This window comes from Candidatus Magnetominusculus dajiuhuensis (assembly GCF_046044395.1).
Taxonomy (GTDB): domain Bacteria; phylum Nitrospirota; class Thermodesulfovibrionia; order Thermodesulfovibrionales; family Magnetobacteriaceae; genus Magnetominusculus; species Magnetominusculus dajiuhuensis.
Genome location: NZ_JBJUSG010000012.1, coordinates 1 through 46,034 on the forward strand (window position 1 = coordinate 1; position 46,034 = coordinate 46,034).

The 46,034-nt window shown below is 47.7% G+C and carries 40 protein-coding genes; 12 read left to right on the forward strand and 28 right to left on the reverse strand.

The features are described from left to right. Window positions 1-80: 80 nt before the first annotated feature. From AB7D94_RS03110 to AB7D94_RS03135, 6 genes are all read right to left on the reverse strand, one after another. Window positions 81-1,586 (reverse strand): cobyric acid synthase, encoded by a 1,506-nt coding sequence (locus AB7D94_RS03110; RefSeq protein ID WP_420264264.1) that lies wholly within the window; start codon window positions 1,584-1,586, stop codon window positions 81-83. After that, the gene (locus AB7D94_RS03115) at window positions 1,579-2,205 is read right to left on the reverse strand and encodes a histidine phosphatase family protein (protein ID WP_420264265.1); all 627 of its coding nucleotides are present in this window, start codon (window positions 2,203-2,205) and stop codon (window positions 1,579-1,581) included. Before AB7D94_RS03115 ends, AB7D94_RS03110 begins: the two co-directional genes overlap by 8 nt. Then, window positions 2,184-3,008, reverse strand: a complete 825-nt coding sequence (gene cobS, locus AB7D94_RS03120; protein ID WP_420264266.1) for an adenosylcobinamide-GDP ribazoletransferase — start codon at window positions 3,006-3,008, stop codon at window positions 2,184-2,186. The genes AB7D94_RS03115 and cobS overlap by 22 nt, the downstream gene beginning before the upstream one ends. Window positions 3,009-3,029: 21 nt before the next feature. Continuing rightward, entirely contained in the window at window positions 3,030-4,433 is a 1,404-nt protein-coding gene (gene purF / locus AB7D94_RS03125; RefSeq protein ID WP_420264267.1) for an amidophosphoribosyltransferase, read from the reverse strand. Beyond that, on the reverse strand, window positions 4,420-6,651 hold the full coding sequence (gene purL, locus AB7D94_RS03130; protein ID WP_420264268.1) for a phosphoribosylformylglycinamidine synthase subunit PurL: 2,232 nt from the start codon (window positions 6,649-6,651) through the stop codon (window positions 4,420-4,422). The genes purF and purL overlap by 14 nt, the downstream gene beginning before the upstream one ends. Window positions 6,652-6,763: 112 nt before the next feature. Continuing rightward, on the reverse strand, window positions 6,764-7,396 hold the full coding sequence (locus AB7D94_RS03135; protein WP_420264269.1) for a hypothetical protein: 633 nt from the start codon (window positions 7,394-7,396) through the stop codon (window positions 6,764-6,766). Window positions 7,397-7,439: 43 nt separating this feature from the next. On the opposite strand from AB7D94_RS03135, the gene AB7D94_RS03140 reads away from it, so the two are divergent. Next, the gene (locus AB7D94_RS03140; protein ID WP_420264270.1) at window positions 7,440-7,565 is read left to right on the forward strand and encodes a hypothetical protein; all 126 of its coding nucleotides are present in this window, start codon (window positions 7,440-7,442) and stop codon (window positions 7,563-7,565) included. 60 nt (window positions 7,566-7,625) lie between these two features. Here the strand turns inward: AB7D94_RS03140 and AB7D94_RS03145 are convergent, their stop codons facing one another. Next, the gene (locus AB7D94_RS03145) at window positions 7,626-8,276 is read right to left on the reverse strand and encodes a DUF4276 family protein (protein WP_420264271.1); all 651 of its coding nucleotides are present in this window, start codon (window positions 8,274-8,276) and stop codon (window positions 7,626-7,628) included. 4 nt (window positions 8,277-8,280) lie between these two features. Then, a complete protein-coding gene (locus AB7D94_RS03150) occupies window positions 8,281-9,522 on the reverse strand; it encodes an AAA family ATPase (protein WP_420264272.1) in 1,242 nt (413 codons plus the stop codon). Window positions 9,523-9,660: 138 nt separating this feature from the next. On the opposite strand from AB7D94_RS03150, the gene AB7D94_RS03155 reads away from it, so the two are divergent. From AB7D94_RS03155 to AB7D94_RS03170, 4 genes are read left to right on the forward strand one after another with little or no spacing between them, the layout of a single operon-like run. Further along, window positions 9,661-10,158: a YajQ family cyclic di-GMP-binding protein gene (locus AB7D94_RS03155; RefSeq protein WP_420264273.1), complete on the forward strand. Its 498-nt coding sequence runs from the start codon at window positions 9,661-9,663 to the stop codon at window positions 10,156-10,158. A gap of 32 nt (window positions 10,159-10,190) precedes the next feature. Next, window positions 10,191-10,598, forward strand: a complete 408-nt coding sequence (locus AB7D94_RS03160; protein ID WP_420264274.1) for a hypothetical protein — start codon at window positions 10,191-10,193, stop codon at window positions 10,596-10,598. 39 nt (window positions 10,599-10,637) lie between these two features. Next, window positions 10,638-11,450 carry an inositol monophosphatase family protein gene (locus tag AB7D94_RS03165; RefSeq protein WP_420264275.1) on the forward strand — a complete coding sequence of 271 codons (813 nt, stop codon included), beginning with the start codon at window positions 10,638-10,640 and terminating at the stop codon, window positions 11,448-11,450. Beyond that, window positions 11,447-14,128 (forward strand): AMP-binding protein, encoded by a 2,682-nt coding sequence (locus AB7D94_RS03170; RefSeq protein WP_420264276.1) that lies wholly within the window; start codon window positions 11,447-11,449, stop codon window positions 14,126-14,128. Before AB7D94_RS03165 ends, AB7D94_RS03170 begins: the two co-directional genes overlap by 4 nt. A gap of 21 nt (window positions 14,129-14,149) precedes the next feature. On the opposite strand, the gene AB7D94_RS03175 is transcribed toward AB7D94_RS03170, so the two are convergent. After that, window positions 14,150-14,617, reverse strand: coding sequence for a hypothetical protein (locus tag AB7D94_RS03175; protein WP_420264277.1), 468 nt, complete (start codon window positions 14,615-14,617; stop codon window positions 14,150-14,152). Continuing rightward, complete coding sequence (locus tag AB7D94_RS03180; protein ID WP_420264278.1) at window positions 14,614-15,990, reverse strand: AAA family ATPase; 1,377 nt, start codon at window positions 15,988-15,990, stop codon at window positions 14,614-14,616. Before AB7D94_RS03180 ends, AB7D94_RS03175 begins: the two co-directional genes overlap by 4 nt. Before the next feature lie 95 nt (window positions 15,991-16,085). Between AB7D94_RS03180 and AB7D94_RS03185 the strand changes: the two genes are divergently transcribed. Beyond that, a complete protein-coding gene (locus AB7D94_RS03185; protein WP_420264279.1) occupies window positions 16,086-16,367 on the forward strand; it encodes a hypothetical protein in 282 nt (93 codons plus the stop codon). A gap of 79 nt (window positions 16,368-16,446) precedes the next feature. Beyond that, window positions 16,447-17,472, forward strand: a complete 1,026-nt coding sequence (locus AB7D94_RS03190; RefSeq protein WP_420264280.1) for a TonB-dependent receptor — start codon at window positions 16,447-16,449, stop codon at window positions 17,470-17,472. A gap of 70 nt (window positions 17,473-17,542) precedes the next feature. Here the strand turns inward: AB7D94_RS03190 and AB7D94_RS03195 are convergent, their stop codons facing one another. Further along, the gene (locus AB7D94_RS03195) at window positions 17,543-18,712 is read right to left on the reverse strand and encodes a class I SAM-dependent methyltransferase (RefSeq protein WP_420264281.1); all 1,170 of its coding nucleotides are present in this window, start codon (window positions 18,710-18,712) and stop codon (window positions 17,543-17,545) included. Window positions 18,713-18,918: 206 nt separating this feature from the next. On the opposite strand from AB7D94_RS03195, the gene AB7D94_RS03200 reads away from it, so the two are divergent. The 4 genes from AB7D94_RS03200 to AB7D94_RS03215 are packed head-to-tail and all read left to right on the forward strand — an operon-like array spanning window position 18,919 to window position 26,352. Beyond that, on the forward strand, window positions 18,919-21,030 hold the full coding sequence (locus AB7D94_RS03200; protein WP_420264282.1) for an HAD-IA family hydrolase: 2,112 nt from the start codon (window positions 18,919-18,921) through the stop codon (window positions 21,028-21,030). Then, complete coding sequence (locus AB7D94_RS03205) at window positions 21,027-21,260, forward strand: hypothetical protein (protein ID WP_420264283.1); 234 nt, start codon at window positions 21,027-21,029, stop codon at window positions 21,258-21,260. Before AB7D94_RS03200 ends, AB7D94_RS03205 begins: the two co-directional genes overlap by 4 nt. Then, entirely contained in the window at window positions 21,221-26,128 is a 4,908-nt protein-coding gene (locus AB7D94_RS03210; protein ID WP_420264284.1) for a glycosyltransferase family 2 protein, read from the forward strand. Before AB7D94_RS03205 ends, AB7D94_RS03210 begins: the two co-directional genes overlap by 40 nt. Window positions 26,129-26,145: 17 nt before the next feature. Further along, a complete protein-coding gene (locus tag AB7D94_RS03215; protein ID WP_420264285.1) occupies window positions 26,146-26,352 on the forward strand; it encodes a DUF8180 domain-containing protein in 207 nt (68 codons plus the stop codon). A gap of 101 nt (window positions 26,353-26,453) precedes the next feature. Here AB7D94_RS03215 and AB7D94_RS03220 read toward each other — a convergent pair whose 3' ends face one another. The 17 genes from AB7D94_RS03220 to AB7D94_RS03300 all read right to left on the reverse strand — a co-directional run bounded on the left by AB7D94_RS03220 (window position 26,454) and on the right by AB7D94_RS03300 (window position 45,577). Continuing rightward, the gene (locus AB7D94_RS03220; protein WP_420264286.1) at window positions 26,454-27,068 is read right to left on the reverse strand and encodes a CBS domain-containing protein; all 615 of its coding nucleotides are present in this window, start codon (window positions 27,066-27,068) and stop codon (window positions 26,454-26,456) included. A 42-nt stretch (window positions 27,069-27,110) separates the two neighbouring features. Further along, entirely contained in the window at window positions 27,111-28,418 is a 1,308-nt protein-coding gene (locus tag AB7D94_RS03225; protein WP_420264287.1) for a diguanylate cyclase domain-containing protein, read from the reverse strand. Between the two features lie 16 nt (window positions 28,419-28,434). Then, entirely contained in the window at window positions 28,435-31,395 is a 2,961-nt protein-coding gene (locus AB7D94_RS03230; protein WP_420264288.1) for a PAS domain-containing sensor histidine kinase, read from the reverse strand. A 617-nt stretch (window positions 31,396-32,012) separates the two neighbouring features. Further along, the gene (locus AB7D94_RS03235) at window positions 32,013-32,237 is read right to left on the reverse strand and encodes a type II toxin-antitoxin system HicB family antitoxin (RefSeq protein WP_420264289.1); all 225 of its coding nucleotides are present in this window, start codon (window positions 32,235-32,237) and stop codon (window positions 32,013-32,015) included. After that, complete coding sequence (locus tag AB7D94_RS03240) at window positions 32,237-32,488, reverse strand: type II toxin-antitoxin system HicA family toxin (RefSeq protein ID WP_420264290.1); 252 nt, start codon at window positions 32,486-32,488, stop codon at window positions 32,237-32,239. The genes AB7D94_RS03235 and AB7D94_RS03240 overlap by 1 nt, the downstream gene beginning before the upstream one ends. Window positions 32,489-32,654: 166 nt before the next feature. Further along, window positions 32,655-33,302, reverse strand: a complete 648-nt coding sequence (locus tag AB7D94_RS03245) for a cytochrome b N-terminal domain-containing protein (protein WP_420264291.1) — start codon at window positions 33,300-33,302, stop codon at window positions 32,655-32,657. Next, window positions 33,302-33,766 carry a Rieske (2Fe-2S) protein gene (locus AB7D94_RS03250; RefSeq protein ID WP_420264292.1) on the reverse strand — a complete coding sequence of 155 codons (465 nt, stop codon included), beginning with the start codon at window positions 33,764-33,766 and terminating at the stop codon, window positions 33,302-33,304. Before AB7D94_RS03250 ends, AB7D94_RS03245 begins: the two co-directional genes overlap by 1 nt. A 39-nt stretch (window positions 33,767-33,805) precedes the next feature. After that, the gene (locus tag AB7D94_RS03255; protein WP_420264293.1) at window positions 33,806-34,090 is read right to left on the reverse strand and encodes an HU family DNA-binding protein; all 285 of its coding nucleotides are present in this window, start codon (window positions 34,088-34,090) and stop codon (window positions 33,806-33,808) included. Between the two features lie 9 nt (window positions 34,091-34,099). Further along, window positions 34,100-34,951, reverse strand: coding sequence for a signal peptide peptidase SppA (gene sppA / locus AB7D94_RS03260; RefSeq protein WP_420264294.1), 852 nt, complete (start codon window positions 34,949-34,951; stop codon window positions 34,100-34,102). Further along, entirely contained in the window at window positions 34,951-36,570 is a 1,620-nt protein-coding gene (locus AB7D94_RS03265; RefSeq protein ID WP_420264295.1) for a 30S ribosomal protein S1, read from the reverse strand. Before AB7D94_RS03265 ends, sppA begins: the two co-directional genes overlap by 1 nt. Then, entirely contained in the window at window positions 36,554-37,405 is an 852-nt protein-coding gene (ispH, locus tag AB7D94_RS03270; protein ID WP_420264296.1) for a 4-hydroxy-3-methylbut-2-enyl diphosphate reductase, read from the reverse strand. Before ispH ends, AB7D94_RS03265 begins: the two co-directional genes overlap by 17 nt. Window positions 37,406-37,645: 240 nt before the next feature. Further along, window positions 37,646-38,317, reverse strand: a complete 672-nt coding sequence (gene cmk / locus AB7D94_RS03275; RefSeq protein WP_420264297.1) for a (d)CMP kinase — start codon at window positions 38,315-38,317, stop codon at window positions 37,646-37,648. Continuing rightward, window positions 38,314-40,455: a 3-phosphoshikimate 1-carboxyvinyltransferase gene (aroA, locus tag AB7D94_RS03280; RefSeq protein ID WP_420264298.1), complete on the reverse strand. Its 2,142-nt coding sequence runs from the start codon at window positions 40,453-40,455 to the stop codon at window positions 38,314-38,316. The genes cmk and aroA overlap by 4 nt, the downstream gene beginning before the upstream one ends. Window positions 40,456-40,474: 19 nt before the next feature. Then, on the reverse strand, window positions 40,475-41,500 hold the full coding sequence (gene aroF / locus AB7D94_RS03285) for a 3-deoxy-7-phosphoheptulonate synthase (protein WP_420264299.1): 1,026 nt from the start codon (window positions 41,498-41,500) through the stop codon (window positions 40,475-40,477). Continuing rightward, entirely contained in the window at window positions 41,501-42,586 is a 1,086-nt protein-coding gene (hisC, locus tag AB7D94_RS03290; RefSeq protein ID WP_420264300.1) for a histidinol-phosphate transaminase, read from the reverse strand. A gap of 71 nt (window positions 42,587-42,657) precedes the next feature. Beyond that, window positions 42,658-43,776, reverse strand: a complete 1,119-nt coding sequence (gene pheA / locus AB7D94_RS03295) for a prephenate dehydratase (RefSeq protein WP_420264301.1) — start codon at window positions 43,774-43,776, stop codon at window positions 42,658-42,660. Between the two features lie 202 nt (window positions 43,777-43,978). Further along, window positions 43,979-45,577 carry an FAD-dependent oxidoreductase gene (locus AB7D94_RS03300; RefSeq protein WP_420264302.1) on the reverse strand — a complete coding sequence of 533 codons (1,599 nt, stop codon included), beginning with the start codon at window positions 45,575-45,577 and terminating at the stop codon, window positions 43,979-43,981. 245 nt (window positions 45,578-45,822) lie between these two features. Here AB7D94_RS03300 and AB7D94_RS03305 point away from each other — a divergent pair, with 245 nt between their 5' ends. Further along, window positions 45,823-45,951 (forward strand): hypothetical protein, encoded by a 129-nt coding sequence (locus AB7D94_RS03305; protein ID WP_420264303.1) that lies wholly within the window; start codon window positions 45,823-45,825, stop codon window positions 45,949-45,951. Window positions 45,952-46,034: the final 83 nt, after the last annotated feature.

A 46,034-nucleotide genomic window follows, 5' to 3' on the forward strand; every position in this document is an offset into this window, starting at 1 on the left:
CTTTCAAAAACCCTTTTATCAATAGGTGCAAATTTCTATATCGGAGCTTGGGCTCTATCGTAAAGATAACGCGTTTCCCCTTACAACCCTGCCAGTGAGTATATAAAATCCATATTAAGATTTGTCCTCAGCAGTTGTGCCAGCCTGTCTATGGCGGCGTCTTTTTCGGCGGCATAACTGACAGGGGCATTTTCAATAGGCGGCAGACCCTTTCTCTCTCTCAGGCCGTTTACTAAATCCCGGCGAAAGGCGTCGTTATCGAAAATCCCGTGAATATATGTACCCCACACACCGCCTTTGACCGCGCCGTCGGGGCATTTATTGCCATGGACGACAAACGCTGGAGTGTCGGACCCTTCGGTCTGGCCCATGTGGATTTCATAGCCCGTGAGGGCGCTGTGCGTGTTTCTTATGTGTGGTATCTGCCCCGCCGTTGCTGCAATTACCTGCCGCGTGGTCTTTATCTTATTAAACACCGTTGTTGTATCAAGCAGACAGAGGCCGACAACTTTCGCCTCAGTGCTCTCAATCCTCAGCGGGTCTTCTATTGTCCTGCCAAGCATCTGGTACCCGCCGCAGAGGCCGATAACCGGCGTCCCGCCTTTCACCGCCTGTTTTATAATCTCATCAAGGCCGCTGTCTCTTAGTATAAGGAGGTCTGCGATTGTATTTTTTGAACCGGGTATTATAATCAGGTCTGTGTTTATAATATCTTCGGGACGCTGACTTATGATGAGTTCCACATCCGGTTCATACTGAAACGGCTGGAAGTCTGTGAAATTCGATATGTACTTAAGCCTCAGGACGGTTATCTTTATGGAACCAAAAGAGGAGGATGCCGCCCTGCCCTTCCCCTTTGTATCGAGCACTAGGCCGTCCTCCTCCGGCAACCCCATGTCGGTAACGTATGGAAGGACGCCGATGACGGGAATGCCCGTTCTATCTTCGATTAATTTATTGCCCGGCAGGAGGATGTTTATATCCCCGCGAAATTTGTTTATTATAAATGCCTTTATCAGGCGCGAGTCATCGTAGTTCAGGAGCGCGGTTGTGCCGTAAAGAGATGCGAATACGCCCCCTCTGTCTATGTCGCCGACGAGGAGCACCGGTGAGCCGGTGTGCCTTGCCACTGCCATGTTGACGATTTCCCTGTCCATGAGGTTTATCTCTGCCGGGCTTCCCGCACCCTCAATCACGATAAACTCATAGGCGGCGCTTAACTCGTCCCACGCGTGTGTGACTGTCTTCCAGAAGAGTTCCTTATGTTCATAGAACTCTGCCGCCTGCATGGTCTTATACACCTTGCCGAGGACTATTATCTGTGAGCCGCTCTCCCCGGACGCCTTTAATAATATTGGATTCATATAAACCGAAGGCGAGCAACCGGCGGCCTCAGCCTGTGTGGCCTGAGCGCAGCCTATCTCCCCACCATCAGCCGTTACGAACGAATTCAGGGCCATGTTTTGGGCCTTAAACGGCGCCACAGCAAGCCCCAAATCTGCCGTAAGAATCCTGCAAAGCCCCGCTGCAATCAGGCTTTTCCCCACGCCTGAGCCTGTCCCCTGAATCATTATGGATTTAGGCATGGTGGCATAGCTCCGGTACGTAGTTCATGAGTTTTACAACGGGCACACCGTCATAAAAATCAATTATGTTCAGACAGGCAAAATCCTGCTCAACACGAAATATGTGTGTGAGCGGGATGCCAAGTATGTCGCATAGTATTATCCTGTTTACACCGCCATGTGCCACAACGGCCGTGGTCTGCTCCCCCCGGTCTTTTACGAGGCCATAAAACACGGGAAGCGTCCTCAGACTAACGTCCATGGTGCTTTCACCTCCGACGGGGCTGAAGTTCAGCGGGTCGCCTGCCCAGCTTGTAAACTCCTTCGGGTAGGCGGCCTTTATCTCGTCAAACGTCATGCCCTCCCATGCTCCAAAATGCCGCTCTCTAAAACCTTTAAGCGGCACGGGGGTGATGCCCAGGGGCTGCCCGATAGTCTCCGCGGTCTTTACCGCGCGTCCCATGTCTGAGCAAAATATACGGCTGACGGGGGGCGCATCCCGTTTGAGAATGAATTCAGCAAGGCGCTCGGCTTGCTTTATGCCCTCATCAGACAGTGGTACTTCAATTTGCCCCTTGTAGCGCCTTTGGTTAGCGTCAACGGTTATCCCGTGGCGAATCAGATAAACCCGCGTTGGCATACTGCACCTCCGGTTATTATAGTTGAATATAGTAAGAACATCAGCTCGCTGCCCTCAATAAACGCCCCTATCGTGTCCCCGGTGAGACCGCCAAAACGCCTCAGAAAAAATGCTCCGCTGATTCTGGCCGCAAGGGTGATTAAAATTATTATCGCGATAGAATGAAAAGAGGCACACAGGGCACCGCCGCCATTATTCAAATAAATGTTTAACACAGTTAGAATAATAAAAGAAAATCCCGACGCCGCCATAAACTCTTTCACGCCGGTATGCTCAATAAAGACCCATCCAAGCCCCTCCGGTTTGGCGCTCTTGCCGGTGAACATAGCCGCTGTGGCGGCAAACCGTCCGGCGGCGGGATAGGTAAGCAGGATGAAGGCGCTTGAGATGTGGGCGTTTGAGAGCAGCTCTTTGACCAGCGCGTATTTCATTAGCAGGGTCAACACGACGGCTGCAACACCGATTGGACCGGCAGAGCCGCTTTTCATTATTGAGAGCCTCTCTGCGGGCGTCCTTTTAGCGGCAAGGGCGTCGAATGTGTCCGACACGCCGTCGAGGTGCAGGCCGCCGGTGATTACCGCACCAAGCGTTATTACCACTACGGCACATACAGAGGCGGGCAACACATGCCTAAGCACAATAAAACACAACAAGTACGCGCCGCCAATGATAAGCCCAACGATGGGAAATACAGAGGAACTCTTGCCAATGCTGGACTCATCCCACACGGGGGCGTCTGCCTTTGGCAATGGCAGGGGGATTATCGTCAAAAACTCAAACGCGGCGGCAATTTTCTTTATCATCTAAACGCTAAGACAATCCCATCACGCCAAAAACAATTCCATCTGCGCTGGTTCCTCGCGTATAAAACTAATCGGGTATTTATTGTTAAAACACGCATAGCAGTAGTCCTCCGGGTTTGGCAGGACAGACTTAAGGCCGTCAAACGACAGGTAGGCAAGCGAGTCAGCCGTTATAAATTTTCTGATTTCCTCGACCTGGTGTGTTGAGGCGATAAGCTCGCCGCGCGTTGGGGTGTCAATTCCGTAAAAACAAGGGCTTATCGTGCACGGGGAGCTGATTCTTACGTGAATCTCTTTGGCCTTGCCGACTTCTCTGATCATCTTGACTATTTTTTTGCTTGTCGTCCCTCTGACGATGGAGTCATCAACAACTACTACCCTTTTTCCTTTGAGGATGCTTTGAACGGGGTTTAATTTTATTTTTACGCCGAAGTGGCGAATGCTCTGCTTGGGTTCTATGAATGTACGCCCGATGTAGTGGTTTCTCACAAGGCCGAAGTCAAAGGGTATGATGCTCTGGTTGGCATAGCCGATAGTGGCGGCAACGCCGGAGTCAGGGACGGGGATGACAACATCAGCATCCACGTAGGACTCTATGGCCAATTGCTTGCCCAGCGCCTTTCTTACGCTGTGTACGTTTGTGCCGCCGAAGATGTAGCTGTCCGGGCGGGAAAAATATATGAATTCAAACGCGCAGTGCGCCCTTCTGGGGCTGCGTATCGCCCGTATGGAGTTTATGCCATTTTTATTTATTACCACCATCTCACCCGGCTCGACATCTCTGATATATGAGGCCCCGATAAGGTCGAAGGCACATGTCTCTGAGGCCACCACAAAGGCACCGTCTATCGTTCCCATACACATCGGGCGCACGCCATAGGAGTCTCTGACGGCGATTAACTCATCCTCTGTTAGTATAAGCAGACTGAACGCGCCGTGTATCTGGTTTACCGCCTCAACGATTTTCTCCTCAGCGCTGCGGGCCTTTGAATGTGCTATCAGATGTACGATTACTTCGCTGTCGGCGTTGGACTGGAAAATGGCACCGTCGCGCTCAAGGCCCTCTTTCAGTGCGGCGGCATTTGTGAGGTTGCCATTATGGGCGATAGACAGCGATCCAAGGGAGGAGTTAACCATGATGGGCTGCACGTTACTCCTGGCGTTGCCGCCTGCCGTAGAGTATCTGTTATGTCCTATGGCGGCTTCGCCTGGAAGTCTTTTCAGGCGTTTTTCGTGGAATATCTCCGACACATAGCCAAGAGATTTCTCCAGATGCAGTGTTGCACCGTCGCACGAACAAATGCCAGCCCCTTCCTGCCCCCTGTGTTGCAGGGCGTAAAGGCCAAGGTATGCCATGTTAGCCGCCTCCGGATGCCCGTATATTCCAAATATCCCACACTCTTCCTTCATGTCATATATGTTCATTTTGGTTGAGTCCCCTCTCTAACGATGTGTCATAGATGGATTTTAAATCACTTACCGGCATATCAATAAGTGTTTCACCATTGCATTTAACACGTAAAATATCTCCGCCTGTCCTGCCAATTTGCGCTATGGAAAGGCCGACGGCCCTTACCGCGGCTTCCACCTCGGCGACATTGCCCGTGGCCACGCTTATGACAACGCGCGTGGCTGACTCACCAAACAGGAGCGCGTCTTTTCTCATTGAAGATTGGCCTAAGTCAATCTCCGCCCCTATCAGCCCGCCAAATGTTGACTCGGCAACCGCCACCGCAAGGCCGCCCTCTGAACAGTCATGGGCGCAGCGCAGCAGCCCGCGCCCGTTGAGCGCAACGAGCACTTTATGGAGGGCATGTTCCTTCGCAGGGTCTATGGCCGGAGGCAGCCCGCGCTCCAGGGCATGGCATACATAGAGATACTCACTGCCGCCAAGCTCCTCATTTGTTTGCCCTATCAGCATGACAACATCCCCCGCGCCTTTAAACCACTGGGTCAGCGCCCTGTCGGCGTCATCTAAGACGCCTACGACGGCTATTGTTGGTGTAGGGTATATGGCGTCGCCTTTTGTTTCATTATGCAGACTTACGTTGCCGCTTATGACGGGGGTGTTAAGGGCAACACAGGCATCCCTTATTCCCTCTACCGCCCTGATAAACTGCCACATCACCTCTGGTTTTTCAGGGTTTCCGAAGTTCAGATTGTCAGTAACCGCAAGCGGCGTGGCCCCTGAGCAGGCGACGTTTCTGGCGGCCTCGCACACGGCGGCAATCGCGCCAATGTAAGGGTCAAGCCAGCAGTAACGGCTGTTACAATCAACCGACATGGCAAGGGCCTTCTTTGTGCCCTTTATTCGAACAACCGCGGCGTCTGAGCCGGGCTTGACAATTGTATCTGTGCGCACCATGTGGTCATACTGCTGCCAGACCAGCTCTTTGGAGGCAATCGCCGGTGACGCAAGGAGTTTCTTTAGCGCGCCGTGGGCGTTGCCAACATCAGGGATACCAGATAAATCAAGCGTGTTTAGCTCGTCCTGATTGGACGGTCTTTTGGACGGCCTGTCATAGATTGGCGCGTCGGTTGAGATCTTTGTCGCGGGAATCTCCGCCGCCATCTTACCGTGCCAGTTGACGCGCAAAAACCCGTCGCCTCCTACTTTGCCGATTACGACGGCGTCGAGGTCCCATTTCTTAAAAATATCAATAAGGGTGTCTTTATTTTCTTGAGCCACAACAAGCAGCATTCGTTCCTGGCTTTCGGAGAGCATTATCTCATAGGGAATCATGCCCTCGGCGCGAAGCGGCACGCTTGAAAGCTCAAGCTCTATGCCTGTTGCCGCCCTTCCTGCCATTTCCGAGGACGAGGACGTAAGCCCTGCCCCGCCCATGTCCTGAATCCCCACTATGAGGCCCTTGTCCATTGCCTCAAGACACGCCTCAAGCAGGAGTTTTTCGGTAAACGGGTCGCCTATCTGCACGTTTGGCTTTTTTTGCTGCGCGTCGTCTGTGAACTCCTCAGAGGCCATAGTGACGCCGTGAATGCCATCTTTGCCGGTCTTTGAACCGGCGTAGATGATGAGATTGCCGGTGCCTGTGGCCGCTCCATAGAATATTTTATCTTTTTTTACAATGCCGACATTAAATACGTTTACGAGGATATTACCGGCGTAACAGGGATGGCAGTATATCTCGCCGCCGACTGTGGGTACGCCTATGCAATTGCCATAACCGGCAATCCCTGAGACTACGCCGCCGAAGAGGTGTTTATGATAGGGGTCTGACAGGGGGCCAAACCTAAGTGAGTTGAGGCTGGCCACGGGCCTTGCCCCCATGGTGAAGATATCCCTGAGTATGCCGCCCACGCCGGTTGCCGCCCCTTCGTATGGTTCGATAAACGAGGGGTGGTTATGCGATTCCATTTTAAACACGGCGGCAAGACCGTCTCCGATGTCAATTACACCGGCGTTTTCGCCCGGTCCCTGAATGACCCACGGCGCTTCAGTCGGCAGTTTTTTCAGATGGAGGCGTGAACTTTTGTACGAGCAGTGCTCACTCCACATAACCGAAAAGATACCCAATTCGGTAAACGTGGGGCTTCGGCCAAGTATACTAACAACCCGGCCATATTCGTCGGGCGTCAGCCCGTGTTCTCTTATCAGTTCTTCAGTTATTAAGGGTTCTTTCACTTAGGCGACCTGTTTAGACGACCTGTTCACTGGCGACCCGTTCACTGGCTAACTTGTTCGCAAACTCCACCTATCTTAACACAAACGGCAAAATAATATCCTATGAAAAAAATTAATGGTCTCGTCTATGTTCCATTGCCATCATCAGGAATCCGGAAAAGCATCCGTTATCCTGGGCAAGTGAAGGGGAAACGTGTTCTTTCATCTCATTTATGACGTCCCTGTATTTTTTGTAGAACTGATATGTGGGATTAGGTTTATACTCAAGCCCTTTTAAATCAAAAAATTCAATAACACCCTTGACTGTGGTAGGCTTTATGAGTACTTCCGTTTCTGGATATACATAGAAAGGGCAGACGGTCACTAAAGGCCACTTCGCCAAATGTCCATCTTTTAATATGCTGACAAGCATTTCAAAACCTGATTCTTTCTCTGCGTAGAGAAATGTAAACAAGGCGTTTGAGATTTGCTCCTGCATGGATGAGGGCAAGGCCCTTGCAAAATCCCGAAACCTGGGCTTTTCAAATATTGAAATTAACGAGGAACGGCTGACAACCTGGATCATTCCATCAACAATATCAGGCGGGTTTTCAAAGTTGGCCTTATCAAAAACTTTGCATACAAGCTGTCTCATTTGTACAGGTTTATGTTTCTTTACAATTTGTTGCATAACGGGGTTATCAAATCCCCCTGGATAGAGGTCAAAAAAATCCTGCTCAGCTTGCCTGAGTTTTACTATATCCATAATTTAACTGCCCTCCTTCAGGCGTTACCCGAGCTGAGGTGTGATGTCAATAGTGGACACCAATCCATTTATGTCGGAGTATGATAGAACACAGATTGCCGGAAATACTCTGATGTTTGGCAAATGGACAAGGCCGCACGACCTCCATCCCGTTGATGATTTCGGTTAAATCAAAATCTGCTTCCAGTGTTTTCATCATGATATTATATCGCTGAACGTATGGATTTGTCTATGCGCTATTGCAGGTCAGCGAACGCAGCTTATCGCGAAAGTAACAAAAACTAGGGGATTTATTTGTTTCCACATCCATGTGGGGGGTGATGGTTATAGCCCATTTTGATTTTTCGGCACCGACGCCATGTGTTGCTTTCAGTTGTTCTGCTCCGCCAGCGAATACGGCGTCAGCCAGTCTCTCCGATGTACCGCAGATGCTATCGTTTTTATATTTGCACAGCTCTTTGTCTTTTGCTTTTGGATAAACCTTTTTTATCGCAGGTAAATCTCCAAGCAGCCATGCCTCCATCTCTTCAACGGCGATACAAAATACTGCCTTTGGCTTTGGATTACAATTATTTAAAACGCCTAACAATTCCTCACGAAAGGCCTTCAAGCATTTATCATCCAGATCGCAAACCACAATGACGGCACCATGATAATTAGTTTTGTTAAATTTTTTACCATAGCCTTGAAGTAATCGTGGAAGTTGATCAAGCAGAATTCGTTTATTTGCTTCTGTTTTAGATTTCATGTTATTTGTAATATGACCAATACCATTATAGGATATGACTCTGAATGTGTTATCACTTCCTATAATCTTTGGGACAAGGACATCAAGGGCCGCCTTGCCTGACACATCTTCAACAAGTATCTCAAAATGCAACTGTTTACCTTGGGTCAAGGTAGTCGCTATACCACAGTCCACCTAGTGGCAGCGCTTCATCACAAAGGTTTCTTACAAGTTCATCATCGCTTGCCCGCTTAACAGAGGCGAAACCATCTTCACCCTTAGTCATGACCCAAACCTCCTCAGGGCTGAGCGCGTTTATGAAATACGGCTGATGCGTGGTGATAAACACCTGTGAGGTATTTTTTTCGCCTGTGGCGCGTTCACGAAATTCATTGGCCAGCGTTTCTAAGAGTTTATGGTAGAGGCCGTTTTCCGGTTCCTCAATGCAAATAAACGGCGGTGGTGTCGGGTCGTTAAGCAAGAGCATGTAGGCAAAAATCTTTAGTGTCCCATCGGACATCTGCCACGCGTAAAATGGATCTTTAAAAGCCTTCTCGTTGAATCGTAAAAGAAGGCGTCCATCTATTGTCTCTTGAGTTTCAATCTTGTCTATGTCTGGAATCTTATCGGCAATGCTTTCAAGGATATGTTTAAATCGCCCCTTATGTTCCCGCTCCATGTACTGAACAACGTTACCAATATTATCGCCGCTGACATTTAAATGTCTTTGTGGTCCGGCAGGGGGTAGGCTTCGGGCAGCGGCAGGATTGAAATAGCTTAAATACCAACCTTCAATAAATTGTTTAAAAGCTGAAACTACTGGATAATTCTTGAGCGACCCTATTGTAGCTATTCCCAACTTTCTTTTGTCTTCTATTTCAATAACATCATGTTTACTGCGATATGACTTGCCATTCCAATCTTTTCCTGCAACTTCTCCTTCCAAAACATCTCTCATAACAAAGTATTTTCCATTAGATAAAGACATAAAATAAGTTGGATGTATATTGTTTGGTTCTTTTTTAAGGTGAGTTAGCTGTTCCTCTGAAACATACGGTCTGCCGACTTCATCCAATTCTATTTTCAAAAAATATGTTATAGGAAGTTCGCTTGATTCATGCCTATACTGTGTGAAAAATTCTATCTGCCCCGTATTCCCCTGAGAACGAATCCTTTCAAACCCACCCAGCCTGTTACATGCCTCTTCAAGCCCGTATTTTACACACTCGGATAAAAATCCGAAGGCTTTGAACAATGTGGTTTTACCAACGCCATTTTTCCCTATCACTGCTGTCAAAGGCGTCAGGGGCTGCACCCCCTCTGTGTCCCAAAGTTTGCCTATGGTCACATCCTTGAGCACCCCGAAGTTCCTTACCCTGAAGCCTTCAATTCTCGCCATTTCTCTCTCCTGATAATCAATAAGGATACCCAATTCGAAGTCTCCCCTATTTTAACACAAGCGGCAAAATATATTTTTTGTTGATTTATGCGAAATGTTGTATAATACCGGTTTAAAATCACTAACGGAGGACGACACATGGCCGACGAACATTCTTTTGACATTGGCTGTCAGGTGGATATGCAGGAAGTTACCAACGCCGTAAACCAGAGCATGAAGGAGATCAGCCAACGCTTCGACTTCAAGGGTAGTAAGAGCAACATTGAGATAGACAAAGGAAACAACGCTATTATTGTCACATCAGATGACGAGTTCAAACTGAAAAATGTCCTCGACATCCTTCAGGCTAAACTGGTCAAACGCGAGGTATCCCTGAAGGCACTCTCATACGGCAAGGCAGAACCAGCAGCCGCAAATACCGTTAAGCAGAAGATTACCCTCCAACAGGGCGTTCCTATTGACAAGGCTAAGGAAATCGTAAAAATCGTTAAAGACATGAAGCTCAAGGTGTCCTCGGAGATTCAGGGTGATTCCGTCAGGGTCAGAGGTAAAAAACTCGACGACCTTCAGGCCATCATTGATAAAATCAAGGGACAGGACTTCGATATACATCTGCAATTTACTAATTACAGGTAAGAAATTAGACTGATAAATCAAGGAGGGGGGTAATGGCATCAGGATTTAATGACCTTATAGACTCGACGATGAATTTCGTAAAAGAACAATTCGGCCAGACTGGCCAACCAAGTGTTAATGTTTTCTGGGATTACCTGACGCTGCTTCAGAACAGGGGATTCGCCATGAGCAATGACTTTACAGAGTTCACTTCACGCGTTTTGGAAGCCATGATTGATTACCAAAAGGCCACCGCTTCCACTTCCGGCATGGAGACTCAACTCATCGAAATCACACAAGTTATGCTCGATTTTATCAAAGACTCTAAAGGTACGGGAAACTGGAACGATTTTATGAGCCAACTGGCAGATAGGCAAATCCAGCTCACCGACGAATACACTCAGTATATAAAGCGAGTGATAGAAGCGGTACATACTGTATATTCATATCAAATCTGGTAGTGGTTATTCTTACAGCTCGCCGTTACATGTGGGTAAGACATGAAGATTGACGACTTGAGAAGTATAGGGCGGGAGCTTCTTGCCGGGGTGCCGCGGTATCGTTTCGCCGCTGACGCACGCAGGGGACTTCGTACAGGGGCAGGTGGGGATACGACATTCCCTATGGATGAGATTGCGGAGGAGATAATTATCTCACGTATAAAATCTATGGGTGAGCCTGTCAGCATAGTCTCTGAGGAGTTTGGCATAGAAGACGAGGACAATTCCCGGCTCAGGGTAATCATTGACCCGATAGACGGCAGTAAGAACGCCATAAACGGCCTTCCCATATTCTGCTCCTCTATTGCGGTTGCCCGCGGCACAAGGCTTGATGACGTATTCATGGGATATATCGTCAATCTCATAAGCGCTGACGAGTTTTGGGCGGTTAAAGGAGATGGGGCCTGTTACTTTAACGGGCAAAAAGCACATACGACAACAGACGATAAGATCGAGACAGTCCTCTATGAATCGCAGAGGCCGTCTGAGGAGCTGCCGCGCATGAACCGCCTGTTTTCTCTCACGCACAGGACACGGTGTCTTGGGGCAACCGCCCTCAATCTTGCCCATGTGGCCGCTGGTTCTGCCAGCTTGTTTGTCACACTGTCGAAATCGAGGAGCTTCGATTTTGCCGCGGGATATTTAATCGTAAAAGAGGCAGGGGGTATCTGTACCGACGCCGAAGGCCATGACATCGGCCACATCCACACCGGACTTGGCAAGACAAACACTATATTGGCGTCATCCAACTCGCGGGTTCACGCGGCAGCCCTTGACGCCCTGAACAATCCCCCGGGGCCGCGTAACCCATGAAGCCCCTAAGCTCATCTGACAGCTCCATATTCAGCCGGTTTGTTGAATCGGCGGCGAAGAACTCCACAAAAAAGGCGTTTATATATTGTACAGCCGCAAATTGCCAGACATATACATACGCTGACATTGTCAACAAGGCAGTCTCTATCGCCGTACTCCTGAAAAACGCCGGATTAACTGCCGGGACGAGGGCGGCGATATGTGCTGAAAACTCCCCGCAGTGGTGCGCGTCATACCTTGCTGTAACGGCGGCGGGCGGCGTTTCAGTCCCGCTGGATGCGGAACTTGGCGAGGGGGAAATCAGAAATCTGCTGCTGAACTCCGCCGCCACCGCCATCTTTACAAGCCGTAGTACGAAGGACAAGGTGCAAAAGGCGATTGAGGGTTCAGGGGTTCGGCTCATATCATTTGATTCAGTGGAGTTTAATAACGCATGGGAAGACAGTGCTCACACTGACATTCCCCCCGCACCACACATGCCTGATGATATCGCCTCTATAATCTACACATCCGGCACGACGTCATCCCCCAAGGGGGTCATCCTGACACATGGGAATTTCCTCTCCGACGCCGAATCGGTAATCGAAACAAAGCTCATAACCGCCTCAGACAATGTCCTTTCAGTGCTCCCCCTTCATCACACCTACCCCTTTATGTGCACATTTTTAGTGCCCTTACTAGTTGGGGCGACAATAACATATCCACCCGGCCTTAAGGGGCAGGAGCTGACAGATACAATACGCAGCCAGGGGGTTACTATTTTAATCGCTATTCCACGCCTGCTGGAGATGTTTTTGACCGCCATAGAAAAAAAGATAACGGCAAAACCAAGGCCAGCGCGTCTTGCCATTACGGCTATGAACACCATATCGCACTCACTGCGGCGCACTCTTGATGTAAACGTCGGCAGGCATTTCTTTAAGGCCGTACAAGGGCAATTCGGCGGGCAGTTCAGGTTTATCTCATCAGGGGGGGCGAGACTAAAGCCCGATGTGATGACACGCCTTGAGTCCTACGGGTTTACCGTTGTAGAGGGCTACGGACTTACAGAGACTTCGCCTGTGGTTACGTTTAATCCACTGGGGAAACGGCGGCCCGGCTCTGCCGGTGTGCCGCTTAAAGGGGTACAAATAAGCGCCCCGCGAAAGACGGGAAACGCCCCACCGCATGAGGGCGAGATACTAATAAAGGGGCCGATGGTAACGCGGGGATATTTAAATATGCCGGAGGAGACAGAAAAGGCCTTCTTTGGTGGCGACGCAGCTACATCCTCCGGCTGGTTTCATAGCGGCGACCTTGGATATATTGACGAAGACGGCTATCTGTTTATCACCGGCAGGAGCAAGGAGGTAATCGTCCTCAGCTCAGGGAAAAACGTCTATCCCGAAGATGTGGAACAGGCGTATTCGGGCATCGCGCTGATAAAAGAAATCTACGTATATTCAGACGCCCCTGACAGCGACACTATCCGGGCCATAATAGTCCCCGACATGGATTACGCCAAAAGGATGAAGGTAGCCACAGTTGAAACCGCCATCAAATGGGAAATAAACAACGTATCCACGGGGCTGCCGCCGTATATGAGGATAAAGGGCTTTACGCTTCACTCTGAACCTCTGCCAAGGACGAGGCTGGGGAAGATACAGAGGTTTCAGATGCGTGCAATTGCTACCACCACCGCCCCCGCCGCCGCTCCACCCACAGGGCGACAGATTCCCTCAGACCCTTACACCGACGCCGTTATATCAATAATAAAGGAGCTTATGGCACTAACGCGGGCAATCTCCCCTGAGGAGAACCTTGAGCTTGACCTCGGTATTGATTCACTGACGCGGCTGGAGCTGCTGGGTGCGCTTGAAGAGCACTTTAAGGGGCGGCTTCCTGCGGGTTTTGGGCAGGCAATTCACACCGTTAAGGAATTGTCCGACGGCCTGAGAGAATTCTACGAAGGGGCAGGGGCTGACCCTGACGCGGCCACCATAACAGACGAGACACATAGCGGGTTTAAGGAGATGTTTAGCGCGCAACTCCCTGACGCGCAGGACCTGAACAGAATTGGCCTTCGTAATACCGTGTTTGAGAGGATGTTTACACGGGCGGTGCTGTGGACACTAAGGCAGGGTATCAGGCGATTTTACAAGGGGCAGCTACGTGGGCTTGAAAATCTTACCGCCCCACCCTATCTCATATGCCCAAACCATACGAGTTATCTTGACGCCTTTATAATGGCTGGGCTTCTGCCGTGGGAAGTATTTAGTAAATTATATTTCCAGGGCGCTGAGGACATTTTTAGAGGCGCGCTGGCGCGGGTTTTAGCGCGGCTCGGCCATGTGATACCTATTGACCCGAACGTGAATTTAGAGAAGGCGATGGCGATGTCGGCATACCTGTTGAGGCAGGGCCTGTCGCTGTGTATATTCCCGGAGGGGGCGCGTTCGGTTGACGGCACACTTCAGGAGTTTAAGAAGGGCGTGGGAATACTATCAAAGGAGTGCGGGGTGCCAATAATCCCCGCGCGAATAGACGGGGCTTACGAGGCGCTGCCAAGGGGTGCATTCAGACCAAGACCAAGCCGTATAACCCTAAGCTGCGGCAAACCCATCTACCCAAGCGGCTCGTATCAATCAATAAGCGACGAGGTGAAGGCGGCGATTGCGGAAATGGAGAGATATGGTTAAAGCGAATTCTTGCGTGCGGCGTTAAACTATTTTCTCATAGGGAGTCTGTACAATTTCCAGTTCACCGTTCTTGTTTTCCAATTCAGTGTCCAACCTAATTCTTTCTGGAGGAAGTACATTAGGAGGATTGTTAACAACTGATGAGACTATATAGGCGTATACTGATTTAGAGTTTTTATAAAATTCATTTATCTTAAATCTATTTAATGTCATCAGAATTTGTTTTATAGCCTTTAATTTATGACTCCCTTTCAACTCTATAAAATAAAGTATCCTATCATCACAATTTACGTATAAATAATCACATTTCATTTGCTCTTGCCTAATAACACAGTCATCTATCCTAATGACCATGAACCTCTTTCTGGAGATGTTATTTATTGCAAATGATTTATCATTTTCTTCTACAGGAATTATCTCATCATTTCCGTCATACTTAATACAACATTCAAATTCAAGATATTCATTTCTAAATGTTTCACAAATCATATTATTTTTTTTATTTTGAATAGTTTTTCGTAATCATCTTCTATCTCATCAGACGCCTTATCAATTGCCTCAGCCTTGATAAAATTCACTTCTCTATCTACAATATCGGTACATACTCCATCTTCCAGTTCGAACACACCAACTTTATCTATATCAATCCACATATCTTTATCAACGATGGCAGATACTTCACTTTCTTTGTCGGTTTTTTGGGCAATGTTGTTTGCAAATATCAGATTATTAAGGCTTGTCAAAATGTATGGGCTATGAGTGGTTATTATCATCTGGCTATTGGTGGCTTTCATAACGAAACTTATAAATTCGACCAGTTTCCTTTGAGCTATAGGGTATAGGTGCGCTTCAGGTTCCTCTACAATGAATAAAACTTTTTGCTCATCAAGCAGTATCTTATATAACGTTAATAAAATCCAGAGACTTTCTTGCTGTCCCGAAGAGGCAAATTGTATTTCTACGTATTTATCTTTTCCTATATATAATCTATCTTCATCATTTTCATATACATAATCAGCCTTTAGTATTTCTTTCATCATATCAATTGCTTTGGTATGAGGATGTGTTCCTTCTATATTTTCTTTCATAACTTGTGAATGAAAAAACCTAAAGCGTTTAATCCTTTCTATGAAATTACCAGTTAAGAGATCTTTACGCTTAATATCTTCTTTATCCATCAGATCAGCAAATACCGTTGCCATAGTTCGCCCTGCTGGAATATAGATGACAGTAGTATCGTCATTAAACAATTTGTTTAATTCGACTTTTAACTCTCTGAAATACCTTTCCTTCTCTTCATTAAGCATCGCAATATCCACATCTGATAACGAATTTGTTAACTTCTCATCAATAAGCCTTATCTTTTTCTTATTAAGAATAGTTTTATCATATAACTGAAAATAAGCATATTCCAATGGGTGGCTCATTTGAATATCAAGAATAGATACAGTATTTTTATTTGTCTGAGTCTCTAATGTTATTACTATACTTATATTCTCAGTATATTTGTTGTTATTACGATACGTTGTTTTACTATAAACATACAGAATATTCATATCTCCTGCGAGATATGTATGTCCGTAAATATCATGAAATTTGCGTGTTATTCGTTTTACGAAATCATTATGCAAATCAGGGATAACACTTTCATTGTAATCAGGTAACTTCTTCATGGCTTCACTAAAATGCCTGTACATCTCGTCTTTTATAGTCCTAAAGAAATAAATCAGCTTACTAATCGTGCTCTTGCCCGTGGCCTGTTGGCCTATCAGGAAGAGGTAATCCTTCACTTCTATTTGCAGGTACTTTATGGGACCAAGATTCTCAAATAGGATCTCATGCAAAATCGGCTCCTCTTTCATAAAATAATGATACCACATTAAGCTATTATATATCAATTTACCATTGACAAAGCCCCTATGCAATGTTTTAACCTATCAGAATGAAAACTGCGGGTGTGATTTTGTTGATAGTTTTTGCCCTGACATTGGTGGTCGTACCGAAGGGGCAAGGTGGTCACTGCGGTAAGTCACCCTCGTTTGCCGCCCTTAATGTCTGCGCCACACCCACGGCGTATCTTTCTAACGTACCGGCGGATATACCGGTTATTAACAAATCTGATTTCGGGGTCATTTCTCCGGGTGTTTCAAAACTCAGACTCTCTCAACAATTTGCTTCCCATGAACCAGTTTTTTCTGACGAAATAAGCCATCCTCCAAACTCAATAGCTACGTCTTAAGACAGCCTGTTTTGCGTTAATGACCTGTGCAGACGGCATCTGTGTGCTGTTTAATTTATGCTGTTAATGGAGGATTATTATGAGAAAAACTATATATCAATTTTTTTTCGGGGCAGCCGCGGTTACCCTGATTGCAATAATAGGAGTTCTAACCCCGTCAGACGTCAGGGCCTGCGCAAGTTGCGGCTGCACGCTTAGTTCAGACTGGGATAACCTGCAATTCTCGTCAACGTCAGGATTAAAGCTGGACTTGCGCTATGATTATCTGAATCAGAATCAATTGCGCAGCGGCACCGGCACGATCTCATCCGCCGACGCAAGCCAGATTATGAACAACGGCAATCCACAGGAAGTCGAGAAATACACCCACAACAACTATCTCACCTTAGGGGCTGACTATACCTTCAGCCGTGAATGGGGAGTTAATCTCCAGGTACCTTATATCAATCGAGACCACAGCACGCTTGGCACGGCCTCAGATGGTTACACACCGGGCGACGGCGGGGGCCAGTACAATTCACATACCTCAAATATTGGAGATATCAAGCTACTGGGGCGCTATCAGGGGTTCACGCCAGAGTGTAACCTCGGCGTCCTTTTTGGGTTTAAACTTCCAACCGGCAAATACACATTGACCGGAACATCAACCGATGCCACAGCCCCAGGGCCAGTTGCCATTGACCGCGGCCTGCAGCCCGGTACCGGCACCACTGACGTAATCATTGGCATATACTATACCAACAACATAACCCCGTCGCTTGATTACTTCGCACAGGCGACTTATCAGGCGGCTCTCTATGAAAGAGATCACTACAGGCCCGGCGAAGGCGTTAATCTTAATCTGGGGCTTCGCTACATGGACCTGCACGTATTTTATCCACAGGTTCAGCTTAACTTCCGGTATGCCCGCCACGACACAGGACTAAACGCGGATTCGGTCAGCACAGGGGGAACACTGCTGTACATTAGTCCGGGCGTCAGTGTGCCGATTGGCGAGCATGTCTCAGCGTACAGCTTCGTTCAATTGCCTGTTTATCAGAACGTTAACGGGGTGCAGCTTGCGCCGCGCTATACGATGTCTTTTGGTGTACGATACACATTTTAGGCACTCACATTTTAGAAGCTATTGGCACGCACGGGAGTTTCCACGGCGATACGAGAGCTCGTTCCGCCTGTTATTTTGTGCAGATACAGGCGATATTGTTGAAGTATGTCGTGCCGTTAATAGTATTGGGGTGGATTTTAACGAATTCGACTTCCCTGAATAACGGGGTCAGCAGGTGGCTCAGGCTGCTTTGATTGAAGAAATTAACGTGCGTTGCCTCAAGGATGTGCCACGGCACTACGTTGTGCTGGTAACACACAGGTATGGCGCTTATGTCGGGGACGGTTATAATAGCCCTCTTCCTTGCGATTCGCGCAATTTCTTTTACCGCGCCTTCAAAGTCAGAGATATGCTCAATGACCTCTGTGCAGATGACGCTCTCAAAACTCCCATCTTCAAACGGATACCATGAGCCATTAGAATATATAGTTACGTACTGTTGAATGTCCGGGTACAGGTTTTCAATGATTGCCGCACTCTCCAGCTCTATGCCAAAGGCCTCAATCCCGATGCCGCGTAGATTTCTTATCAGAGCGCCGCTTCCACACCCGAAATCCAGTACCGGCGACAGCAGGTAGCTGCTGGCTAAATTCATAATAACATCAGACACGAATCTGGACGCTGGCGCAGAGCCGTATATATCATCCCGTGTGGCTGCCGTTGTCCTTGAAATAAGCCCCGCGTAATGAGGGGCAGCAACCTGATATTCGATCTTCGAAGTGAATATCTCCTCTTCCATGAAGGTCACTCTTATGTCCTTAAACGGCGAAGATACCAGATACTCTATTACAAACCCTGTAAAATGATTATTTGTACCGGCGTGAACCGCTATGTCAGCCCTGTATACCCTGTAATAATACTCAACCGGCACTGCGGTCTCGTTTATATACAATTTAATATAGTCTAATACCTGCGAAATATCCTCTAAACACCAGCCTTCTATACGAATAAGCCCGCAAGGCTCCATATCTATCGCGTCGAAACACCCGCCTTGGAACGTTCTCAGGATTTCCTTTCGAATGTTATAAAGCGGCGTCTCCACCGTATTGTCAGTCTGCGGGGGTGCGGCAGGCTCAGCCCCGTTATGATGGGACACTAACGCGACCGTTGGCAGCATCCTGCGTAGTCTGTTCTTAATCCTATGTGATAAACTTTCTTTCACTATTCTCTGTGTTGTCCCACTTCTCTGTGTTGCCCCGCTTCTCTGTGTTGCCAGATTTCTCCATGTCCTGCCATCCATACTGTGCCTGAGCCAGCTCAGCAGTCCGATATACTAACACACTCAAAGAAAAAAAAAAAGCTGTTATTGACAAATAAACGTTTCTTTTTTATAATCAACGATAGTCAATAGAGTTTATGGACATTGACTCCCCCTGTTGTATTGAAGAGTCTAAGCGCTGCTTAGGTATTGATGCGGGTTTGTTCAGAGGTTTCTTGGATTTAAAAATGTTACGCTTAAATTGGTGGAAGGTCAGCAGTGGGCGGCAGGTTAAGACAGTCCGCTCCCTGATGGCTGCCATAGAAGGGTTAATCGGCGGTGTGGACATTGTTTCTTTTGATGTCTTCGATACGCTGTTTGAGAGGGATATTGAACCGCCCGAAAAGGTAAAAGAGGCGGCGGCGCGCGCATTGTCGCAGTTTTTAAACAAAACCCTGGGCATGGCATACTCGTCCCATGAGGTATATTCCCTCAGGAATCTGATAGAGACTAAATTAAGAGAAAAAGCCGGTGCCCAAGGCAAAGACACCGAATGCTCCTTTACAGCCATAGCCGATGAAATGGCACGCGCAATATCAGGGCAGACAAATGAGCCGCTTCGAAGACAGATTATTAAATTCGACCTTGACATCGAAAAAGACGTTATTTATGTAAAAGAGGGTATGATAGAAATCCTTAAGTGGCTCAAATCTCTTAATAAAAGGATAATTGCCATCTCTAACATGTATCTTGATAGGGAGCACTTTGAGGAAATCTTCAGGGAAAAGGCCATAGACGGTTATTTTGACGATATTTATGTCTCCTCAGAGCACGCCATGGGCAAGCACTCAGGCAAATTGTTTGACTATGTGTTATTGAAAGAGCGCGCGGCCCCGGAGCGCCTGCTGCATATCGGCGACCACGCGGAGGCAGACTACCGGGTCCCCCTGCGAATGGGTATAAAGGCCATAAGGCTTTATGATGTGTCGCATCTTAAGAAAAAACATATACTACTTAACTACAACGCCCTCGCCTCGAAAAATCCCTACTGGAGGGGACGTTACGCGCTGCAGCTCATACGTCCTCCTCGTAGCAGGGCCGGAGGGGGCGATTTTTATTACAACTATGGATACTCGTTCTTAGGCCCTGTATATGCGGCCTTTGTCTATGGTGCCATCGGGGAGGTAAAGAGGCATGAGATAAAAAAGGCCTTTTTTATCTCCAGAGAAGGGGAGCTGTTCTTAAACATCTTTAATATATTTGCTCCGGCACTATTGACTGAGCAGGAAACTCCTACGACTGATTATGTCTATTTAACGAGAAAGTCTACCGCCCTGGCCTCCTTATGCAAAGGGCTTCCGCTGGATAAGGCGCTGCTTGGGCTTTGCAACCCGGCTCAAAAGGGCATATACTCTATTTTGAACGTCTTCGGGTTATATCATAAGGATATTGCGGCGCTACTTGGGAAACACGGCTTTAAACATATTGAGGAGCCTATATGGAATTACTGCGATTCACGGATTACTGATTTGCTTGCTGATAAGGACTTTCAGGCTCTCGTGCGCAAGTATGCGGAAGGAGATAAAAATAAATTAGAAAGGTATCTGAATCAACTACATTTTTTTGGCTCCGGCAAGACGGCCTTCATAGATATTGGATGGAGCGCCTCGATTCAAAAATTCCTGCAGGACACATTTATTCCGCGCCATGACTATCCCCATGTCTATGGCCTCTATTTTGGCTTCAGCAACCTTGGCCAATACAACTTTGACGAAACAAGGAACACCGTCATTGGGATACTTCTTGACCAGAGGCGGGCTTCCGCTGTTGAGCAGATATTTGCCCGTTTCGAGGAACTGTTTGAGGAGGGGGCACGGTCGCTCCAGCCCACGACTGTCGGCTATAAAATAAATCCCAAAACAGATATGGTAGAGCCGGTTTTTAAAGATGATAAGGACTCTGGCAGGGCGGTCGAACTCCTTAACAACGATTTGATAAGGGCAATGAAAGAAGGTGCCGTTGATTTCTCTAAGGAATTTCTCAGATCAGTTCTGCTCACCGGCTGTACCTTTGAGGATATTAAACCGTTTATAATGACTACCGCCGAAAGATGTATCGCCTTTCCCTCAAAGGAAGAGATGAGCCACCTCTTCAGAATAAAGCACGCAGAGGACTTCGGCTCTAAAAGCGTTACTGATTTCAGCAGCGACAGAATCAAAAGCCGCACCGCCATCTTAAACCCAACCAGGTTTAAGGCAATGGTAAAGAAATCGAACTGGAGATACGGCACTGTAAAATCTATGGGGATACCGGGGGTTAACCTGCTTTTGAGATATTATGATATAATCAGGGGCTTATGAAGGATAGCTTCTATTTTACAAAGAATCTTGATCTTAAGATATGCACAATTGGGCAGGTAGTTTTTATAGCCCTGCTGCATAGGTTATTATTTTTTAGGAGATACTGTTATATGGACCACTATCCGGCCTTCTCACAGCTTGCGGCGGCATACCTGGCTCACAGCTCGTTTTATCTTTATAACCTGGCGGTATGGATAAAGAGATTGTTTTTGAGGCTGCTAAACAGATGAAATTAAAACAGCGAATAATTGACTTGATAGTTAAAAGCGCAGAGCCAGAGCCGGAGCTGCCACAGTTGCCCCCTCCCCCTCCAGAGATTTCGGCCAACTGCGACAGAACCGTTTTGGCCATCAACGCGATAGACATCATGGGCTGGGCGGTGTCACAACATGGGATAAGGACAATAGAGGTCTCAATCAATGATGTACATATAGGTTGCGCCGTGTATGGCATCGAAAGAAGCGATGTACAGGCGGCCTTCCCCGAAATAGATAATGCCGGCAACGCAGGATTTTGTCTTTTCAGGACGCTTGAGCCGCCGTTGCCCACAGGCATTGCCACACTTGAAATAAAGATAACTTCAAACGGCGAACATGTGGATATAAAGAGGTTTGAGCTTGATGTAACTGATACATATGAAGCGTTCTTACAAGTAGCCGTTCATTGTGACAGGGTATTATTGGATATTAAATCAGTGGAAATGATCGGTTTTGCGGTGTCTCCATACCAGATTGGCCGGTTGGATGTATATATTGACGATATTTATTTACACAGCGTGGTGCCAGGCATTCAACGGCCGGACGCTGAGGCGTTGTATCCGTGTTATAAAGGTGCCATCAACTCTGGTTTTTGTTTATACCACGAATTTGAAGCACCCATTGAGGAAGGCCATCATACTATTTCGTTTAAGGCAACCACTGAAATAGGCATAGCAGAAAGCCCTAATCTGGCCGTTGAAGCGATAAGAGAAACACCGTCCATTTTCTGCGACGAAACTCATCTTGCCACAGACGCCGTTGAAATTATCGGGTTTGCGATATCTGCAAGGAAGATTTCTGGTATAGAAGTGTACATAGATGACGCGTTTGTGGGGGTAGCCCCCTATGGACTCAGCAGAGAAGATGTCGCAAGGGCATATCCATCTCACAAAAACGCCGCTCATTCAGGGTTCTGCTTTTATAAGCCATTCGACATGCCTCTGCAGGGCGGTATTCATACGCTTGCCATTAAGGCCCTAACCCAAGATGGGGATTCTTTAATTAAACTGTGGTCTGCCCAAATTGAGGTTGACAGGAAATACGAGGAACTTACTCACCAAAGGCCGAATATATTTATAAACTGTGACAATGTGCTGCTGACGTTTGACGTTATAGAGATAACCGGCTGGGCGGTATCCCCCGTCGGGACTAAAGAGGTTGACGTTCTTATAGACGGCGTGTTTATAGACAAGGCGGTTTGCGGGGTAGAGAGAGAGGCCAGCATAAGCGAAAGATTCCCGTGCTGCAAAGACAGCGCAAACTCCGGGTTTTGTCTGTATAAGACATTGGAAAGCCCCCTATCACAAGGGCAGCATACCGTTACGCTCAGAGTACGCTCCAACATTGGCCATGAGGGCGCTCTTGAAGTAGTTTGTGAAACAGTCGAAAGTTATGAGTCATACTCACGGAGCAATCCAACGTTTTTTACATCGTTTGACACGCTGCTGGCAACCTGCGAAATAACCAGGGTAATGGGATGGATTGTCACACCGTTGGGGCTGCACTCAGTGGAGATTTTTGTGGATGGTAATTGTGTTGGCAATGCCAAAATAACTGATAGACACGACATTGCGCCGCGCTATCCATGTTATAAAGACACAGAGAGGATATTCTTTACTTTAGAAAAGGTATTTGAGACCCCGCTATCGCATGGTAGACATTCGCTTACCATAAGGGCGACTGCCAAAGATGGACAGACGATGTCGTGGGATTTTGAACATGAATATATTGAAAAATATTGCGACTACCTGATGAGAACTGACCCCAAGGCGCTTATTCAATTAGATAGGGCGAATATTTCGCTGGATTTTATCGAGGTAGGAGGATGGGCGCTGTCACCTGACGGTATAGACAGGGTGGAGGTTTATCTGGACAATGAGTTTATTGGCACTGCCCATTATGGATTCGAACGCAGGGATATGAGAGAGGTATTCCCTTTGCTTAAAGCATTCCCCGACGGGGCAGACTGCGGGTTTATCTTATACCAAAAATTAGACAAGGAGCTTCAGATAGGTTATCACACACTCAAAATAGAGGCGGTTTCCACGTCTGGACTTACCGGGGCGGTGTATGAATATAATTTTATCAACAAGCTATGCAAAGACACTCTCTATCACATACCGAGGGTCCTTATAGCCTGCGACAAGCTGCTGCCAACCCTTGACTTTATAGAAGTCGAGGGTTGGGCACTTTCACCTGACGGGATAGACAGGGTGGAGGTGTATCTGGACAATGAGTTCATCGGCACTGCCCATTATGGATTTACGCGCGCGGATATGAAAGAGACATTCCCTCTGCTTAAGGCGTTTCCAGACGGGGCCGATTGCGGGTTTATCTTATATCAGAAATTAGACAAAGAGATTCAGATAGGTTATCACACACTCAAGGCAGTCGCGGTCTCCACACTAGGACTTACCAGGGCAGTGTATGAGTGTAATTTTGCCAGCAGGCTATACAATGAATATCGCCATGACGTGCCACGGGTCAATCTAAGCTGCGATAAGATACTGATAACCCTTGACTTTATAGAAGTCGAGGGCTGGGCGCTGTCACCTGACGGGATAGACAAGGTGGAGGTGTATTTGGATAACGGGTTTGTTGGCACTGCCCGTTATGGATTTCAGCGCAGGGATATGGAGGAGACATACCCATTACTGAGGACATACCCAAACGGGGTATCTTGCGGGTTTTGTCTATATCAGAAATTAGACAGGCCGCTGCCGGTGGGTTATCACACACTCAAAGTAGTGGCGGTTTCCATGTCCGGCCTTACGAGGGAAATATACGAATACAATTTTATCAACAGGCCATACAAAGGATATCTCCATGATGTGCCGAAAATAATTCTAAGCTGCGACAAACTTCTTGTAACCCCTGACGTCATAGAAGCCGAGGGCTGGGCGGCCAGCCCTGACGGGGTAAGAGGTGTGGAGGTTTACGTTGATGACCAGTACATTGACAAGGCGTTTCATGGCATCAGCACACAGGAGATCGGAAAGATTCTCCCCTGCTATAAGAACAGTTCACATTCGGGCTTTGTCCTTTATAACGCGTATGAGAATAGTTTTACCGCTGGCGACCACTGCGTTACACTTAAAATAATATCCGAAACCGGCCTTGTCAGGGAATGGTCAACGCAGTACTATGTTGCTGATTCGTACGAGAAATATCTGGGGAAAATGCAACATCCACCTCTGAGTAAGATAAAAGGCATTATAGAGGAGTTTCTGTACAGGCCTAAGATATCTGTTGTCACACCGGTATATAACGTATCCCCCCAGTGGCTGGACAAGTGCATTCAATCGGTAGTAGACCAGTACTACGAAAACTGGGAGCTTTGTATCTACGACGACGCCTCTACGCACAAGGAGACAATCGAATGCCTTTATAAATGGAAAGACGCGGATTCGAGGATTAAGATTTCCTTAGGCACAGTGAATATGCACATCTCAGGGGCGACAAACGAGGCGCTGAAAATGGCTGAAGGGGAGTTTATTGCCCTGCTCGATAACGACGACGAGCTGACAAAGGACGCACTCTATGAAAACGTCAAGCTCCTCAACAGCAACCATGAGCTTGACCTCATCTACAGCGACGAGGACAAGCTGGAGAAAGACGGCACACTCTGTGACCCATTTTTTAAGCCGGACTGGTCGCCTGAGCTTTTTTGTTCAATGATGTACACGTGCCATCTTGGCGTCTACAGAAAATCTATCATGGACAAAATCAATGGTTTCAGAAAAGGCTTTGAAGGCTCACAGGACTATGACATGGTGCTGAGATTTACACAACAGACAACCCCTGAGCGCATAGCCCATATACCTAAGGCACTCTACCACTGGAGAAAGATATACGGCTCGGCCTCAGAAAGCTCTCAGTACAAGACATACGCCTTTAAAAGCGCCGTGAAGGCCCTGACAGACTATATGGAAAGGAACTCCATCGAAGGTGAGGTGATAAATGAAAACGACACCGGCCTTTACAGGATTAAGAGGAAGTTGAGGGGAACACCTCTCGTCTCAATTATCATACCGACTAAGGACAAGGTGGAATATTTAGAGAAATGCGTGACATCCCTCATTGACAAGACAGACTATCCCAACGTTGAGATAATAGTATTGGACACCGGCAGCATTGAGCCTGCCACGCGTGAATTTTACGAGGAAATCAGGCAGAGAGAGATAATTAAGAAAATTGATTATCCCAATCCAGAGTTTAACTACGCGGAGGCAAATAACTGGGCGGCAGCGCGGGCACAAGGGCAGTATTTGTTATTTTTGAATAATGATACTGAGGTGATAGAGCGGACGTGGCTTTCAGCGATGATGGAATACGGGCAACTGCCGGAGGTTGGGGCCGTCGGCGCGAAACTGCTCTACCCTGACAACAGCATCCAGCACATGGGTGTCGTGGTTGGCCTCAGGCGCGCGGCCTCACACGTGGGAAGGCTCTATCCTGATAGAAAACCGATGAGTTTCCCATTTCTGCACGCCAAGGACACTGTGAGAAACGTGACCGCCGTAACTGGGGCGTGCCTGTTGATGCGCAAGTCGCTGTTTGATGAGATGGAAGGTTTTGATGTCAAATTCAGGATAGCCTTTAATGACATAGACCTATGCCTGCGCGTGAGAAAGAAAGGCTATAAGGTTATCTATACACCATACGCCAAACTCTACCATCACGAATCAGTAAGCGTGGGAAAACCATACGAGGACACAGACCGATGCGCCGGGCTTTTCGAGGCAGAGGTTAACTTATTCAGAGAGAGATGGGATATAGAGAATTATGTTGACCCGTACTTTAATATAAATCTGGACGAAAGCCTGAGATTTAAACATTAGACACTAAAGGGGAACTCATGGACGATTATGATAAGCTCAATGCAATGCTTCAACACTGGCTGGAACATAACGACGAACACGCAGATACGTATGTTAAATGGGCAGAGAAACCGTCAGTTCTGTCTATCGGCGGCCTGCCGGAGTTGTTAAACAGGATATCCGCCGAGACTAAAAAGATAAGCGGCCTTTTCAGTGAGGCAATAGCCCTTTTAAAGAAGGATTAACGACGAAGGGGGGGTAACCCCCCCTTCACCCCGTATTTTCCACATGTTTTGTCAGTTGAATGCCATCTGCCGCCCGTTGGCGGCTTCAGTGCTCCAATACCCTATACGTTTATTTGAAATAGCGGGGACCTGAAAATATCGCCGCGCGTTATTATTCCAGATAATTTACCCTCTGACGAAAGCGCCGGTATCCTGTTAATCTTCTTAGATACAAAAAGAGAAACGGCCTCATGTATCGGAGCGTTTTCACTTAGACACACCGCTGGCGTTGCCATTATGTCCTTGGCGGTAAGTTCTTTAATCTGCATGGCGTCGCAGCCCCTGCCTCTTAAACAAAGCGCAACTACAGACATAAACGTGAGGGCATGCTCAACCCCCATACGCGAAAGAAAATCCTTCTCCGATATAACACCGACCGGCCGACCCCTATCGTCCACTACCGGAAGGCCGGAGATTGCATTTTCAGAAAGCCTGTCGGCCACTTCTGTAAGCGGCATATCTACTGTGGCAAAGACCACGCCGACTGTCATAACCTCTTTGACAGCCACTGATTTTGTTACCCTGCCTATGGCATGTTTATATGCCGCGAGATACACCTCTTTAAAATCCTCCGGCGTTATGTCGAGATAACCGTTTATGGACTTCATTGCCTCAAAGACATCCTCATCGTTTATTGATACGCAGTAAGATATTTTATCGCTACTACTGTCACGCATTGTAACCTCCGTATTTCTATATTTCTCTTAGATAGACGCTCCTTAACAACACAAAATATGGAGCGACTTTGTTGTCTCGATAATGTCGCAGAACAATGCCGCCATTTGTTCATCCAGCAGTATCCCCTTTGACTCAATGCTGCTTGTAAAGGCCTCCCACTCCTGTACTGTCCAAATGCCATTAGTTTCCACGATAAAACCTGCGGCCTCGTCACAAAGGCGGGATAGTAATTCCTCTATGCTTACAGTGCCAGTCTGCGGTAACAAGTAGAAATTTTTTAGCGTTCCGAGGATTGCGCCGACATGTGGTTCAATCGTCTTCGAAATAAAAAATCCATTTTCTTTGAGACTTATTAAAAACTCAAGCCAATCGCTGTGTTCCCATGCCGCTTTATGCTGTAAGACAAATTTTAACAAGAGTGCGAGCGCCTCCTTTATATTTCCATTAACTTTGTTGTGGACGTCATGAAATAATTGGTAATTATTTTTGCCATTTTCCTTTGCACGGTACATAGCGACATCCGCTTTTTTCAGCAGTGTTTCCGCGTCGTAACCATCTGTCGGATAAAAACTTATCCCTATGCTGGCACCTATAGCGCAGTATGGGGTTTTGAAATGAAACGGCTTACCTATAGATACGACTATCTTTAAGGCAAGCGTCTCCGCATCCCCGGGGCCGGAGAGGTTTGTGAGAATAACCACGAACTCATCACCGCCAAAACGAGCCACAGTGTCCGAGTCGCGTATCTGGTATTTTAATCTTTTGGCTATCTCTATTAACACCTCATCCCCCGCTTCGTGCCCCATACGGTCATTTATACATTTAAAACCGTCAAGGTCTATCATAAGTAAGGCAACATCCTTCTTGTTACGTTTTGCCTGTTTCAGAGCCTGTTCAAGGCGGTCAAAAAACAACGATCGGTTGGGCAGCCCGGTAAGGTAATCGTAATGGGCCAGCTCTTTTATCTTAGTGTCCATCTTATGCTTATACAAAGCTATTTCAATGCTTGACTTCAGGTCCCTGCTGTCAAAGGGTTTGAGCACGTAACCCAAAGGCTCGGTTATCTTAGCCCGCTCCAATGTAGCCTCGTCCGAGTGGGCGGTGAGATAAACAATGGGGATATTAAAGCGCGATCGGATTTCATTCGCGGTATCTATGCCATCTATTTTCCCATGGATGTGTATATCCATAAGGATCAGGTCGGGTCTGTCCTTCTCTGCCTTTTCTATGGCCTCCTCCGACGTCGAAACTGCCGAAGTGACGAGATATCCAAGCCGCTCCAATGTCCCTTGTATGTACGCGCTGCTTATCCCCTCGTCTTCTACTATCATTATTCGCGTCTTATCCATTGGTACTAAGCTCCTTTTATTTGTTGTGATTTTCAAAGTTAATGATAAACTTACTTCCGAGTGTATTGTCAAGTTCTATCGTGCCTCCGATTTGTTTGACAAGCAGGTTCACTATGTGCAGGCCCAGACTCTTTGTATTTTTGAAATCCACGCCTTCAGGGAACCCCACACCGTTGTCTGCAATTACCATCTCATATTTGCCGTCGTCTGTGGCGGCAATCGAGATAGTGATAACGCCGCTTGTCTTATCAGGGAAGGCATATTTCAGGATATTTGTAAAGAGTTCATTTATAATCAACCCGCATGGAACAGCGACGTCTACGCCAATTACGGCATGTTCCACGTCAAGGGCTAACTTAATGGTGTCTTTGTCAACGCCGAAAGAGCTGAACAGTTCGTTTGAAAGCTCTGATACGTATTTCTTTAAATCTACCTCGGCAAGCCCTTTTGAGCGATAGAGTTTTTCGTGAACCAGGGCGATAGATTTTATCCTGTCCCGTGTTTCAGTAAACATAGCCCGATAGGTCTCATTCTCGACGTAATTGAGTTGAAGGCCGACAAGTCCGGCCACTATCTGCAGGTTGTTCTTGACGCGGTGATGGACTTCCCGCATGAGTACCTCTTTCTCCTTGATAGAACTCAATAGATCATTTTCATATTTCTTACGCAGCGTGACATCGTCTGCGTACAGGGCCACGCCGCTGACTTTATTGTTATCGTTAAAAACAGGATAAAAATTGGTTGAAAAATTAATTTCGTTCCGTGTATCCTCAAAGCTCACAGGCCTTCCAGTGCTTATAACTTCATTGAAGTGTCTGTTCCTTGATTCAAAAAGGGCCGGGTTGAGAATGTCCTTCAGGCTTTTTCCAACAATCTCGCTGCTGTCCTTGTTGAAACGCCTTGCGAATGTATCGTTTACCGTGATAAATACACCGTCTCTACTCATCAACGCAACGCTTTCCGTAATGGAGTTCATGAGCGCCGACATGTTCTGTTCAGCAGCGCGGCAGGCCTCCTCAATCGCCTTTTTCTCTGTAATGTCGCGTAACGTTCCAATCATCGCAATAGGCTTGCCGTCGGTATTGTTAAACAGGGTCGCTGCCAGCCATCCCAAATAAGTCGTGCCGTCTTTCTTTTCGCATAAAATCTCCCCCTCCCATGCCCCTTTGAAATAGATAGCGGGTATTATCACATTTTTCGCAAAGTCCCTGTCTTTTAGTAAATTAACCACATCCATGCCGACACTCTCCACGAAGGAATAGCCGGTCATTTTGGCTGCTGCCTTGTTAGCATAGATTATCTTCCCTGCCATATCGGCTATATGCACATTGTCAATAGTCTCTTCTATCGCCTGTGAAAACAGCCGCAAGTCATTCTCCATCAGCTTACGGGCGGTTATATCCCGGAATATTTCCAGCTTAGAAATACTGCCGTCCTGATTTGTTAAAGGCGTGTCAATTATATCATAGGTCTTGCCTGTCGAAGGCATGGTAAGTTCCCAGCGTACCGTCTTTTTTTCCTGAAATACCTCCTCGTTTCTGCACCACGGACAAGCCGAATTAAGGCCGTGGAAATAAGAGAAGCACTTTAAATCTTTGTAAGGACCAAACTCCTTGATGACTAATGGGTTTGCGTATTCTATTTTATGCTCATGGTTTACGATATAGATACCATCCTGCATACTGTTCAATATGTTTTGTAATTTATTTTTTTCGTAAGCAAGCGCCTTCTCCGCCAACTTACGTTCAGTGATGTCATAACCGTAGAGATTTACGTAGTCCATGTCCTGTATAGGCGCGACGGTAAAGTGAAACACCCTTCCGTCTACTGGTATTTCAATACTTTTCACCTGTCTGGAGTCTAACGCGCCAGTAATTAGGTCGCGCCACTTTGCACCAGCAGTAAAACTATCGCCGTCGTAATGAAATCCTAAATTGGCAAGCATTAATTTGCTTGCGTTATTGATATAGGTAACATTCAGTTCCCTGTCAATACGTATCACAGGGAATGGATTATCATTGGGGAACCTTGCTATGCTTTTTGTTTCCTCTTCGGCCTGTTTGCGCTGATCGTCTATTTTATTCAGATATATGGATGTGTGCAAAACTATGCCGATTAGTATAAACATTAAAAGTATATCGTCAATCGCCAATGTATGGTTTACGCCATAAAGGCCTGCCATTTGGCCTGATACAAGGATTATATCTATCAACAACGGAGTTAGCAGCGTGGCAATTAAGAGACGGCGCGCCATTACGCTGCCGATGCTGTCTTTAACGAGAAAAATCATTATTCCTTTGTCGGGACGAGCGGTAAGGATTCCGATAGATGCCATTAAAAACGCGATTGCCGTGTGTAATGCCATGGCATTATAGAGGGATAGCGTATATATTGATGCAATACCATAAACATAACCCATAAGAGATGTTAAGGCAATCAGTCCCATGACAATTGCGATAAATTGCGACGATCTAAGTCTCCAGCGCACTTCGACATCTATCAGAAACAGGGCAATTCCAATCAGCACAAAATCTACCGCCGTAAAGGGAGCCATTCTGCCCGCGTTTGACGTTATAGCCGCGTTAGGTATATCCACAACCAGCGCCTGATCAATCCCGATGTCCAGATTAAAAAGATATTCAAATAGTGTGAGAAGCCCTATTAAAGCAATTACTGAGGCACATGACCTGGAAATAAGCCGCGTCCGGCTTGAGGCTCTTTTGGTTTGTATAAACCACAACGACAGCCCTGTCAAGACAAACGCGACAGCGGCGTTGGCCTTCATCTGTATCGGGCTGAAATAGAGTATCTTTAAGATTTCAACGTTAAACACCCAGCCGACGATGACCAAAACACCGGTGCCAAAGACGAAAACAGAGGCAATGCCTGAGACAGACCTGAACAAATCTGCTGCGGACGCCGAGATAATCGGGCTGCCAGGGCGTACAGCTTTCGTATCGGCGACACCTGATGTCATATTAGCGACCTCCCTTGGGTGATAATAGTGTAACACAAAGATAGGAAAATAGCAAAGATTCGGGGCACCGGAGTACCTAAGCAGGGCAAACGTATTAGAGATTGCCTCCCTTATTTTTGTCATTCCGGTATTTTTGTCACCGCCCTTATTTTTGTCATTCCGGCTTGTCCGGAATCTGTCCTTATGCCTCAGAATATGCACAATCATCATGAAACTCCCACTAAAGGGAAGATTCCAGACAAGCCGGAATGACGGCAAGGGACAAGCCGGAATGACAGACAAAGAAAAGAACAGTCTGGAAATCATTGCAACTTCCCATGAAAACTTGTTTTTTTCGTTAGAACAAATTTGCCTTGTGGTAGAGGGTGCCAGAGGGTGAAAGACATGACAGCTTTTTGCTATAATAAATCAGAACGTTATTTTTTTGATCCTAGGAGTATATATTAACCAATTAGATATTCAGTACATATCTGACGAGGCTGGAGAAGTTAAAGGGGGCATCGTGCCGATTAGCATATGGCGGCGTGAAATTGAGTCTGAGAAAGAAACGGCCTATCTCCTCAACAGCAAAACAATGAGGGAAGTGAGCGCTGGCCTATTATCCTTATCTTTCATGTTCAAGCTGACGCCGCCTGATAGATAACCGGCTTATATTCTGGCGATGGGATAGGCTTTCCCGCTGCCTGTGCAGCCTCAAGCCATAGTTTTTTGGCCTTTTGAACTTCATGCAATGCCTCATCAGGTGTCTCGCCAAATGCGGAACATGACTCAAGGTCGGGGATATCAGCGATGTATCCGTTGTCATCCTCCGAATAGAAAATATTTATATGATAATCGCGCATTACTCATCCTCCAGTTTAAGGTTATGTTGTTCAACCAGTTTCAGGAACTGGCGTATTTGATACGGTTTTGCCTGGCCTTTGACATTCTGAATGTTCACGAGTTCAGCAATATCAGGACAGACGAATATGTGGTGGCTGCCTTCAGTTCTTGATAGTACAAAACCGAAACCTCTAACAAGATTTACCATATCTGAGAATCTTATATTCTTAGAATTACCAATGATTTCTTTAAGCAATTTTCGTCTGTTCATATCTCATATCTTACTGGTTGAACCAGTTATTGTCAAGAACAACGATGACGTCGCAAAATAGAGACAGCGACCATTTGCGGCGCTTACGATGTTTTTTGAACATTAGACAAATAGGATTCTTTTGTCTGGTTTTTGATAAATTATTCACTTGTCTGTAACTTACGTATCACAACCTGCCCTTGATTCCCAGGCGCTTTACCATGTGAAAGTGTGCCCATAGCAGCACCGCCATTGTTACCGGTAGCCACAGGACGTGAAAGCTATAAAACCTGATAAGCGTACTGCCGCCGACATCCATGCCGCCGCGTATGAGGTACATCAGGTGTCTGCCCATCATGGGTATTGTTGCGGCCATAGATGTGCCTACCGTGGTTGCCCAGTAGCTCTTTTGGTCCCACGGCAGGAGGTATCCCGTAAATCCCGACGCGAACGCCGACACCAACGTCAGACATCCCACTATCCAGTTCAACTCCTTAGGTGATTTATATGCCCTTGATATGAACACCCTGATGGTATGGCAAAGGATGAACACAATTAACAGCGTGGCAGACCACTTGTGAACGCTGCGAATAAGCCACCCAAGATGGACTTCCCTCTGGATTGTCAAGACGCTTTCATAGGCCTCCATCTCCGAGGGAATGTAGTACAGGGAAAGCATCAGGCCGGTTATGAATAAAATCAGGTAAGACGTAAACGCGGCACCCCCAAGGCAGTAGAAATAACTAAGGCCGGGGGGCAGACGCCTCCTCAGAAACCCCTTATGGGGCGCCTTAATCCTGAACTTTTTGTCCAACCAGTCAAAGGCTTTGCCCATTATGCCGCCGCCGCTGCTGGTAACATAACGCCTATATATACCCTGCCATTTTCTATCTTCAGGGGCAGCCTTGCCAGAGGCCCTGGTGGCGGCCCTGATATGACCTTTCCACTGGCGTCGTACCTGCCGCCGTGACAGGGGCAGATGAATTCGTTTTTGTGCCTGTTATAGTTCACCAGACACCCCAGATGGGTACACACAGGGGAGAGGGCATAGACAGCGTTGTCGTCTTTGACTATGAATACGCCGACCGCCATTTCTCTTCCTTTTTGCGTATAACGGTATTCGGCGCGCTTCACACCCTTTTTAGGCAGTGCATCCTCGTCCATACAATCACAATACACCATTGCCCTCGACCTTAGTCCTGCCGGGTACATAAAATACGCGGCCACCGCCATAACACCCGTGACAAGCGCAGATATAACAACCTTGACAGTTCCTGTCAGAAAGTCTCTCCTTGTCATCAACGGCTCCGGGTGACCATAGCAAGGCGGCGGGAGAGTTTACCGCTTCTTGTTTATCAGCTCTCTGAGTTCTTTACCCATCTTGAAATGGAGTACATTTTTGGCGGGGACATCAACAATATCCCCTGTCTTGGGATTTCGTGCCTTGCGCGGGCTTCTCTTGGTCAATCTGAAGTTTCCAAAACCCCTGACTTCAATCTTCTCGCCCCTGGTCAGGGCATCTATGATGCTTTGGAAAAATGCCTCTACGATTATCTCTGTCTGCACACGCGTCAAACCCGGCGTCCTCTGCGTTACGAGTTCAATCAATTCTGATCTGGTCATACGCCCCCCTCAGTTTGTCATTAGGTAATTAAATTTATATAAAGGAAATACCTTTACAAAAAGATCACTCACAAGTTTATTAGAAAATAGTTCTGTAACTGAAAAATCGTCCTTCTTTGTGACTACGTTAGGTTGTCCCTTTATGCCGACAAGGGTGGCCGTCTCTTTGATTGCGTCTTGCAGGGTGCCGATTTTATCCACAAGCCCGGCCCTCAGCGCCTGGCGCCCTGTAAAAATCCTTCCATCGGCCAGTGCCTCCGCCTTCTCTAAGGGCATCTTTCTGCCGCTTGCAACAGCCTCTACGAACTGGCTGTGTATGTCGTTTAGCAATCCCTGAAACATTGCCCTCTCATCTGGTCCAAGCCCGTGGTATAATGAGCCCATATCCTTATATTTGGCACTCTTTACTACTTCCCTTGTTATGCCTATCTTATCCATCAGGGCGCTTATGTTGACAGTCTCCATATACGCCCCTATTGAGCCGGTAACGGTGGCGGCGTTGGCCATTATCTTTGTGGCGGGCGCGCTGATATAATATCCACCGGAGGCGGCCACAGCGCCCATTGATACTACCACCTTTTTGGTAGCGCTTGTCTTTTTTACCTCTTCATATATCTCCTGTGAGGGCACTACCGACCCTCCGGGGCTGTCAACGCTCAACACTATTGCCTTTATTGATGGGTCTTCCCTGTATTTCTTCAACTCTTTTACCGTCTCTTTTGAGGACAGTATTATCCCCTCCACCTTTATCAGGGCTATTTTCTCACCAAGAGGGATGCGTTTTCCAACCAGCGTCAGCGCGAGACTTACAACGGCGAGCAGGACAAACAGCCCTATAAAAAAGAAGACTATCTTTTTCATTACTCGTCTGTTGTCTCTTCGTTTGCCTTGTCCGGCGACTCATCACGGCGTCTCGAATCTGAAGTGGCAACCATGCTCAGCCCTATTTTTCGTTGTTCAAAATCCAGCTTGATTATCCTTGCCTGCACAATAGAGCCTTCCACATAGTCCTCCTCGGCGTTTTTGATTATCTCTGAGGCATAGACCAGCCCTTCCACGCTGTCCTCTATCTCCACGAACAGGCCGTATTCGCTTACCCTGAGCACCTTGCAACTGACGTCGCTGCCTATTTTAAATCTCTGCGGTATCTCGGTTGTCCATGGATCGGGCTTCAACTGCTTTACTCCGAGGAGCATCCGCTTTTTCTCCGGCTCAAGGCTCAACACAACGGCCTCCACCTTTTGCCGTAGTTTAAACACCTCAGACGGGTGCTTTATGTGCTTTGTCCAGAATATATCAGATATGTGAATCAGGGCGTCTATCCCCTCCGGCATTCCGACAAACACACCAAAATCTGTTATCGTCCTGACCTTGCCAGAGACCTTTTGCCCTACCGCGTAGCGCTCGGCTACAAGTTCCCACGGCTTAGGCTTGAGCTGTTTAATGCCAAGCGATATGCGCCTTTGATTGTTCTCTATTTTCAGGACGGCCACATCAACTGAGTCGCCTATCTCCAGATACTTCGATGGATGCCCCGGCCGTGCTGACCAATCAAGCTCTGACACATGCACAAGCCCCTCCACACCCTCCTCCAGCTCGATAAACGCGCCGTAGTCGGTTATGCCTACGACCTTGCCCGTGACCAGCTTTCCCTCGGTATACCTGGTCTCTATATCAAGCCACGGGTCAGACTTCTTCTGCTTGTAGCCAAGCGTAACCTTTTCCGAGTCCTGGTCATATTTCAGCACAAGCACTTCCACCTCGTCCCCAACGTTGAAGTAATCAGTCGGGTGGTTTATCCTGCCCCATGATATGTCTGATATGTGTAAGAGGCCGTCTATCTCGCCTAAATCTATAAAGACCCCGTAGTCGGTTACGTTTTTCACCGCGCCTTTTACTACCACGCCCTCTTTGATATTTGACAGGGTCTGGGTTTTTTTCTTTTTCTTTTCCTCTTCTATTACCGCGCGCCTTGATACTATTACGTTATTCAATTTGTTGTTCAGCTTTAGCACCTTGAAGCGGCACTGCTGCCCTACGACATCGTCGGCTGCCCTTAGTGGCCTGACATCGTAGTGAGAGCCGGGCAGAAATGCCTTCACGCCCGCCACATCAACAAAGAACCCACCCTTTGTCCTTTCCACTATCTTACCCTCTATGATTGCGCCCTCGTCAAAGGACTGCTGCAACATTTTTTGTGTCTTCAGTATCTTGGCCCTGCTCTTAGACAGTGTTATGGTCCCTTCAGAGTCCCTTATCGAGGACACAAGTACCTCTATGTCGCTGCCTTCTTTCAGCTCATCAAGCTCTTCCTGCGTAAAATCGTCAATCGGAATAAATCCCTCCGATTTATAGCCTATGTCAACGACAATGGCGTCGGACTTTTTTGATATGACCTTGCCGGTCATTATCATACCGGACTCGATGCTTCGAAATGTCCCTGCGTACAGTTGTTCCAGATCGCTATTTTGAACTTCCATTACCTGTCTTGCCCCCTATATGATTAATTCTTTCTATTATCTCCTGTATTATCCAATCGGGCGTCGAAGCACCCGCGGTTATTCCGACATGAGCGACTCCGTCAAACCAATGCTGCTGCAGCTCCAGGGCCGTCTCTATGTGATATGTACATACCCCCAGAGACACGCAATGGTTGGCCAATTGCGTCGTATTGGCGCTGTTCTTGCCGCCGGCTATTATCATTATATCCACATCGCCTGACATCTCATTCGTCTCTTTCAATCTCAATGCCGTTGAGTTACATATGGTATTATACACTTTAATCTCTTTTATTTTATCTACTATGTTTGAAAGCAGCCTTTTTAGGGCATCCACAGGTTGTGTCGTCTGCACTACCACGCCGACACGGGGTTTCAGCCCTTCAGGGGTTTCTCCATCTTTTACTACGGAGACATCCGCCCCCGCGTAACTCATTATGGATTTCACCTCAGGGTGGTGCTTGTCGCCAAGCACTATAACCTGATAACCTTCCTCTCTTAACAGTTTAGCATATTGCTGTGCCTTTTTTACAAAGGGACATGTCGCGTCTATTATTTCTATCCCCATCGCCTGTATTTTTTCATAGGTCTCTATGGGTATGCCGTGTGTCCTTATTATTATGGCCTTCATGTCCTCGGTCGGCTCCTCCACATCCTCTATCCCCCGTTCCTTTAACTTCGCCACTACCTGGGGGTTGTGGATTATCGGGCCTAACGTATAAACGCCGTTCTTGCTGGAGGCCATGTCAAACGCCATGTTCACCGCCCTCTTTACGCCGAAACAAAAACCGGCCATTTTCGCCACTGTTATGGTCATATTCTCTCACTCCGCGACAGAAAATTGTATCCACGACAAAAAATTGTATCCACCCTGCTTGTCTTGTCGTCATTCCGGCTTGTCCGGAATCTGTCTCTCCACGACATCCTCAAGCCAAATAAGATTCTGGACAAGCCGGAATGACAGACTACGGGTAAATCCACTATTCCTTGGTTAGAAAGCTCAGTTAGAAATGTCGTGGAGTGAGTCATATCCTATAAAATACCTTCAATATCTCTTTCATAACTCCCTCATAATCCTCTCTAATGTCTCCTCTATGGAGAGATTTGTAGTGTCTATTTCTATGGCACCGGGGGCCTTAGTAAGCGGCGCGATTGCCCTTTTCGTGTCGCGGTCATCCCTTGAGGCAACATCCGATTGGGCAGTTGACAGCGTTACGCCAGCATTTTTTTTTCTTAACTGGGCATACCTTCTTTGGGCGCGCGTAGGCTCATCCGCTGTTACATAAAACTTCCTCCACGCCTCAGGAAACACGACAGTTGCCATATCCCTGCCTTCGGCAACTATGCCGCCTGAGCCGTTTGTGCCGCCGACATTCCTCTGTATCTCAAGGAGAAAGTCTCTCACAGGCTTCATTGCTGAAAACACGCTGGAGTAATGCCCTGCCTCCGGTGTCCTGATTTCCTCTGATACGTCCTTGCCGTCAAGATATACAACCCCATTTTTAAACTCTATTAATGTGCCGCGCAAGACAGAGGACAGCAAGTCGTCGCCTGAGTCTTCACTGACTCCGGCGCTGACCAGTTTAATCGCCGCAGCCCTGTAAAGGGCACCCGTGTCCAGATAATCAAACCCCATGAGCGCGGCAAGCGCCCGTGCCACAGTGCTCTTGCCTGAGCCAGCCGGGCCGTCTATCGCGATTACTTTTCCCTTGCCGTTTGTGTTTGTCAACGTGTAAGCCTCTTAAGTGTATCGTAAAACTCGGGGTATGAGATATTCACCGCGTCAGAGCCGTGGACTACCGATTCCCCTTCCGCTGCGATGGCCGCAATTGAAAGCGCCATAGCAATTCTATGGTCGCCGTAACTTTGCAACTGGTTACTGCCTTTAAGGTTAACAGGGCCTTCGATTGCCACCCCGTCTTCGTATTCCTCTATCTTCGCGCCCATCTTTCGTAGTTCTGTAACAATGGCTGATATTCTGTCCGATTCTTTTACCCTCAGCTCATGCGCGCCTCTTATCTCTGTCACGCCGGTGGCGCGCGTTGCCAGCACACAGAGAATTGGAAACTCGTCTATCATGGATGGGATGTCTTCTTTTGTCAATGTTATGGGCAGGAGCTTATCTGTGTATTTGCAAAGCAGACTGCCAACCGGCTCACCGGAGACCTCTCTCTCATCAAGAGCCTTCACATCCGCGCCCATCTTTTTTATTATGTCTATAAAACCGGTTCGCGTGGGGTTTAGTCCGACGTCTTTGATGAGCAGCCCGGAGCCTTCCACCATCAGCGCACCGGCAATGAAAAAGGCCGCAGAGGAAATATCGCCGGGTACTACCATGTCGCGCGGATAAAGTTCAGTGCCTCCTTTGACAGTTACCCTGAGGCCGTTTATGCCCACATCCACCCCGTATGCTTTAAGCATTCTCTCTGTATGGTCGCGGGATTTTACCGGCTCTACCACTGTTGTCTCACCACCGGCAAGGAGCCCGGCCAGCAGGACGGCAGATTTGACCTGTGCCGAGGCTATCGGCATTTCATATGTTATCCCCCTAAGATGGCCTCCGCTTATTGCCATGGGGAGGTTGCTCTTAACGCCGCTAGCCTTGATTGAGGCACCCATTTTCTCAAGCGGCACTATTACTCTGCCCATTGGCCTACTGCTCAGGGATTTATCACCGGTCAAAACTGAAAAAAACTTACTGCCGGCAAGCAGCCCACAGAGCAATCTCGCCGTGGTGCCGGAGTTGCCGCAGTCTATCATGCCTTGTGCCTCTTTAAGGCCGTGAAGTCCGCGCCCGGATATCAGCAACGAGCCGTCGGCCTCCTTATCTATGCCTATCCCTAACGCGGCAAAGGCGGCTATTGTGGAGTGAGTGTCGGCAGCCCTCAGGATATTCCCCACCCTTGACCTGCCATTGGCCAGTGATGAGAAAAACACCGCCCTGTGTGATACGGATTTATCAGGGGGAGGCATCATCTCTCCCCTTAGCGCCTTAGTATTATTCAATGTCACGATATTTGTTTTCAATTTTCTTCGCACATCGCCCGATTTCTTAAACTCTTCTGTCAGCGATGCCTCGTTTGAATTCTCTATATCTTCTATCATCTGTTCAATCTGCTGTTTATAGGCATTTAAGTGCTTGAGTATATTTTCTTTATTTAATATGCAAATATCCCGCCATATCTCCGCCGAACTCATAGCGATGCGTGTGGTATCCATAAAGCCCGGCCCTGAGTAACCGAAATACTCCGGGTTTATCTCCTGCACGGCATTGACGAGGGCATATGCCGCGATATGCGGCAGATGGCTGATGGAGGACAATATCTCATCGTGCATTTCGGGTGTGAGTTCCTCTACTTTGCAGCCAAAGAGTTTCCACATGGCGGTTATCGTCTGGCAGGCAGTCTTATCGGTGTTAATCGTAGGAGTTATTATGCACTTAGCCCCCATGAAGATGTCGGGGTTTGCCGCGTCTATGCCGGACTTGTCGTTGCCGGCTATGGGATGGGCACCAACGAAGGCCACACCCTCTGGCATGGCGGCCTCCATTTCATAAACCAGTGCGCCCTTTACGCTTCCAACGTCAGTGACTATCGCACCGGCCTTCAGATAAGGGGAAATCCCACCGGCTATTGCCATAAACGCGCGCACAGGGGCGGCAAACACTACGAGGTCGGCCCCCTCGGACAGGTCATTCAGATTAAGCGCGTACTCGTCTATTATGCCCATTGAGAGGGCATTTTTCAGATTCGCCTCATTCCTTCCGAAACCGCATATCCTCCTCGTGATTCCATGCCTTTTCATGGCGAGGGCCACCGTCGCCCCTATCAGGCCGACGCCGATTATCGCCGTTTTTTCAAAAAACAATCCTTCCTCACATATATCTCTATATTTCCCTTCCTACGGCGGTAGCCACCAGCCGTAAACTCTTCACCAAATCGTTAAACACATCGGGCTTCAGCGACTGCTCACCATCGGAGCACGCCTCCTCCGGCTTCGTATGCACCTCTATCAAAAGACCGTCGGCACCCGCCGCCACCGCGGCCAGCGACATCGGTTTCACTAAGTCCCATCTGCCTACGGCATGTGACGGGTCAACTATGACGGGCAGGTGGGTCAGTTGTTTCAACACGGGAACGGCGCTTAGGTCAAGCGTGTTTCTTGTTGCCGTCTCAAACGTCCTTACCCCGCGTTCACAGAGTATTACCTTGTGGTTGCCCCTTGACATTATGTATTCGGCGGCCATCAGCCATTCTTTTATTGTTGCCGCAAGGCCGCGTTTTAGCAGCACCGGTTTGTCAACCATGCCGACTTCAAGCAGCAGCCTGAAGTTTTGCATATTGCGCGTCCCTATCTGGATTATGTCCGTGTATTTGAGCATCAGGGTCAAATCCCGTGGGTCCATCAACTCTGTAACGATGGGCATTCCGGTGAGTTTCTTTGCCTCAAGCAGTATCTGTAGCCCCTCCTCGCCCATGCCCTGAAATGTATAGGGCGATGTGCGCGGCTTAAAAGCCCCGCCTCTGACAAAGGACGCCCCGCCTTCTTTGACCTTCTGCGCTATTGACAGCAGGATATCGCGGCCTTCTATTGCGCACGGCCCGGCTATTATGTGTATCCTGTTTCCGCCGATTTTCAGGCCGTCAACATCTATTACCGTGTTTTCCTTTTTGAAATCCCGGCTTGCCAGCTTATACGGTTTTACTATCCTCATCACCTCATCAACACCTGACATCGCCCTCACAGAGTCAACTTCCTCCTCAGATATCTTCGACGTATCGCCGATTACACCGATAATCGTCCTTTCGGTGCCTTTTGATACGTTGAGCGCAAGCCCTTTCTGCTCGAGCCGCTTCTGTATGTTATCTATCTCGTCCTGCGAGGCCGATTTTTTTAACACTACTATGTCCATCTATAATACCTCCTTAAGTGTGCGAATAAACTCTTCATTTTCTGGCGGCAGACCGATTGTTACCCTAATAGTGGTAGTGTCTGCCAAACCCATAGGCCGTATAATCATGCCCAGCTTCAATAACCTATTATATATTTCCATTGCATTTTTTTTTAAGTCCATATAGATAAAATTTGTGTGAGACGGGACAAAATCTATCCCAAGCGCCTTCAGCTCCTTGTGGAGCCAGGCCATGCCCCGGGCGTTTATCTCAACGGCGCGCCTGACGTGTTGCACATCTTTGAGGGCGGCGATGGCAGCCATTTGCGCCAATGTCGAGGTATTAAACGGTTCGCGTATTTTGTTCATAGCCCCGGTTATCGTCTTATTCGCTATGCCATAGCCTATTCGAAGGCCGGCAAGCCCATATGCCTTTGAAAACGTCCTCAGAATAAGAATATCCTTGCCGTCTCTGAAATAATCCATAGAATCTGGATACGACGCACTGTCAGCGGCATACTCATAATATGCCTCGTCCATTATGACCAGGATATTATCGGGCAGCCCCGCGAAGAACTGCCCAAGCTCATCCTTCGTTACAATTGTCCCCGTAGGGTTGTTTGGATTGGCTATACAGATTATTTTTGTCTTGCTTGTGATTTTGTCTGCCATGCCCTTTAAGTCAAGCCGGTAGTCCTTTGTAAGGGGTACCTGCACGGGAAGTCCGCCGGACTTTGCCGAGGAAATATAGTAAACAACAAACGAGGGAGACCCCATTATTGTCTCATCCCCCGGTGTCTGAAACGCCCTGATGGCAATATCAATAAGTTCGTTTGAGCCTTGTCCTACGATAACCTCTTCAATATCAACGCCGTGAACCTTTGCCAACGCTGACCTAAGCGCATAGGCCCCGCCGTCGGGGTATCTGTGGAGTGTGCCGGTATGTTTAGCAATCTCGTCAATTGCAAGCGGCGACGGCCCAAGGGGGTTTTCGTTTGACGCGAGCTTCACAGAGCCGCTTATGCCAAGCTCCCTCTCCAGCTCTTCGATAGGTTTGCCAGGCACATATGGCGTTATTTTATCAACATATTGCGGTACTTTAAGCAAAGTCTTTTCTTACCTCCAGACATGTCTCCCACCTCTTTGAGGGCAACTGGGCTGATAGGATGGCCAGGGATTTACCTTTCAATGGTCTCCATGTGGGGATACGAACCCAGAATTTTAAGATATACGCTGTGTTTTCTAACATCATCAAGGGCTTTTTTCACCTTCTTATCTTCAATATGTCCTTCCATATCGGCGAAGAATATATAATCCCATGCCTTTTTCTTCGACGGCCTGGATTCTATGCGTGTGAGATTAATTTTTTGTTTCTTAAACGGGGTCAGTATCTCGTAAAGTGAGCCGGGCTGGTCTTTTGCGGTAAACATAATTAATGTCATGTCGTTGCCGGTGCTGCCCTGGGCCTCTTTAGAGATAACGAGAAATCTTGTAACATTGTCTTTTACGTTTGCGATGCCTTTTTCAATGATATTCAGGTCGTATATTTTAGCGGCCAGCTCGCTGCCAATAGCCGCCACACCCTTTTCCTCTGCCGCGATTGCGGCGGCCTGGGATGTGCTGCCGGCCTCAAATATTGGCACGCCAAGCATATTCCTTTCAAGCCACTTGCGGCACTGCGCTATGACCTGGGGATGGGAGTATATCTTTTTTATCTCTCCGTCGGTGGATTTTAACAACAGATGGTGGTTTATAGACAGAAGTATCTCGGCGTACACCTTTAAATTATAGTCAACGAACATATCAAGGGTATAGTTAACCGCGCCTTCGTTTGAGTTTTCGATTGGCACAACTCCGAAGCTGCACTTGCCGGATTCCACCACCTCAAAAACCTCCCTGATGCTGTCCGCGGAGATGTACTTGCATGTGGAGCTGAAGTATTTCAGGGCGGCCTGATGGGTGTATGTTGCCTGAGGCCCCAGATAGGCGACTGTCACAGGATGTTCAAGGGACAAGGTGGCGCAGAATATCTCCTTAAAGATAGTCTTTATCGCGTCGTTGGGGAAGGAGCCGGTATTGAGCTTTTGCAACCTCTCAATCAGTTCCATCTCTTTACTGGGGTTAAAGAGCGCCCTGGTATCCTCGCCGACATCGGTGGCGGCACTGGTTATCTCCGCGACCGCCTCGACGCGCCTGTTGAGCAGGGCGATTATCTGCTCGTCTATCTCATCCAGCTTTACCCGATTTGGATCAGGCAAGCCATGTTCTTTATCAGTATCCGGTTTAATTGGCCACATATTATTTTATCCTGATTTATCCATCCCACCTGATTATTTTATGCCACCTAATTATTTTATGCCACCGTGCAAATTATCTGAGTGCCGCAAATGTATCAATTCTATAAGCTAACAGATTAGGCGGCTTTTATTCAACCATTTTTTTTGTTACAGGCGAAAAATATTATGGGGAAAGTGATTTCTTCATATCACTCTGCCCAAACTACGCAATGTCCTTACGCTTGTAGATGATACTTTCGAATGCCTCCCGCAGGACCGGGACATTTGTAAAGAGCGCCTTAAACGCCTTTCTCTCAACGGTGAGAACATCCACGGCGGTCACGGTTCGCACGGAGGCGCTTCGGGGTTTATCGTACATCAGGGCGCCTTCGCCGAAGCAGTCTCCGATTGTGAGAACACCGATAGGGTTTTGGGTTGTGCCTTTTAGTACCTCCGCGTCGCCGCTTAATATAACAAACACCTTGTCGCCGGGGTCGCCCTCGTTGAATATCATCTCACCCGGTTCGAAGTGCATTTTAGATATATTTTCCGTGGGGTCTAAGTTGATGTTAACGATATCAGGGGGGACGACGAAATCCAGTATCCAGTCGAAGGCCACGCGAATTTTTCTGACAGTGCCGGGCAGTTTTGACCAATAAACGAATCTCCACATCATCCAGCCTATAAGCCCTGAGACCTTAAAGCCGAGGACTACGCCGGCGGCGGAGTGATGTCCCAGGGCGCTCATCATACCGAGGTCCTTGAATGAGAAGGGCTGTTTGGGACGGTTATCAATTTCGGCTATTATATTATGGGCGAGGCGTTTGCCTTCGCGGACGGCGAATTGTGCCGTTGGTGGGCAGGGTTTATTCGTATTATTATCCATAATATACGCGCAGTCGCCGAGTGCCCAGATATCAGGCAGTTCTGAAACGGCAAGGTACTGGTTTACAATGATTCTGCCGCGTTCTTTTTTCAGGGGAAGCGCCTTCAATACCGCTCCTGGCGCGCCTCCTATAGTGGCCACGACGGTCTTAGTTGGAATTACTGTGGAGCCTTTCAGTACAGCCCCGTCGTCGGTTACGGCCTCTATGAACACGTTTAACCTTATATCAATTTTCTTTTTCTTCAGGATATTATATGCGTAATCACTTAAAGAGGGCGGGAATTCTGGCAATATCCTTTCATAGCCGTGCAGGAGGATCATTTTAATGTCATCGTCTTTGATATTATTGTATCTTCGTGCGGTGCCGCGCACATAGTCGTTCATTTCACCGATTGCCTCCACGCCGGAAAATCCCCCGCCGGCCACGACAAACGTGAGCATCCTGCGCCGTTTAGCGGTGTCTGTTTCTGTATCAGCCTGTTCAAGCATGGCAATGATATGATAGCGTAGTATGAGGGCGTCGGCGACGTTTTTGAAATGAAACCCGTGGTCGGAGAGTCCACGAACGATGGAGAAGTTATCTTCGAGTCCTAGGGCGAGGACGAGATGGTCGTAAGGGATTTCGTTTTTTACGGAGGATGAGTTGATGGATGTGATGACGACCTTTCTATCGAAATCAATATGTTCGACACCCTGAACAAAGAGATTGATACGTGGGCAGAGGTCCCGGATAGCGATGGAGACATCAAGTGGAGAGAGGCTGCCGGAGATGACCTCACCGAGCATAGGGGTGTAAACAGTGTAGTTTTCTTTGTTGACCATGGAGATTTCGATATCGCCAGAGGCGCGCCGGGCAATGGATTTAGAGAGTTCCATAGCGGTATAAATCCCGCCAAAGCCGCCGCCGAGAATAAGAATCCGAGTTTTAGAGTCCACAGCCACCGCAACCCCCGTCTCTATTACGTCATTTTACATATGAACACTCCGTACCATTGGAAGTCAATGGGTACAGCATTATATTTGTTGGGATTATAACATATATGGCGTTACAAATCCATTGCACGAATTGCCTCACGAAAAAACTACCGATATTGACACGGACATCATGGAAAGCGTATAATTAAGCATGGGAGCAGTGAGACCGTCTAAGACACACACAGCGGGGGAAGCGCTGCGGGTACATGGAAAACGCAAGAGGTCTGCTCAAGGCCGCCGCCATTGAAGACAATATCTACCTTGGCAAAAACCGGTTCGTGAAGCGTTCGGCACGGCCTACCTTGCCATTGTCGAAGCTCTTAACGAAGCCCTGATAAAGAAGGGTCTTACCGTCTGTTGTCTGGAATGACAGAAAGGGACAAGGATGGCAACAAACTAAGCAACTACCGCTTACTTA

Bases quoted from the DNA above. Each gene is read 5' to 3' on its own strand.
- AB7D94_RS03110 (WP_420264264.1), bottom strand. From the start codon at position 1,586: ATGCCTAAATCCATAATGATTCAGGGGACAGGCTCAGGCGTGGGGAAA.
- AB7D94_RS03115 (WP_420264265.1), bottom strand. From the start codon at position 2,205: ATGCCAACGCGGGTTTATCTGATTCGCCACGGGATAACCGTTGACGCT.
- cobS (WP_420264266.1), bottom strand. From the start codon at position 3,008: ATGATAAAGAAAATTGCCGCCGCGTTTGAGTTTTTGACGATAATCCCC.
- purF (WP_420264267.1), bottom strand. From the start codon at position 4,433: ATGAACATATATGACATGAAGGAAGAGTGTGGGATATTTGGAATATAC.
- AB7D94_RS03135 (WP_420264269.1), bottom strand. From the start codon at position 7,396: ATGGATATAGTAAAACTCAGGCAAGCTGAGCAGGATTTTTTTGACCTC.
- AB7D94_RS03140 (WP_420264270.1), top strand. From the start codon at position 7,440: ATGTCAATAGTGGACACCAATCCATTTATGTCGGAGTATGATAGAACA.
- AB7D94_RS03150 (WP_420264272.1), bottom strand. From the start codon at position 9,522: ATGGCGAGAATTGAAGGCTTCAGGGTAAGGAACTTCGGGGTGCTCAAG.
- AB7D94_RS03155 (WP_420264273.1), top strand. From the start codon at position 9,661: ATGGCCGACGAACATTCTTTTGACATTGGCTGTCAGGTGGATATGCAG.
- AB7D94_RS03160 (WP_420264274.1), top strand. From the start codon at position 10,191: ATGGCATCAGGATTTAATGACCTTATAGACTCGACGATGAATTTCGTA.
- AB7D94_RS03165 (WP_420264275.1), top strand. From the start codon at position 10,638: ATGAAGATTGACGACTTGAGAAGTATAGGGCGGGAGCTTCTTGCCGGG.
- AB7D94_RS03170 (WP_420264276.1), top strand. From the start codon at position 11,447: ATGAAGCCCCTAAGCTCATCTGACAGCTCCATATTCAGCCGGTTTGTT.
- AB7D94_RS03175 (WP_420264277.1), bottom strand. From the start codon at position 14,617: ATGATTTGTGAAACATTTAGAAATGAATATCTTGAATTTGAATGTTGT.
- AB7D94_RS03180 (WP_420264278.1), bottom strand. From the start codon at position 15,990: ATGAAAGAGGAGCCGATTTTGCATGAGATCCTATTTGAGAATCTTGGT.
- AB7D94_RS03190 (WP_420264280.1), top strand. From the start codon at position 16,447: ATGAGAAAAACTATATATCAATTTTTTTTCGGGGCAGCCGCGGTTACC.
- AB7D94_RS03195 (WP_420264281.1), bottom strand. From the start codon at position 18,712: ATGGATGGCAGGACATGGAGAAATCTGGCAACACAGAGAAGCGGGGCA.
- AB7D94_RS03200 (WP_420264282.1), top strand. From the start codon at position 18,919: ATGTTACGCTTAAATTGGTGGAAGGTCAGCAGTGGGCGGCAGGTTAAG.
- AB7D94_RS03205 (WP_420264283.1), top strand. From the start codon at position 21,027: ATGAAGGATAGCTTCTATTTTACAAAGAATCTTGATCTTAAGATATGC.
- AB7D94_RS03210 (WP_420264284.1), top strand. From the start codon at position 21,221: ATGGATAAAGAGATTGTTTTTGAGGCTGCTAAACAGATGAAATTAAAA.
- AB7D94_RS03215 (WP_420264285.1), top strand. From the start codon at position 26,146: ATGGACGATTATGATAAGCTCAATGCAATGCTTCAACACTGGCTGGAA.
- AB7D94_RS03220 (WP_420264286.1), bottom strand. From the start codon at position 27,068: ATGCGTGACAGTAGTAGCGATAAAATATCTTACTGCGTATCAATAAAC.
- AB7D94_RS03225 (WP_420264287.1), bottom strand. From the start codon at position 28,418: ATGGATAAGACGCGAATAATGATAGTAGAAGACGAGGGGATAAGCAGC.
- AB7D94_RS03230 (WP_420264288.1), bottom strand. From the start codon at position 31,395: ATGACATCAGGTGTCGCCGATACGAAAGCTGTACGCCCTGGCAGCCCG.
- AB7D94_RS03235 (WP_420264289.1), bottom strand. From the start codon at position 32,237: ATGCGCGATTATCATATAAATATTTTCTATTCGGAGGATGACAACGGA.
- AB7D94_RS03240 (WP_420264290.1), bottom strand. From the start codon at position 32,488: ATGAACAGACGAAAATTGCTTAAAGAAATCATTGGTAATTCTAAGAAT.
- AB7D94_RS03245 (WP_420264291.1), bottom strand. From the start codon at position 33,302: ATGGGCAAAGCCTTTGACTGGTTGGACAAAAAGTTCAGGATTAAGGCG.
- AB7D94_RS03250 (WP_420264292.1), bottom strand. From the start codon at position 33,766: ATGACAAGGAGAGACTTTCTGACAGGAACTGTCAAGGTTGTTATATCT.
- AB7D94_RS03255 (WP_420264293.1), bottom strand. From the start codon at position 34,090: ATGACCAGATCAGAATTGATTGAACTCGTAACGCAGAGGACGCCGGGT.
- sppA (WP_420264294.1), bottom strand. From the start codon at position 34,951: ATGAAAAAGATAGTCTTCTTTTTTATAGGGCTGTTTGTCCTGCTCGCC.
- AB7D94_RS03265 (WP_420264295.1), bottom strand. From the start codon at position 36,570: ATGGAAGTTCAAAATAGCGATCTGGAACAACTGTACGCAGGGACATTT.
- ispH (WP_420264296.1), bottom strand. From the start codon at position 37,405: ATGACCATAACAGTGGCGAAAATGGCCGGTTTTTGTTTCGGCGTAAAG.
- aroF (WP_420264299.1), bottom strand. From the start codon at position 41,500: ATGGACATAGTAGTGTTAAAAAAATCGGCCTCGCAGGACGAGATAGAT.
- pheA (WP_420264301.1), bottom strand. From the start codon at position 43,776: ATGTGGCCAATTAAACCGGATACTGATAAAGAACATGGCTTGCCTGAT.
- AB7D94_RS03305 (WP_420264303.1), top strand. From the start codon at position 45,823: ATGGAAAACGCAAGAGGTCTGCTCAAGGCCGCCGCCATTGAAGACAAT.